This window comes from Dickeya sp. CFBP 2040 (genome assembly GCF_012273755.1).
GTDB lineage: Bacteria > Pseudomonadota > Gammaproteobacteria > Enterobacterales > Enterobacteriaceae > Dickeya > Dickeya poaceiphila.
Genome location: NZ_JAAVXH010000025.1, coordinates 1 through 57,671 on the forward strand (window position 1 = coordinate 1; position 57,671 = coordinate 57,671).

The 57,671-nt window shown below is 54.8% G+C and carries 54 protein-coding genes and 1 pseudogene (1 of these 55 running past the window's edge); 13 read left to right on the top strand and 42 right to left on the bottom strand.

Features of this window, described 5'->3' with window-relative positions; all coding sequences use genetic code 11:
* The 3 genes from Dpoa2040_RS03260 to Dpoa2040_RS03270 all read right to left on the bottom strand — a co-directional run.
* Positions 1 to 403, bottom strand: a 403-nt coding sequence (locus Dpoa2040_RS03260; protein WP_210423803.1) for a fumarylacetoacetate hydrolase family protein, incomplete at its 3' end; no start/stop codon positions are given.
* 131 nt (positions 404 to 534) lie between these two features.
* On the bottom strand, positions 535 to 1,779 hold the full coding sequence (locus Dpoa2040_RS03265) for an MFS transporter (RefSeq protein WP_168640284.1): 1,245 nt from the start codon (positions 1,777 to 1,779) through the stop codon (positions 535 to 537).
* 69 nt (positions 1,780 to 1,848) lie between these two features.
* Positions 1,849 to 2,940 carry a 4-oxalomesaconate tautomerase gene (locus tag Dpoa2040_RS03270; protein ID WP_071604292.1) on the bottom strand — a complete coding sequence of 364 codons (1,092 nt, stop codon included), beginning with the start codon at positions 2,938 to 2,940 and terminating at the stop codon, positions 1,849 to 1,851.
* Positions 2,941 to 3,100: 160 nt separating this feature from the next.
* Here Dpoa2040_RS03270 and Dpoa2040_RS03275 point away from each other — a divergent pair, with 160 nt between their 5' ends.
* The 5 genes and pseudogenes from Dpoa2040_RS03275 to Dpoa2040_RS03295 all read left to right on the top strand — a co-directional run.
* Positions 3,101 to 4,027: a LysR family transcriptional regulator gene (locus Dpoa2040_RS03275; protein ID WP_042869835.1), complete on the top strand. Its 927-nt coding sequence runs from the start codon at positions 3,101 to 3,103 to the stop codon at positions 4,025 to 4,027.
* A 189-nt stretch (positions 4,028 to 4,216) separates the two neighbouring features.
* Complete coding sequence (locus Dpoa2040_RS03280) at positions 4,217 to 5,272, top strand: MBL fold metallo-hydrolase (RefSeq protein ID WP_168640285.1); 1,056 nt, start codon at positions 4,217 to 4,219, stop codon at positions 5,270 to 5,272.
* 153 nt (positions 5,273 to 5,425) lie between these two features.
* Complete coding sequence (locus Dpoa2040_RS03285) at positions 5,426 to 5,701, top strand: type II toxin-antitoxin system HicA family toxin (protein ID WP_168640286.1); 276 nt, start codon at positions 5,426 to 5,428, stop codon at positions 5,699 to 5,701.
* Positions 5,698 to 6,057 (top strand): type II toxin-antitoxin system HicB family antitoxin, encoded by a 360-nt coding sequence (locus Dpoa2040_RS03290; RefSeq protein WP_042869828.1) that lies wholly within the window; start codon positions 5,698 to 5,700, stop codon positions 6,055 to 6,057. The genes Dpoa2040_RS03285 and Dpoa2040_RS03290 overlap by 4 nt, the downstream gene beginning before the upstream one ends.
* A gap of 88 nt (positions 6,058 to 6,145) precedes the next feature.
* Positions 6,146 to 6,278: pseudogene (locus Dpoa2040_RS03295) on the top strand (type II toxin-antitoxin system HicB family antitoxin); the annotation flags it as partial.
* A 79-nt stretch (positions 6,279 to 6,357) separates the two neighbouring features.
* On the opposite strand, the gene Dpoa2040_RS03300 reads toward Dpoa2040_RS03295, so the two are convergent.
* The 15 genes from Dpoa2040_RS03300 to phnE (Dpoa2040_RS03370) form a co-directional block, all read right to left on the bottom strand.
* Positions 6,358 to 6,981: an RraA family protein gene (locus Dpoa2040_RS03300; RefSeq protein ID WP_168640287.1), complete on the bottom strand. Its 624-nt coding sequence runs from the start codon at positions 6,979 to 6,981 to the stop codon at positions 6,358 to 6,360.
* A gap of 95 nt (positions 6,982 to 7,076) precedes the next feature.
* Positions 7,077 to 7,886 carry an ABC transporter ATP-binding protein gene (locus tag Dpoa2040_RS03305; protein ID WP_168640337.1) on the bottom strand — a complete coding sequence of 270 codons (810 nt, stop codon included), beginning with the start codon at positions 7,884 to 7,886 and terminating at the stop codon, positions 7,077 to 7,079.
* 11 nt (positions 7,887 to 7,897) lie between these two features.
* A complete protein-coding gene (locus Dpoa2040_RS03310; protein ID WP_168640288.1) occupies positions 7,898 to 8,947 on the bottom strand; it encodes an iron chelate uptake ABC transporter family permease subunit in 1,050 nt (349 codons plus the stop codon).
* Complete coding sequence (locus Dpoa2040_RS03315) at positions 8,940 to 9,962, bottom strand: iron ABC transporter permease (RefSeq protein ID WP_168640289.1); 1,023 nt, start codon at positions 9,960 to 9,962, stop codon at positions 8,940 to 8,942. The genes Dpoa2040_RS03310 and Dpoa2040_RS03315 overlap by 8 nt, the downstream gene beginning before the upstream one ends.
* Positions 9,959 to 10,876 (bottom strand): iron-siderophore ABC transporter substrate-binding protein, encoded by a 918-nt coding sequence (locus tag Dpoa2040_RS03320; RefSeq protein ID WP_168640290.1) that lies wholly within the window; start codon positions 10,874 to 10,876, stop codon positions 9,959 to 9,961. Before Dpoa2040_RS03320 ends, Dpoa2040_RS03315 begins: the two co-directional genes overlap by 4 nt.
* A 363-nt stretch (positions 10,877 to 11,239) precedes the next feature.
* Complete coding sequence (locus Dpoa2040_RS03325) at positions 11,240 to 13,117, bottom strand: IucA/IucC family siderophore biosynthesis protein (protein ID WP_246867236.1); 1,878 nt, start codon at positions 13,115 to 13,117, stop codon at positions 11,240 to 11,242.
* Positions 13,118 to 13,136: 19 nt separating this feature from the next.
* Entirely contained in the window at positions 13,137 to 13,913 is a 777-nt protein-coding gene (locus Dpoa2040_RS03330; protein ID WP_168640292.1) for an HpcH/HpaI aldolase/citrate lyase family protein, read from the bottom strand.
* Positions 13,907 to 15,763, bottom strand: a complete 1,857-nt coding sequence (locus Dpoa2040_RS03335) for an IucA/IucC family siderophore biosynthesis protein (protein WP_168640293.1) — start codon at positions 15,761 to 15,763, stop codon at positions 13,907 to 13,909. The genes Dpoa2040_RS03330 and Dpoa2040_RS03335 overlap by 7 nt, the downstream gene beginning before the upstream one ends.
* A gap of 54 nt (positions 15,764 to 15,817) precedes the next feature.
* The gene (locus Dpoa2040_RS03340; protein ID WP_168640294.1) at positions 15,818 to 17,266 is read right to left on the bottom strand and encodes a DHA2 family efflux MFS transporter permease subunit; all 1,449 of its coding nucleotides are present in this window, start codon (positions 17,264 to 17,266) and stop codon (positions 15,818 to 15,820) included.
* Positions 17,256 to 18,509 (bottom strand): type III PLP-dependent enzyme, encoded by a 1,254-nt coding sequence (locus Dpoa2040_RS03345; RefSeq protein ID WP_168640295.1) that lies wholly within the window; start codon positions 18,507 to 18,509, stop codon positions 17,256 to 17,258. The genes Dpoa2040_RS03340 and Dpoa2040_RS03345 overlap by 11 nt, the downstream gene beginning before the upstream one ends.
* Positions 18,502 to 20,400, bottom strand: a complete 1,899-nt coding sequence (locus Dpoa2040_RS03350) for an IucA/IucC family siderophore biosynthesis protein (protein WP_168640296.1) — start codon at positions 20,398 to 20,400, stop codon at positions 18,502 to 18,504. The genes Dpoa2040_RS03345 and Dpoa2040_RS03350 overlap by 8 nt, the downstream gene beginning before the upstream one ends.
* 110 nt (positions 20,401 to 20,510) lie before the next feature.
* On the bottom strand, positions 20,511 to 22,628 hold the full coding sequence (locus Dpoa2040_RS03355; protein ID WP_168640338.1) for a TonB-dependent receptor: 2,118 nt from the start codon (positions 22,626 to 22,628) through the stop codon (positions 20,511 to 20,513).
* A gap of 171 nt (positions 22,629 to 22,799) precedes the next feature.
* Positions 22,800 to 24,179, bottom strand: a complete 1,380-nt coding sequence (locus tag Dpoa2040_RS03360) for a diaminobutyrate--2-oxoglutarate transaminase (protein ID WP_168640297.1) — start codon at positions 24,177 to 24,179, stop codon at positions 22,800 to 22,802.
* 414 nt (positions 24,180 to 24,593) lie between these two features.
* Entirely contained in the window at positions 24,594 to 25,490 is an 897-nt protein-coding gene (gene phnE / locus Dpoa2040_RS03365) for a phosphonate ABC transporter, permease protein PhnE (RefSeq protein ID WP_168640298.1), read from the bottom strand.
* Complete coding sequence (gene phnE / locus Dpoa2040_RS03370; RefSeq protein WP_210423804.1) at positions 25,487 to 26,353, bottom strand: phosphonate ABC transporter, permease protein PhnE; 867 nt, start codon at positions 26,351 to 26,353, stop codon at positions 25,487 to 25,489. The genes phnE (Dpoa2040_RS03365) and phnE (Dpoa2040_RS03370) overlap by 4 nt, the downstream gene beginning before the upstream one ends.
* A 27-nt stretch (positions 26,354 to 26,380) precedes the next feature.
* On the opposite strand from phnE (Dpoa2040_RS03370), the gene Dpoa2040_RS03375 reads away from it, so the two are divergent.
* Positions 26,381 to 26,524 (top strand): hypothetical protein, encoded by a 144-nt coding sequence (locus Dpoa2040_RS03375; protein ID WP_168640299.1) that lies wholly within the window; start codon positions 26,381 to 26,383, stop codon positions 26,522 to 26,524.
* Here the strand turns inward: Dpoa2040_RS03375 and phnD are convergent.
* The 15 genes from phnD to Dpoa2040_RS03450 form a co-directional block, all read right to left on the bottom strand.
* Complete coding sequence (gene phnD, locus Dpoa2040_RS03380; protein WP_168640300.1) at positions 26,508 to 27,440, bottom strand: phosphonate ABC transporter substrate-binding protein; 933 nt, start codon at positions 27,438 to 27,440, stop codon at positions 26,508 to 26,510. The two genes, Dpoa2040_RS03375 and phnD, sit on opposite strands and share 17 nt — an antisense overlap.
* Before the next feature lie 68 nt (positions 27,441 to 27,508).
* Complete coding sequence (gene phnC, locus Dpoa2040_RS03385; RefSeq protein ID WP_168640301.1) at positions 27,509 to 28,378, bottom strand: phosphonate ABC transporter ATP-binding protein; 870 nt, start codon at positions 28,376 to 28,378, stop codon at positions 27,509 to 27,511.
* 243 nt (positions 28,379 to 28,621) lie between these two features.
* The gene (phnP, locus tag Dpoa2040_RS03390; RefSeq protein WP_168640302.1) at positions 28,622 to 29,371 is read right to left on the bottom strand and encodes a phosphonate metabolism protein PhnP; all 750 of its coding nucleotides are present in this window, start codon (positions 29,369 to 29,371) and stop codon (positions 28,622 to 28,624) included.
* Between the two features lie 4 nt (positions 29,372 to 29,375).
* A complete protein-coding gene (phnN, locus tag Dpoa2040_RS03395) occupies positions 29,376 to 29,936 on the bottom strand; it encodes a ribose 1,5-bisphosphokinase (protein ID WP_168640303.1) in 561 nt (186 codons plus the stop codon).
* Positions 29,936 to 31,087, bottom strand: coding sequence for an alpha-D-ribose 1-methylphosphonate 5-triphosphate diphosphatase (gene phnM, locus Dpoa2040_RS03400; protein WP_168640304.1), 1,152 nt, complete (start codon positions 31,085 to 31,087; stop codon positions 29,936 to 29,938). The genes phnN and phnM overlap by 1 nt, the downstream gene beginning before the upstream one ends.
* Positions 31,084 to 31,806, bottom strand: coding sequence for a phosphonate C-P lyase system protein PhnL (phnL, locus tag Dpoa2040_RS03405; RefSeq protein ID WP_168640305.1), 723 nt, complete (start codon positions 31,804 to 31,806; stop codon positions 31,084 to 31,086). The genes phnM and phnL overlap by 4 nt, the downstream gene beginning before the upstream one ends.
* Positions 31,807 to 31,830: 24 nt before the next feature.
* Positions 31,831 to 32,667, bottom strand: a complete 837-nt coding sequence (gene phnK / locus Dpoa2040_RS03410; RefSeq protein WP_210423805.1) for a phosphonate C-P lyase system protein PhnK — start codon at positions 32,665 to 32,667, stop codon at positions 31,831 to 31,833.
* Complete coding sequence (locus tag Dpoa2040_RS03415) at positions 32,654 to 33,508, bottom strand: alpha-D-ribose 1-methylphosphonate 5-phosphate C-P-lyase PhnJ (RefSeq protein WP_168640306.1); 855 nt, start codon at positions 33,506 to 33,508, stop codon at positions 32,654 to 32,656. The genes phnK and Dpoa2040_RS03415 overlap by 14 nt, the downstream gene beginning before the upstream one ends.
* Positions 33,486 to 34,577 carry a carbon-phosphorus lyase complex subunit PhnI gene (locus Dpoa2040_RS03420; RefSeq protein WP_168640307.1) on the bottom strand — a complete coding sequence of 364 codons (1,092 nt, stop codon included), beginning with the start codon at positions 34,575 to 34,577 and terminating at the stop codon, positions 33,486 to 33,488. The genes Dpoa2040_RS03415 and Dpoa2040_RS03420 overlap by 23 nt, the downstream gene beginning before the upstream one ends.
* A complete protein-coding gene (gene phnH / locus Dpoa2040_RS03425; RefSeq protein WP_168640308.1) occupies positions 34,577 to 35,152 on the bottom strand; it encodes a phosphonate C-P lyase system protein PhnH in 576 nt (191 codons plus the stop codon). The genes Dpoa2040_RS03420 and phnH overlap by 1 nt, the downstream gene beginning before the upstream one ends.
* Complete coding sequence (gene phnG / locus Dpoa2040_RS03430) at positions 35,149 to 35,598, bottom strand: phosphonate C-P lyase system protein PhnG (RefSeq protein ID WP_168640309.1); 450 nt, start codon at positions 35,596 to 35,598, stop codon at positions 35,149 to 35,151. Before phnG ends, phnH begins: the two co-directional genes overlap by 4 nt.
* Positions 35,599 to 36,318, bottom strand: a complete 720-nt coding sequence (phnF, locus tag Dpoa2040_RS03435) for a phosphonate metabolism transcriptional regulator PhnF (protein WP_146411379.1) — start codon at positions 36,316 to 36,318, stop codon at positions 35,599 to 35,601.
* Positions 36,319 to 36,780: 462 nt separating this feature from the next.
* Positions 36,781 to 37,173, bottom strand: a complete 393-nt coding sequence (locus tag Dpoa2040_RS03440; protein ID WP_168640310.1) for a RidA family protein — start codon at positions 37,171 to 37,173, stop codon at positions 36,781 to 36,783.
* Positions 37,174 to 37,357: 184 nt separating this feature from the next.
* Entirely contained in the window at positions 37,358 to 38,644 is a 1,287-nt protein-coding gene (locus Dpoa2040_RS03445; protein WP_042869782.1) for an aromatic amino acid transport family protein, read from the bottom strand.
* Between the two features lie 44 nt (positions 38,645 to 38,688).
* Positions 38,689 to 39,819 (bottom strand): PLP-dependent aspartate aminotransferase family protein, encoded by a 1,131-nt coding sequence (locus Dpoa2040_RS03450; protein WP_042869779.1) that lies wholly within the window; start codon positions 39,817 to 39,819, stop codon positions 38,689 to 38,691.
* Between the two features lie 105 nt (positions 39,820 to 39,924).
* Between Dpoa2040_RS03450 and Dpoa2040_RS03455 the strand changes: the two genes are divergently transcribed.
* Complete coding sequence (locus Dpoa2040_RS03455) at positions 39,925 to 40,860, top strand: LysR substrate-binding domain-containing protein (protein WP_042869777.1); 936 nt, start codon at positions 39,925 to 39,927, stop codon at positions 40,858 to 40,860.
* A 307-nt stretch (positions 40,861 to 41,167) separates the two neighbouring features.
* On the opposite strand, the gene ygjG is transcribed toward Dpoa2040_RS03455, so the two are convergent.
* From ygjG to Dpoa2040_RS03480, 5 genes are all read right to left on the bottom strand, one after another.
* Entirely contained in the window at positions 41,168 to 42,586 is a 1,419-nt protein-coding gene (gene ygjG, locus Dpoa2040_RS03460) for a putrescine aminotransferase (protein ID WP_168640311.1), read from the bottom strand.
* Positions 42,587 to 42,866: 280 nt separating this feature from the next.
* Positions 42,867 to 44,303: an aminobutyraldehyde dehydrogenase gene (gene patD, locus Dpoa2040_RS03465; RefSeq protein WP_168640312.1), complete on the bottom strand. Its 1,437-nt coding sequence runs from the start codon at positions 44,301 to 44,303 to the stop codon at positions 42,867 to 42,869.
* A gap of 324 nt (positions 44,304 to 44,627) precedes the next feature.
* Positions 44,628 to 45,356, bottom strand: a complete 729-nt coding sequence (locus tag Dpoa2040_RS03470) for an aspartate/glutamate racemase family protein (protein WP_168640313.1) — start codon at positions 45,354 to 45,356, stop codon at positions 44,628 to 44,630.
* Positions 45,356 to 46,369: a D-cysteine desulfhydrase gene (locus tag Dpoa2040_RS03475; protein ID WP_146411382.1), complete on the bottom strand. Its 1,014-nt coding sequence runs from the start codon at positions 46,367 to 46,369 to the stop codon at positions 45,356 to 45,358. Before Dpoa2040_RS03475 ends, Dpoa2040_RS03470 begins: the two co-directional genes overlap by 1 nt.
* Positions 46,370 to 46,553: 184 nt before the next feature.
* Positions 46,554 to 47,576, bottom strand: coding sequence for a malate/lactate/ureidoglycolate dehydrogenase (locus Dpoa2040_RS03480; RefSeq protein WP_042869768.1), 1,023 nt, complete (start codon positions 47,574 to 47,576; stop codon positions 46,554 to 46,556).
* Positions 47,577 to 47,862: 286 nt separating this feature from the next.
* Here Dpoa2040_RS03480 and Dpoa2040_RS03485 point away from each other — a divergent pair, with 286 nt between their 5' ends.
* Genes Dpoa2040_RS03485 through Dpoa2040_RS03495 form a run of 3 tightly spaced genes read left to right on the top strand, consistent with a single transcriptional unit; the run spans position 47,863 to position 50,642 of the window.
* Positions 47,863 to 48,942: an ABC transporter substrate-binding protein gene (locus Dpoa2040_RS03485; protein WP_168640314.1), complete on the top strand. Its 1,080-nt coding sequence runs from the start codon at positions 47,863 to 47,865 to the stop codon at positions 48,940 to 48,942.
* A 16-nt stretch (positions 48,943 to 48,958) separates the two neighbouring features.
* The gene (locus Dpoa2040_RS03490) at positions 48,959 to 49,816 is read left to right on the top strand and encodes an ABC transporter ATP-binding protein (protein WP_168640341.1); all 858 of its coding nucleotides are present in this window, start codon (positions 48,959 to 48,961) and stop codon (positions 49,814 to 49,816) included.
* Complete coding sequence (locus Dpoa2040_RS03495; RefSeq protein WP_042869764.1) at positions 49,776 to 50,642, top strand: ABC transporter permease; 867 nt, start codon at positions 49,776 to 49,778, stop codon at positions 50,640 to 50,642. The genes Dpoa2040_RS03490 and Dpoa2040_RS03495 overlap by 41 nt, the downstream gene beginning before the upstream one ends.
* 59 nt (positions 50,643 to 50,701) lie before the next feature.
* Here the strand turns inward: Dpoa2040_RS03495 and Dpoa2040_RS03500 are convergent, their stop codons facing one another.
* From Dpoa2040_RS03500 to hybG, 4 genes are all read right to left on the bottom strand, one after another.
* Positions 50,702 to 50,896 carry a hypothetical protein gene (locus Dpoa2040_RS03500; protein ID WP_210423806.1) on the bottom strand — a complete coding sequence of 65 codons (195 nt, stop codon included), beginning with the start codon at positions 50,894 to 50,896 and terminating at the stop codon, positions 50,702 to 50,704.
* Between the two features lie 139 nt (positions 50,897 to 51,035).
* On the bottom strand, positions 51,036 to 52,352 hold the full coding sequence (gene gltP, locus Dpoa2040_RS03505) for a glutamate/aspartate:proton symporter GltP (RefSeq protein WP_042869762.1): 1,317 nt from the start codon (positions 52,350 to 52,352) through the stop codon (positions 51,036 to 51,038).
* A gap of 437 nt (positions 52,353 to 52,789) precedes the next feature.
* Positions 52,790 to 53,743, bottom strand: a complete 954-nt coding sequence (cbl, locus tag Dpoa2040_RS03510; protein WP_042869760.1) for an HTH-type transcriptional regulator Cbl — start codon at positions 53,741 to 53,743, stop codon at positions 52,790 to 52,792.
* Positions 53,744 to 54,038: 295 nt separating this feature from the next.
* Positions 54,039 to 54,314: a hydrogenase maturation factor HybG gene (gene hybG, locus Dpoa2040_RS03515; protein WP_168640315.1), complete on the bottom strand. Its 276-nt coding sequence runs from the start codon at positions 54,312 to 54,314 to the stop codon at positions 54,039 to 54,041.
* A gap of 410 nt (positions 54,315 to 54,724) precedes the next feature.
* Between hybG and Dpoa2040_RS03520 the strand changes: the two genes are divergently transcribed.
* The 3 genes in view from Dpoa2040_RS03520 to Dpoa2040_RS03530 are tightly spaced (at most 12 nt apart) and all read left to right on the top strand, a layout consistent with a single transcriptional unit that may run on beyond the window.
* Entirely contained in the window at positions 54,725 to 55,351 is a 627-nt protein-coding gene (locus Dpoa2040_RS03520; protein ID WP_168640316.1) for a 4Fe-4S dicluster domain-containing protein, read from the top strand.
* Complete coding sequence (hyfB, locus tag Dpoa2040_RS03525; protein WP_168640317.1) at positions 55,348 to 57,369, top strand: hydrogenase 4 subunit B; 2,022 nt, start codon at positions 55,348 to 55,350, stop codon at positions 57,367 to 57,369. The genes Dpoa2040_RS03520 and hyfB overlap by 4 nt, the downstream gene beginning before the upstream one ends.
* 12 nt (positions 57,370 to 57,381) lie before the next feature.
* Positions 57,382 to 57,671 carry the start of a respiratory chain complex I subunit 1 family protein gene (locus Dpoa2040_RS03530; protein ID WP_168640318.1) on the top strand. The gene runs 658 nt beyond the window's last position, so the window shows 290 of its 948 coding nt (coding positions 1-290); its start codon is at positions 57,382 to 57,384; the stop codon falls past the right edge of the window.

Here is a 57,671-nt window from a genome sequence, read left to right on the forward strand (position 1 = left end):
TTTTGCCGATGATGACCGCCAGTTCGCCTTCATAGTCGAACTCGCTGGAGTAGTGCGGCTTGAGCACCTGGGTGCCGTGACCGGTCTGCGAGTCGGCGAAGCGCACAAACAGCGTCGGGGCCGGGTTCTGTTCGTTGAATTCCTTGCGTTTGTCGGCATAGTTCATGCCGACGCACAGGATTTTGGATGGCGCCACAATCACCGGCAGGAAGGTCACGTCGGCCACGGCCACATCCGGGGTTTCGTTCTGGAAGGCGGCGGCGTCATGGAGCGCATCGCCCGCCAGCAACGCCTTCAGGTCCGGGTAACGGTTGCCGAGGCGGCTGCCCAAATCAATCAGACCCGCAGGCGTATGGATCCCGTAACTGTTTTTGCCCTGATGGCGGTAACTTGCAAGTTTCATAACGACACCTGGTGTGAGTTCAAAACATGTTTTGTACCGGCTGAATAATCATATTCAGCGCGGTATCCCTTATTTATTTTTCAGATGTTTCATCTTATCGGGTATTTTATTTACCCGATTTATTCATCCGATTATTTATTATTTTCTGCCGCAACCAGGCTGACACGCTGAATACCGTTCAGATATGTCGCTACTACAATACCGCTGACCAGCAAGGTAATAATAAACGCCGTCATGCCCATCCAACCAGCTGAAGAGAAGATAAGGCCGTTGCAGTAACCCACTACCGAGCCGCCCATGTAGTAGAAGAACAAATACAGTGCGGTTGCCTGCCCACGGGCATGAGTAGCATTTTTACTGACCCAGCTCAACCCGATAGAGTGGCAGCCAAAGAAACAACCGGTAAACAGAATGGCACCGATAATAAAGATGGTCAGATTAGCGGTTAATGTCATCAGCATACCGACAATCATTAACGTAAATAATGCGGACAATACTTTCAGCGCACCATATTTCTGTGATAAACGACCTGCCTGTGGCGCGGTAAAAAAGCTCATGATGAAACTGAAGGAAATCAACCCGGCATTGGCATGGGAAACATTGAACGGTTCACGTGCCAGATAAAAAGCCAGATAGTTGTACAACGAGGTAAACACACCAAAGATAATGAAACTGACCACATACATCAGAGACAGTTTTTTGTTTTTAAAATGCGCCATAGCGCCTTTGATGATGTGAGTAAAGTTCAGGCTGCTGCTGGCCTTGAAGTTTTTCGATGCGGGTAGTACTAACGACACCAGCAATGCTGCAAACATCAACGTAAAGGCAAAGCAGTAGAAGATAAAATCAATAGATACATGACCAATCAACTGGCTGGCGACAACACGACCTGACATACCGCCAATCGAGTTGCCAAACACGAAATAACCCGTCACGACGCCTGCCACCACCGGTGCAACTTCTTCACTGATATAGGCTGTGGCTGCTGCGGCAATACCACTTAATGCCAGACCGATTATACCACGCAGTATCACCAGCAATGTCCAGGATTTTACCAGCGGGCAAATCAGCGTCAGCAAACCGCCCAGCAATAGCGATACCACAATCAGCCGTTTGCGCCCGTAACGGTCAGCCAGTGTACCGGTAAACAGCAACCCGATTGCCAGCAACGCCGTTTCCGCCGACAGAATAATACTGACCTGGCTAACGGGAATATCATACTCTTTAGCCAACACCGGTAATAACGGTTGAATAAAAAACAGCGATGCCAGTTCAGCCAGGCCAGAAAACGCCAGAGCAAAAATGACACGCAAGTATTGAGAAACATTAACCTGCTTTTCCTGGCGATCAGGCGTCGGAGTCTGAATTGCACTCATGATAACCTCACAATATTTTTTGTAGAGATACTGGGGAAATATAAAAACACTTATTGCATTAATTATTTTTTAAATATTTTCGGCGTCCAACGCGTATGACGGAACAAACACATTTCCATCAAATAATTTTCTTGCCGTTCGGATCACTGATGCACGAATATCTTCATGACGTTCGCCGTTTTTCATTAATGATACGGCAATTTTTCCACTGGGGTGTTCAATACGGACGGATTCTAAAAAGCCGTTGCGGTATTCGGCTGGCAACACATCTTGCGCCACACTGCCTTCAACCACACAGGCGGTGGAAATACCAATAGACCCAGTAATTGCCAGCGAACGATGACAGTTATGCGGCATAAAATAACGTACCTGAATAGTACCACCTGCATTCGGCGAGCTGAGTAATACCGGTTTAGGGATCACTTTATTGCTGACATCACCCAGGCCCATCGCCTGCCCGGCTTGTAACCGAATATGCTCCAGTCGCTGCATAAATGCGCTGTCTGCATCCAGATCTTGTGGCAACTCGCTGCCGGTCTTGTCCAGTGAACGCGCATCAATCAATACCATCGGCATTGCCATATCGATACAGGTCACATCTACGCCATCAAACACATCGCGCACGTTGCCGGTAGGAAACAGTTTGCCGGTTTTGCTGCCAGCTGAATTCAGGAATGTCAGCCCGACCGGGGCTGCGCGACCAGGTACGCCATCGATTTCAGTTTCGCCATCGTACTCTACGCGCTGCTGCGGCGTATTAATATCCGCGTCCACCATCGTACCGGTATTCAGATTACGAATACGCACGCGTGTGGTAGGATGAGTGGCGGTCACTAGGCCATGCTCAATGGCGAACGGACCCACGGCACACAGCATATTGCCGCAGTTTGGTGTGGTATCCACCCGACGTTCTTTCACCATCACCTGTGCAAACAGGTAGTCCACATCTGCATCCGGATGGGTGGATTTGCTGACAATGGCTACTTTGCTGGTTTGCGGCGCGCCGCCGCCAATGCCATCGATTTCCAGCTCGTGACCTGAACCCATCAACCCCAGCAATACTTCATCACGCTGCTGGCTATCTTGCGGCAAATCACTGGCTAAAATCACCGGGCCTTTTGATGTGCCGCCGCGCATTAATACACAGGGAATCTTTACCATCACGTTCTCTCACGCTTTCACTACTTTTGATGGCATAAGCATCCCATAGCGCGATCAATGACTCTAATGTCAAAAAAATAGCGATTAATTTGTTTCTTGCATTAATGATACGCTGATTACAGATTAGCGAGTCACCACCATCGGCAGGAGGGAAAAAACGATGCAGCATGAGCTTCAGGGCATCAAAGCATTTGTCAAAATTGCGGATACAGGTTGTTTTACTAAGGCCTCAGAACTGTTACATATTTCTCAGCCTGCATTAACACGGCGGATAAAAAAACTGGAAGAGAGCCTGGGTGCGACACTGTTTGAACGCTCGACGCGTCGGGTTAGTCTGACCGCCGTTGGCAAAAGCTTTCTGCCAAATGCACGAAATCTGCTTGATTTTTATGAAAATGCCATCCTGAACATTCAGGAAATGGCCTCGCATCAGACAGGTTTTGTTACGTTATCGTGTATTCCAACTGCGGCCTTCTACTTTCTGCCCGCTGTGATTCGTAATTACAACGAACACTACCCGAATATCCGCATTCGCATACTGGAACACAGTGCAAGCGACTGTCTGGACGCCGTTCTCAATGGCGATGCGGATTTTGGTATTAATATGATCAACGTCACACACTTCAATGTGGAGTTCACACCGCTGGTCAACGAGCCTTTTGTACTGGCCTGCCGACGCGACCATCCGCTGGCAAAAAATTCGCTGGTGATGTGGGAAGAACTGTCGGATTACCCGTTGATTGGTGTGAGACGCTCCAGTGGCAACCGCTTGTTGATCGAGCAGGCGCTGGAAAACAGCGCCTGGAAACCCAACTGGTTTTATGAAGTACGCCACCTGTCCACATCTCTTGGCATGGTGGAGGCGGGGTTGGGGATCGCAGCGGTTCCCAGCCTGGCGATGCCGCGTGACGAGCACCATGTGTTAGTCAGTAAACCATTGATAGAACCGGTTGTACGCAGAACGCTCGGCGTAGTGCAACGTAAAGACTCCACGCTAAGCCCGGCGGCAGAACGCTTTAAAGATATGCTGATGCATCTGTGGTCCAACGAGAAGAACAGTCCCTGGATAGGCAAATTCAATCTCTGACAAATTCAATCACTGAATAGTCGCCACACATCCATGACCGGACATCAAAACACATCATGTCAATATGCATACCGCATCATATGCACTGACAGATATGGCCATGACGTGCTATGGCTACTCATGGCGAAATTGATAGCCTCATCACATTTTGACGCACTACTCAGCTTACCCAACCTATCAGGAAGACCTATGCCAGATCACATCAGGCCGCACTACAATCTGCAAACCGGACGATTTTTCAATCTGCGTCCGTCGAATACATCGCGGATGGGTCTGTGGCAAACGTTGTCGCTGCTATGGCGGCTTGGTTTTCAGCGCCGGGGTCGCGTACCACCCAAACGGCTACCGGAGATATCCCCCGATCTCACGGCCTTCCTGGCTGCTGACGAACGTCTCAAATTCATTTGGTTCGGGCATTCCACCCTGCTGCTCAATCTGGACGATACCCGTATTCTGATAGACCCGGTGTTTTCCGCCAGCGTATCGCCGTTTAGCTTTATGTTCCGCCGTTTTCAGCCGCCAGTGTTGCCGCGCGCAGCGCTGCCGGATATCGACATCATTCTGCTGTCGCACGACCACTACGACCATCTGGATGAACAGACGATTCGCGCCTTTCGCAACACCGCAACCCGCTTTATCGTTCCGCTAAAAGTAGGCCAGCACCTGCAAAAATGGGGGATTGCAGCGGATCGGATTCAGGAACTGGACTGGTATCAATCTCATACGCTCAACGGCATCAGGTTCACCGCCACGCCGTCACACCATTTTTCTGGCCGCAGTTTGTCGGGCCGCAACACAACGTTGTGGGCCTCCTGGGTGATTGAAGGACAACGGGACCGACTCTTTTTCAGCGGCGATTCCGGTTACGGCGAGCACTTTCGTGAGATCGGCGAACGCTTCGGTCCGTTCTCTCTGGCGTTTATGGAAAACGGACAGTACAACGAACGCTGGCCGGATTCGCACATGCACCCGGAGCAGACCATACAGGCGGTACAGGACGTGCGCGCCCGCCTGTTTATGCCGATCCACTGGGGCATGTTTGCGCTGGCGTTTCACGACTGGGCCGACCCGGTGCGCAGCAGCAGCCGGTTGGCTCAGGAGCGACAGATACCGATGCTGACACCGATGCTGGGTGAATTGGTCACGCTGGGGACGCCCATTACCACGCCGCTGTGGTGGGAGAAAGACGTTGATGCGCTACCGTCACGACCTATCGCCAGAAACGCGGTCCAGGATGTGGAATAGCTGAGAGTGGGGGATGAAAAATCGGGCGAATGACGCGTTAGTATTGTCATAGGAAGGATGGTAAATTCGCCTACGCAGTACGACTTCACATCTTGACTTCATTTATGATGAATTTGATAATGACTTCATAAGGTGACGTCGTGAGGCAAGGGAATGAAAGAACACGTCTCATCATTACGCAAGAGGCAAAAAAGCACGCTTGAACAGGTGTTTAAATCTCCTGTTCAGTCAGGTATCAAATGGGTGGATATCGAGTCACTGATAAAAGCGCTGGGAGGGGAAGTCAAAGAGGGCCGAGGTTCGCGTTGTAAGTTTCTCCTTAATGGCAGTATCGCCAACTTTCATCGCCCACACCCTTCACCAGATACGGATAAAGGCGCAGTAGCCAACCTGCGCGACTGGCTTGAAAGCATAGGAGTGAAGCCATGAGCAAACTATCTGCACCAAACACGATTGAAATAGCTGGACAACCGGCTGTTATCAGCTATGTGCCGGAACTTGGCGCATTTCGTGGCAAGTTTCTTGGTCTGACTGGCTATTGTGATTTTGTATCGGACAGCATTCAAGGGCTGAAAAAAGAAGGTGAGATTTCACTACATGAATATCTGGATGACTGTAGTGCATCAGGTATCGAGCCTTACACTCGGCAAGAAAAAATTAAGACGTTCACACTGCGTTATCCTGAATCATTTGGCGAACGTTTAAATCAGGCCGCCGCTGAGCATGACGTTTCTGTGAACTCATTCATTATTGAGACACTTAATGAGAGAATAAAACACGCGTAACGTTCACTTCAAATATTGATATCCAGCCCGCCAATTCCGGTTGGCTTTCTCTTGAGTCATAAAATTCAATGAGTGAAAAGGCTGAATGATGTTTTATCCAATTGCAATTGAAGCAGGCGACAATACTCATGCATACGGCGTGATAGTGCCAGATCTGTCGGGCTGTTCCTCCGCAGGTGATAATCACCAAGGCCAAAGACGCGATTACCGATCACATTGAGTAGCGTTAGCGCAGATTTCATCAATTCGCTAACCTTTATTCTGAAACCTGCCTCGGCAGGTTTTTTGTTTACATCGATATCAGAAAGCCTCCGGTAATTTCCGCCACAGCGCGTCCCGACGTTCCGCATCCGCGAGTTCCTTATGTTGCGCTTTCTCCAGCCACTCGCGGGCGGCAGAGGGACTCAGGATAAACACGCCGTCGTCATCGCCTATCGCCACATCGCCGGGATGCACCGTCACCCCGGCGACCGTCACCGGCACATTAACCGCACCAGCGGTTCCCAGCGTGCGGGTGGTAATCGCACTGATGCCTTTGCAGAACACTGGCAGTCCCAGTTGACGCAGCGCGCGTAAATCCGTCACCGCGCCAGCTACGACAACCCCCGCCAGCCCTTTCACTTTCGCCGCCAGCGTACGCAGTTCGCCCCAGCAGGCGCGCGTTTCCTCATCCGAGGCATCGATAACCAGTACATCGCCAGGCTGGCTCAGCAACAGCGCTTCACGCAGTACACCGCCGTCCGGCGGGCACAGTTTCACCGTCACTACGTTGCCGACCATCTGCACATCCGGTACGAGCGGCTGGATGCCGTATAAATAGCCGCTTTCCATCAAATGCCCCAGCGTGGAGGTACTGATGTGGCGGTAGTCTGCCAGCAAGTCATCACTAACCGGCGGCACACGGGGAATGATTTGATAATTCATCCTGTTTCCTGAAATGGTTGGATACATCATCAACGAGGCGTTATACCCGTCATACTTCACGTTGCCGATGCGTTGGTTATCTTACCCGGCCACACTTATGCCACCGCCGCTCCCGGCTGCGGTTTCTCGCGCCCGAACGGAATACATAATGGCGTATGGAAAAATGGATCGGAGATAATGCGGCAATCCAGATTGAACACCGTTTTAACCAGCGCTTCATCCAGAATGCTGGCCGGTGAACCTTGTGCAAACGCGGTACGGTTATGTACCGCTACCATATGATCGGCGTAGCGACAGGCCAGATTAAGGTCATGCAATACCATGATGATGGTTTTGCCATGCTGACGATTCAGTTCACGCAGCAAATCCAGCACTTCGATCTGGTGCGCCAGGTCGAGAAAGGTGGTGGGTTCATCCAGCAGCACCACTTCGGTATCCTGCGCCAGCGTCATGGCAATCCACACCCGCTGGCGCTGACCGCCGGATAAGGCATCCACCGGTCGGTCTGCCAGCATATCAGTGCCGGTTTGCACCAACGCGAGGTTCACCATCCGTTCGTCTTCCTGCGACCACTGTTGCAACCAGTTCTGATACGGATAACGCCCCAGGCTGACCAGCTGTTTTACGGTAATGCCTTCCGGCGCGTCCGGCATCTGCGGCAAAATCGCCAGTTCTCGCGCCACCTCGGCGGTGGACTTGCGGTGGATGTCCCCGCCATTGAGGATAACGGTGCCGCTCAGCGGCTTAAGCAACCGGGCGAAAGATTTAAGCAGTGTGCTTTTGCCGCACCCGTTGCTACCAATCAGCACCGATACCTTGCCCTTCGGCAGTTGAATATCCAGATTGTCGATAATGGTCTGATTGGCATAACCGAGGGTCAGCGCCCGGCTGGTAATGGCAGTCATCATCCGTTTCCTTAATGACGTTGTTTAATCAGCAAATACAGAAAGAACGGCGTACCCAGTGCCGATACAAAAATCCCGGCGGGCAGGTCCAGCGGCAAAAACAGCGTTCGGCCACACAGGTCTGCTACCATCACCAACCCGCCGCCACAGAGAAATGCCATCACCGCCTGCCCGGCAAAGGTTGGCGCTACCAGCCGTTTGGCAATGTGCGGCGCGATCAACCCGACGAACGCCATCGCGCCACCCCAGGCAATCGCTGCGCCTGCCAGCGCCACGCTGAGCAGCAGCAGCGCCAGACGCAGCCACTGCACCCGCACGCCAATGCCCTGCGCCAGCCCATCGTCCAGTTGCTGTACCCGTACCTGACGCGCCAGCCACACCAGCCACGGCACACTCAGCAGCAGCCAACCGCCCAGCTCACGGGTTTCACGCCAGCTGGCGCCGTAGACGCTGCCGGTCAGCCAGACATAGGCCGACAATGTGGTGGTAAGCGGGCTGAACACCAGCATGAAGGTAGTTGCCGCGGTCAGCAACGCCGACACGCCGACGCCCGTCAGCACCAGCCGTTGCGGCGACACGCCCGACTGCCACGCCAGCCAATACACCGCCAGCGCCGCCACCGCTGCCCCAGTCATCGCCGCCAGCGGCAGGTAGTGCGCCCCCACGGTGGCGGCAAGAAACGACAGGTAGAACACCGCCGCCGCGCTGGCACCGCTGGTAATCCCCAGAATATCCGGCGACGCCAGCGGATTGCGGATCATTGACTGCAAAATCAACCCGGATACCGCCAGCGCGCCGCCGACCAGAATAGCCAACACCACCCGCGGCAACCGTAATTGCTGTACGATCAGCGTCGCGCCTTCTGACTGCGACGAGACCAACGCCCGCAGCACCTCCCACGGCGACAGCATCAGCTTGCCGACGCCAAGCGACGCCACCATCACCGCCAGCACCAGCAGTAGAGCCAACACGACCCGGCCAACAGTAGTCAGGTTAATCTGACGGGAAAAGCCCCCCTGCCGCCACACCAGTACCCGTTCCATCCCCTCGCGCTTATCCATGACGGCCTCCGCGACGCAGCAGGAAAATGAAGAACGGCGCGCCGAACAGCGCGGTCATCACACCGACCGGCACTTCCTGCGGCACAATCACCACCCGCGCCAGAATATCCGCCAGCAACAGCAACGCAGCACCCAGCAGCGCACAGCCGGGCAACAACCAGCGATGATCAGCAGGCAACAGTTTTCGCACCATATGCGGCACAACCAGCCCGACAAAACCAATACTGCCCGCCATCGCCACCGCACCACCAGCCAGTACGATAACAAGCAGGCTCATCAACAGTCGGATGTGTCCGGTGCGCTGCCCTAATCCACGGGCGATAACGTCACCAGCATTCAGCACGTTAACCTGCCCCGACAACAGCAGCGCACCGACCAGCCCCGTCAGACAGTAACCCATCAGCGGCAGCACCGTCGCCAACTCGCGGTCAGCTACCGAACCCGCCAGCCAGAACAACACCGTATCCAGCCCTTCCTGATTCACCACCAGCATGGCCTGACTAAACGCAGCGAACATGGCGGTGATGGCCGCGCCCGCCAGTACCATACGCAGCGGGTTCAGGCTGCCTTTGCCCATGGTGCCGATAAGCCATACCAGACACCCGGCCACGGCTGCACCGGCAAACGCCGACCACAGCCACACCGACATCGCCACCTTGGGAAACAGCGACACACAGACAATCAGGCAAAACATCGCCCCGGCGTTAATACCAAACAGCCCCGGCGACGCCAGCGGGTTACGGGTCAGCACCTGCATCAATGCGCCTGCCACCGACAGACTGGCACCCACCACAATGGCTATCAACGTGCGCGACAGGCGCGTCGAGGTGACCAGAATATGGCTTACGTTAAGTGGGTCCGGATGCCACAACGCCCCCAGCACCTGCGCCGGTGTAATCCTTATCGGCCCAACCATCAGGCTGAGAAACGCCAACGCCAGCAGGCAGATACCACCGATCACCAGCACCAGACCGGGCGCTTTCCGTTTACCGGTCGCTATCACCACATGACTCATGACGCACCTCCGGCGAGGCCGGTGACGCGGGCGATATCGTCCAGCATCATGTTGGCGCCCAGAATACCGCCGGACAAACTCCAGGTGACGCCATTGACCACCCATACCTGATTGCGCCGCGGGGCGCGCAGTTGCTGCCACAACGGGTGACGAATCAGCGATTCATAGTTGCGTTGCACAGAGGGACTCTCGGATCGCAGAAAAATAAAAAAGATGTCGGCATCCACCACCGGGATGCTCTCTTTGTTGGTCAGTTTGAGGGAGACACCCGGCTGGGCGCGGCTGGCGTCGCTCCAGCCAAACCCCAGTTCACTCAACACCGAACCGGGAAAACTGCCGGGCAAATAGCTGCGGATATGGTCTTCGCGGATATCCAGTATCGACACGGTCGGCGGCCAGTCGCCGCCAAACTTGCGTTGCAACTGTTCACGCAACCCATTCACTCGCTGCTGCCAGTGTTGCAGCAACGTGTCGGCCACCGCCTGACGCCCAAGCGCCTGCCCCATCACCTGTACCGTTTTCTTGAACTGGTAGATTTCATCCAGCATCACCACCGGCGCGATCTGCGACAGCAGTGGCTCCAGTCGCTGGTGACGAAAACGCGAAGCGACAATGGTATCGGGCTTTAACAGCACAATGTCTTCCAGGCTGGGTTGGGTTTCCAGCCCTACATGCGGCACCCCGGCCAGCGCCGAACGCAGGTAGCGGTACATCGGCTTCTCGCTCCACGAATCGACCACCCCGGCAGGCGTGACGCCGAGCGCCACAGCGGTATCCGTCGCGCCCTGAAACAAGGTGATAACCCGTTGCGGCATCACCAACGACTGAGCCAGAACAGGCCGGGAAAGTCCCAGCGGCAACAGGCTTAACGACCACCGCAGCAATCGGCGGCGCGAAACTAAATACTCATTCACGGTTTTGTGTGATCTGCCTTTTCCATAGTGATGACCACCCCGTTACGTTCAAAGGGGAGATCCCTGGCGTCAAAAACTGTGCTGAGGTGTTCGTTTTCGCCGGGTGAGCCGCATGGACGCGGCGAAAGCCCGTGCCGCGTCTGGAACGCGTCACGGGCGGCCCGAACAGCGAAGACGAACGCCGAAGGTACCGCGTAGCGGCACAGTTTAGCCACCAGCCAGTGGTCAAGGAGAGGTGGCGCTGAACCTCTCCTTGTCGTGCGTGCGATGAAGTAGCAAAGAAGCAATGCAGTCTATCCCGCACGAAATATCTCTCTGTCTTTACATGAACCCGATAACGACGCTCTATTGTTCGTTAACAATCTATTTACCAATAATGGCCTGAAACGGGTTAATCACCTCTCCCTTGCCGAACGGCATACTCCCCGGTCCGCCGGCGCGGGCGATCATCGGGGTGATCAGCAGTTTCTGCGGCCAGTTCGGTGCCTCGAACAAGTGGGTTTTCAGCATTGTCTGCGTGTCGGCGGCAAAACCAGCACGGTCAATCGCACCGTTGATTTCATTACGCATCACGCCCCACAACGTCGCGGCATCCAGATCATAGGTCAGCGACAGCGTTTCGATAATTGCCCGCATGTTGACCTGAATCCCCAACGTTTGCAGCCAGAATAGCAGGTCATCCAGACGCTCATGGTAAAGCGTGTTGGCATGGCCTTGCTTGATACGGTACACCGGGTCTTGCATACCGTTCTGTTCCAGTGTCGGCACATGAATTCGCAGCGAGTCGTGGTCTCGCAGCAGCAGGCCGTGGGCCTGACCAGCTTTCCACACCAATACCGCGTTCTGCCCGTGGATCTCACCCAACATCCCTAACCGGAACATACGGAAATTAATGTCGAAGAAACAATGGCAAAGCTCGGCAAACAACGTCAAAACGGAATCCGCGTTTGTTGGCAAACCACGATAGGCCAGCCAGTCGTCAAAGAAGTGACGACGGCTGCCCGGCAGCGGCGTACCCAGCGCCGCCATCGGCAGCAGCCGGTAGTCGGTATCCTCGAACAGCTCGCCCGGATAACTGCGCACCATCGCCGACAGGTGGCGCGGCGCTTCATCGAACAACGTGGCCTGCGGCGGCATAAACGCCCACCATTTGCTTTCATCGCACAGATACAACCGTTGCTGCAACACGGCGTCTTTTTCACGTGCCTGGCGCAACAGCACTTCACTTAATCCGCCGTTGATCATTTTCACTGCCGGCAAATAGCGTGACGCACCCAGCGAATACACCGCCATCGGCAGCTTGAGGTAGTCAGCGCTGGCGAAACACGGCGTCATGGAACGCAATGACGAGGTCGGCAGATAACGCGCGGCGCTGAAATCCAGCCTCTGGCAGTCGCCGTTGCGAAAGGCGTCGCCCAGTTGGGTTTCCAGAATATGATCGAACTGCCACGGATGCACCGGCAAGGCGATGTGGGTGTCAGCAATACCTCGTGCGGCCAATTCTTGTTGCAATACAACCTGTTCCGCCTGCGGTAATAGGTAATGCGCCGGGTACTGGTCAGCCGTGTCGCTGATGCCATCGCCGCATTGCAGCCGGTCTTTCGCCACCGCTACCCAGTTCAGCGCTACCGGTACAGCAAACTCCGCCACGTAACGGCGATATTCTTCAGCATTCAGCCCCTGTTTAGCCTTGGCGGTCGGATGGAACGGACGGTCGCGCAACGAGGCCCACTGCTCCATCACATGAAAGAAATCGGCATTGCTACGTGCGAGCAACTCATCGGTGTCGATACGGTGCTCACGCGACAGCGCGGTCTGCTCAACGCTGGTGTTAAGCACATCCAGAAACAGCGCCTGACCTTTGGCATTATCTTCTTCACTGTGCTGACCGGCGAACACCAGCTTCATGAAGCTTTCCGGCTCCAGCTCGCGCCAGTCATTACCGCCCTGCTGCCAGGCGTAAACCGCGGTGTCCGGCACCTTTTCCCAGCGCTGGGTAATACCAGGGCGCAACGCCGCCACCAGATGACGCTGTTCTCGTTCATCGCTACACCAGCGCCACAGGCGGACGGTGCTATCCAGCACGCCAAACGGCGTCGCTTGTCCATATTGTTGTTGCCATTCGTCGGCAGTGCACAGCGCCAGCGGCTGTGGGCCGAAAAATTCTTCGGCCAGCAGGCAATCCACCAGATCCTGCATCACGCTGTGGCTGGCATCCCTGTAGTGAGACGTACTTTTCATCACATGACTTTCCATTGGATTACTGTCCTTCTGCTGAAATCGTTGTGGCCAGTCTGGCCTGTAAAGCACGAAACGCGATGCCGCGCTCGTCGCCCAAAACAAATGCGCGCACGCCTTGCTCGCGCCAGTGGGCATGGTCGTCGGGCTGGCGGGGAATAGCGCAATAGGTCACGCCATGTACCTTCGCAGCACGCCGCACTTCGGCCAATGCGTCCTGCACCGGCGGTGCCGCGGTCTGCCACGGCAAACCCAGCGATTGGGAAAGATCCGCCGCGCCCTCCAGAATCATGTCCAGCCCCGCCACCGCGGCGATTGCCTCAGCCTGACGCACGCCCTCAGCGCTTTCGATCATCGCCACCAGCATGATTTCCCGGTTCGCCAGCGCGACGTATTCCGCCAGGCTGTGCTTGCCGAAGGCGCCGGGGCGGCCACTGTTAAGGCTGCGCTCGCCCTGTGGGTAGTAATGGCAGGCGCGTACCGCTGCCTGCACCTGCTCAGCCTGTTCTACCATCGGCAGCACAATGCCTTGCGCGCCGCCATCCAACAGGCGCAGCATGGTTTTGGGGTTAGCATCCGCCACCCGCACCAGTGGCGTTAGTGCGTAGCTTTCCGCCACCCGGATCATGTTCTCCACCGTTTCCGGGTTAATCAGCACATGTTCGCTATCGATAATCACAAAATCGAACCCGGCTTCGGCGATTAACTCCACCGATACCGGCGAGGGAATCGAGGCAATCAACCCGTAGACCGGCGTGCCTGCCGCCAGCTTGCGCTTGAGTTGGTTAGTTCTTAGCATGACGATGGCCTGAACGGGTGCAGCGGATTCGGCACCGATTTAAAGCGGCGCTCGCCATCGCCCAGCAACCGGCGTTTGGTCAGTTCTTCCACCTCGTAAGTCGGCGCAAACACATCAAACAGTGCATAGCGCGAACGGTGTTGCGGGTGCTCAGCCTGATAACGCAGCACCACCTCCGCGGTCATTTCCCAAAAGCGCATCTCCGGCAGGTGGTAATGCTGACGCAGGAAAACCGCCATTTCCGCCAGACAAATGAAGAAGAACGAATCGCAGGTGAAGTCGCGCACCGCGTTGACGTCGTCAGTAAAAATAAACGAGTTGCGGTTGATTTTGGCGTGGCTGGCAGGCAACGGCACCAGATCCGGGCGCATCGCAGGGCGTGCCAGATGGTCCGGAGAATAGCGCACGCCGTCATGAAAATCTTTGAGCGCGATGCGCTGCGGCCAGCCGTCACGCACGATCAGTACGATATTCTGACCGTGCGACTCCATGCCGATACCCTCGGCATACAGCATGTGGATAACCGGCGACACGGTGACGTCCAGCAGCTGGCGGGTCCAGGCCTCCAGCCCGTACTGACGAATCCAGGCATCGATAAACGGTGCCTGCTCGCCGCCGTCGTAACGGTGTTCGACATGGCTCAGCCCGTTGAACGGCACTGCCTGCTCATCCGGTTGCAGATACTGATGGATGCTTTCGCGCCAGATAGCGCCCATCACGCCATAGGCTTGCGCCATGCGAGTGGCTGGCAGCGGTTGAGTGTCGAAACTTACCCCGGCGACTTCGCCGAGAATCACGAATTTCAGGTTGCGGGCAGTCTGATCGGTGTCGATCAACTGTTGCAGCCAGTCGGTAATAATCGGCCCGTTCATCACGGTGTGCCGCGCCAGAATACGGGTGCTGGAGGTGTTGGTCATGCTCATCGCCAGCTTGACGTAAGGACGCGTTTTTTCCGTCACGTTCGCCAGCGTACGAATCGACTGCTGCGCCTGCCAGCGATCATCGGACTCACCGAGGTAAATCAGCTCGCCGCTGACCAGTTCCGGATAAAACACCGGCGCAATCACATTTTTCCACTGCCACGGGTGCACCGGTATCAGTTGGTAGTCCTGCGCCTTGCGCCCCTGACTCGCCAGCTGCTCGCCAAACGCCTGCCAGCGCGCTTCGCCAAATTCGGCCTGCAAAAAATCATCCAGATTCAGTTTGACCGAATGGTTGGCCGATGCCCGCTGCTTCGCCAGTGCCAGCCAGACGATGGCAAAAGACTGGCCGAATTCCGGTCCCCACTGAACATTATCCTGCAGACTGAAACCGATGCGCGACTTGTAGCAGGGATGGTAGCTATGCGCATCCATAAAATGGCGCTCCAGCTCGTCAACACTGAGCTGATGCGCCGGTTTGCCGGGTTGGTAATCCTGCGCACGCGACTGCAAATCCTTCAGTTGAGTCTGTTCCAGTTCCTGCACGAAACGCGTCAGGAACGGATTGTTCTCCTGCTCGCCCAGCAGTTCCTCCAACATCTGGTGCAGGTTGGGCGACTGCGCGTCACCATCCGGGCCGATACGTTGCACGCTGGCGTAATCGAGACGGATTAGACAAAAGCTGTCGCTCAACAACCCGTTGCAACGGTATTCCACCGGTGCCTGCTGCGCATCACGCCCGATTATCACAAACTGGCTGTTGCCATCGCTGAGCGGCGTGCGGCGATAAGGCAGCACATCCTCATACAGCAACGTTTGTAGCAACTGCCCGACCACACGCTGCTCTACCCGTTGATAACGTTGCGCATCCATCTGCAACAACCAGTCGCAGGCGATATCCTGCAATACAGCGGGGGATAATGTTTCCATACGATCTCTTAACCTTATTCAGTAAAAAATAACGTTGCAGTCATCAACCACGCCTTAGCGCGGTTCCCGCATACCCACCTGCGATGCTGATGCGCCAGCCAACAGGGCATTCGCTGCGGCATCATCGCTCACCGAGGGAAAACGCAAGGCGCACGGCAGCGCCAGCATGATCAACACACCAGTGGCGATAAAGGTTTCGCTGATGGCCGAAGCGCGCACCACGTCGTACGCCAGCCCACTGTCCGCCAGCCGGAATTCGAGGTACAGCGAGGCCACCACAATCGCCAGCGACGACACCAGCCGACGCGAGATGTTGTTCATGGCAGCCCCCTGTGTGACCAGCGATTCCGGCAATACATTCAGCCCGGCGGTGGTGACCGGCATGTAGGACAACCCCAGCCCGACGCCGCGTAGCATCATCCAGCCGAACACCGCGCCAATTGACGTCTGCACGCCCGCGGCGCCTAATCCGACAGTCGCCAGCGCGGTCAGTAATACTCCGGCGCCCACTACCCGCGCCGGACCGTGGCGATCAAGCAGGTTGCCGCCAACTTTGCCGAACAGGCTGGCAAACAACGCCGTGCACAATAGCGCCAGCCCGGTCCAGAGCGCGCTGTAACCCATTACCATCTGCACCAGCATCGGCAACAGCACCAGACATTCGAACATCCCGACCGACTGCACTACCGCAATCACCACGCTCAACCGATAGCCGTGCAGTTGAAAAATACGCAGATTGAGCAGCGGCTCGCGCTTGCGCAGTTCGACACGGACAAATGCCGCCAGGCACACCACGGCTACCAGCAGCATCAGCAGGTTGAGCGGATTCACCAGTGCGGCGGCATGGTGCAATCGCCCGGTTGCCACCATCAGCAAACCAATACCGGCGGACACCAGCAGATAGCCGGTCAGATCGAACGGTTTAGGCCCACCCGGTGCGGTTTTCGGCAATACCACCAGCCCCATCAACAGCGCCAGCGCACCAACAGGAATGTTCATGGCGAACAGCGCCCGCCAGCTAAACCACTCCAGCATAATGCCGCCGCACAGCGGTCCCAGCGCTGGAGCCAGCATCACGATGGCGCCCCAGACGCCGGTAATGCCGCCGCGTTCCTGTTTGGGGTACACCGAAAAAATCAGCGTCAGCGACAGCGGGATCATCAACCCGCTGGCGATGCCCTGCACCGTACGGGCGGCGATCACCAGCGAGATGGAATCCGCCAGCGCGCCCAGCAGCGAACCGGTGATAAACAGCGCCACACCCAGCAGGTAGAGCGGTTTATTGCCCAGCCGGTGACCGAGATACCCCGTCAGCGGCATGGTCATCCCCATGCTGACCATGAACGCCGCGACGATCCAGGTAGCCAGCAACGGCCCGATGTGAAACACCTCAATAAATGCAGGCAACGCCGGATTCAGCGAACTGTTATTCAGGCTGACGGTAGTCGTGCCGAGCAGCACATTCACCACCACCAGCCAGCGGGGTACGACGCTATGAGACACGGCACACCGCTCCGGTTACATCCATGCTGGTGCCGTTCGCCGTGATAACGCCTTCGTCAGTGATGAAATATTGCACAGGGCGCGGATGACACAGGAAATCAGCATGAGAAATGTTGTAGCCGTAGGCGCCTGCCAGCGGCAGCACCAGCAGATCCCCGATGTTGACGTCGGTCAGACGCTGATCGCGGCTGAGCACATCTTTCGGCGTGCACAATTGGCCGACCACCGTCCAGTCGCACGTCTCCCCCGTTGCCAGCGCTGACCCCAGTGGCAGGTGAATAATCGGATGGTCGTGACCTTGCGCTACCGGCAGGCGGAACTGATGGGTACCGCCGCGGCAAACCAGAAAATGTTTACCGTGGCTGCGCTTTTTATCCAGCACCTCGATGGCGTAATAACCACAGTAGGCGCTGATGAAACGCCCCGGTTCAAAACGGACTACCGGCGCATCGGGTTGTTGCGCCAGCCGCGTCTGCAGGTAATCGCACAGTGCCGGCCAGTCGAAACGCGATGGCGTCAGGTACGGCACGCCGATGCCGCCGCCTACGTTCATATGGGTAATATGCTGTGGATACGCGGACAACGCTTTCCATTGCGGCCAGCGTGTCAGATACAGATCCAGCAGTTGTTGATGGCGATCCACGCTCATCTGGTGTGACATGGCATGGACATGGAACCCTTTCAGTTGCAGATGACTGGCGTTATCCACATCGCGCACCGCGTCCGCCAGGTCGGCTTCGTCGATACCGAACGGCGTCGGCGTGCCAGCCATCGCCAGTTTACTGGTCAGCGACGAGGCCAGTTCCGGATTGATGCGGATGAACACCGGCTGGAGCACGCCATGCTGCTTCGCCCGCTGTTGCAGGCGGGCAATCTCATGGCGGCTTTCTACATGCATGGCTTCCACGCCCTGTTGCAGCGCCAGATCGAAATCCGAGTCCAGTTTGCCCGGCCCGGAGAACACGAAAGGTTTGCGCGTGGCACAACCGGCCACGCGGTCGATTTCGCCACCCGACGAAATTTCAAACCCGTGCACCAGCGGTGCAATCGCATCCAGAATCGGTTTTTCGCTGTTGGCTTTGATGGCGTAATAGAGTTCGACACCCGGCGGCAATGCCGCCATCACCTCGCTGACGTGCTGGCGCAGCGCAGTCAGGTCATACACAAATGCGGCCAGCGGGTCGGCCTGTTGCTGTTGCAGGTGAACAATCACCTCGTAAACGTGCTGGGGCAACTTAGCCATGCTGCACCTCGCTATGTTGCACCTCACTATGCCGTACCGCGTGCTGCCGAACCTCGCCATGCGCTATGCCGCTGCTGTTCTGGACCGCGCTGCTATGCTGAACCGTACTGTTATGCTGAGCCGCGCTGCCCCAGGGAGACGGCAAGCGAACATAGCTGGCCTGACGATCAGCTTCTGCCGCCAGTCGGACCTTGAGATTGGTTTTACACGCCACCGGCTGACCGGCGATCAACGCCTCCAGTTCCGGCGCAGGTTGTTTCAGTTCAGCCTGAATAGCACGCAGTTGCTGCTGCACCCGTTGCCACATCAACGGCGCCAGATGCGCACGTCTGTGACTCAAGGCCAGAATGGCTTCAGACAGGTGGTTAATAAACAGGCAGTACATGATGCGATTCCAGCCCTGCTCACGCGAGTACAACAACGACTGACGCACGCGTGGGTGCACCTCGTCGCCGATATGGCGGATGCCGAGGTCGTCGGTCAGCTTCACGCCTTCAAAATCACGCAACAACACCTGCTGCGGCAGCCCGTGTTGATGCACCAGCACACTGTTTTGCAGATGGGGTTCCATCACCACGCCGTGATTGAAGAACAGCGACAGCACCGGGCGCAGCAGCCGCGTCTGATACTCATCAAACCAGCACAGCAACGCAGCGTCATCCAGCACCTCACCATAGTGTGTGCGCAGGAAGGTTTGGATCATCGGCTGTAAATCCACGCCGCGGGCAAACAATGTACCGGCCATGATGCTGCATTCTGCACCGGTGCGGCGACAGAAATTCTCACGCAGGATGCCGCCGGTCTGCTCGCGGAACCAGTGCTGGTCCGACTCGCTGGCATTGGCCGGACTCCAGCTCACCACGCCGGGTTCAGCCGCCGCCGCCAACCCGCCCAGCGTGTCGGCGTGATGCGTTAGCAACTGCCGGAACAGGCGGTCGATCAGCACCGTGCTTTCCAGTTCATACCAGGCGTTTTTACGCACGCAGTTGGTAATGCGAACATTCAGCGAGCCTTTAATAAAGTAATCGTGACCATCGATAAACCAGGTGCGAATAGAGGCCGTCGGGCTGGCGACGCGTCCGTTTTGCCCCAAATCACGGATGATGCTATCGCTCAGTAATTGCTGTACGCGCGCATCTTGCATAAATAGCTGCGCCTGTACCGGATGCATACAGATGATGGCGTGCCCAGGCGATGCTGAATGCTGGTCGGCAAACCCCTCCAGCACCTGTTGCGGCGTCAGGCCGTTGGCACCGATATGCAACCCGTCAAGCGGAACTTCGAACAGGTGCAACGCCGCGCGAGCCTGAAACTCCGGCGCCCACTGCGTCTGGCCGAGATGCGCCGGCCACAAACGCGCCTTCGGCGCAGGATGGCTGGGGTGGCCAAACCACAATCCCTGTTCGCTGTGCAAATAGTGCTGCAGCGGCATGTCAGTACACGTACTGCCATTGTGGCTGACAATGGCGCTAACCAGTTGCTGGCTCTGGAGAATCTGTTCGTACAGCTCCGGGTTTTTTCTCCCGGCGATGTGCTCGCACGCCGCCAGCAAACGTGCAACCAGACTGCCGAAACCGGGGCATTGCCAGTCATCCTGCGCCTGACGCAAATAGACATCAGACAGGTAATGCTGGCTGCCGAAGGTGTCGCAGCGGTCCACCATGACAAACAGTTGCAGTTGATTGGGCAAACCAATAATCATCGGAATGCCCTTCCAGTCTGCACCATCAAAATAGGCCCCCGGCGGAATCCCTTTCATTTCGTCTGGCCATTCATATCGCAAATACCCTTCCGGTATGGCGAATTCTTTGATAAGACAATTCAGTAACCCATGCAGGGCTGCTTTTTCGCTTATCATTCTGGACAAAACATCATGATTTCGGTTGTTCATCTCTGCTCCGTAAGAATAACTATCGACCGGTGGAGGGTTATATACGTGGTGAAGGTTACTTATCCTGGTTAATTAATTGAAAATAGACCCGCCTTTCGGCGGGACAGTAATCAGAAGTCAACGCTATAGCCTAATGTCACGGTTCTTCCCCGACCGGAGAAATAACGTAATGGAACCGTACTCGCACTCTGTGAGTAATAGGTGATGTACTGTTTATCTAATAAGTTAGCGACCGATAAACTAACTTTTCCTTTCGGTAACTTATAACCGACGGCGGCATCCACCAGTAAATAACCGTTAAAGTCCTGCTGACGCTTATCCATAATTCTGTCGAAGGCGTAATTGGCCTGAATAAAGGAAGACCACTGCGGCGTCCAATTCGCAGACCAACTGGCGGTCAGGCGATCCGGCGGAATATTCAACCCGTCCAGCTTGCCATCGAGACTGCCGTTGCCATCGCTGTCGAACCACCCCTGAATATGGGAATAACCGACTTTCAGGCGGTGATCGTCATTCACTTTGTAACCCAATGAGGTTTCGATACCGTCGATACGGGTTTTCTGACGCTTGCTCTGGAAGGTGCCGTTCACATCCTCTACGCGTTCGCCCAGCTTGGATGTCGAGCGATAGTAACTCAGTTCAAACTCCACCGGGTCTTTCTGGATACGGAAGCCGGTTTCAACGTTATCCGTCACAATCGGTTCCAGCAGCAACATGTTGACCGACTGATTAGGGATTTTAATCTCGCGCAAGGTGCGACCCACATCGGGAATGCCGAAGCCCTGCGAGTAGTTGGCAAACAGACTTAGCGGCTGATAAGGCGTGGTCCACACCGCACCGACGTTATACAGCGTCTTGTTGAAACTCAAGCGACCGCCCTGCACATCCGCGCTGTTATTAGATTTTTCTATGGTACTGGCCGCCACGGTACGGAAGCTGTCGATATCCAGACGCGCATACTCATAACGTACTCCGGTGGTGATTTTCAACGAATCCACCGGTTTAATGTCCCACTGCATAAACGGCGACAGATCGGTGTACTTCATCTCAGGCGCATAGATGCGCTGAGTCAACCATAAATCCTGCTTGCCGGTATCAAACAGGGTATCGAAGCCCACGGTCGCTTTCAGGTAATCGTCCCAGATATCGTCTTTGGTCAACGTTACTTTTGTGCCGTAACGGCTGGACGTTACGCGAGACTGGTCATACAGACGCTTGAGCGGAGCGAGGCTAACATCCTGAAAAGAATCGGAAGTATCCGCACCAAATAACGACTCATAATTCTGGTAGTAAGCCAGTGAACTGAACTTCATACCCGCCAGATTGTAGTTATCGTAGGTGGCGCTGGTGGTCCAGACGCTGTTCATCGGCGCATCGCCAACCGGGCGCCCGGATACTGAGGTAGTCGGGATGCCGTTATTGCGGTCGCCTGCGATCCCCAGATAGTCCATTTTGCCCTTGATCTGATAACGGTTAAGGCTCAACTGTACCCGCTGGTCGTTATCCAGCCAGTACCCGACTTTCGCCATCACATCATAGGCACGGGAATCCATCAGATCGCCCTGAGTATTATCAACCCCGATAGGCCGATTTTTCCCATCAAGAAACAGCCCCTGATCTTCATAACTGACTGAAAACAGATAATCCAGATACTCTTCACGGCCACTGAACCCATAGGTGGTTTTATAGCTCATGGTATCGCCATCCAGTCTGGAGGTTGGCGATGTCGCCTCGACGCTGAAATGCTGATTAAACGAGCCTGGCTCCGGGCGACGGGTAATAATATTGATAACGCCGCCGGTCGCACCGATGCCATTACTGGCGCTGGCACCGTGAATCACTTCGATGTGGTCCACCATAGCAAAATCAATGGTGTGCATTTCGCGCCCGGTGGGGCGCAATGGGTTAGATTGTGGAATACCATCCACCAGAATCAACGGCGCGCGACCACGGAAAGTTTCACCGCTGCCACTCATTTTCTGACGGCTCGGCGCCATTGCCGGCAATAAATTACTTAATATCTGGGAAGAATCACTGGTAATTTGTCGCTGCTGGTCGATCTGTTCTTTGGTAATAATCGTCACGACCTGAGGCGAATCTTTTTTCTCGGTATCTGTTCGGGATGCCGTCACTACCATTTCGTTTTCATTTTTGTTTGTATTATCTGCTGCGTCAGCCTGTGCAAATAAAAACAATGGCGTCAACGCATATAATGCCCGCACTTTCATTCCTGCAACCTCATTATTATTTTCCCAGAAAATAGACACTGGCATTCTCCGCCAGCACAGATCATTAATGTTATTTTTTCCGTTTTGAGTGATAACCGTAATTACGCCGATAACCCGGTTGCTGTTATTTTTATTCGCTATCAAGACGATTACGGGAAACACATCGCCTGCTTACCGACGTCGGAATTTTGGCACTGCTTCAATTAGCGCCTGTTCGAATCGCATCACTACGCTGCGGCATTGCTCCTCGGTGATAATCAACGGTGGCAACAACCTGATCACGTTGCCTTGTCGTCCGCCTCGTTCCAGCAGCAGTCCCTGACGGAAACAGTGTTGTTGGATAGCCATCGCCAGTTCGGCATCCAGCGGATAACCGCCGCCCGCCTGTATTGGCTGACGCTCATCCACGATTTCAATGCCGAGCATCAGACCACGACCGCGCACCTGCCCCAGACAAGGAAAACGCGTCTGCAGTTGCGTAAACTGTTGCTTTAGCCAGTCACCACGGACCGCTGCCTGCTCAGCCAGCTTGTCACGCAGCAGAATATCGATAGTGGTCTTGCCGGTAGCCATGGCCATTTGGTTGCCGCGGAAAGTGCCGGTGTGAGTGCCCGGCTTCCAGACATCAAATTCGCGCCGAATGCCCAGCACCGCCATGGGCAAGCCGCCGCCTACCGCTTTCGACATTACGACGATGTCCGGCTCAATGCCAGCCTGTTCGAAAGCGAACATGCTGCCGGTACGGGCGAACCCTGCCTGCACCTCGTCAAGAATCAGCAAAATGCCATGGCGACGCGTCACTTCACGCAACGTTTGCAACCAGCTAGCAGGTGCCGGGTTGACGCCGCCCTCGCCTTGCACCGCTTCGACAATCACCGCAGCCGGCAGCGACATACCGCGCTCAACATCTTCAATAAACGCGGTGAAATAATGACTCAACGCTGCTACCCCTGCGTCACCGCCAAGCCCCAGCGGGCAGCGGTATTCATGGGGATAAGGCAGGAACTGGACGCCGGGCATCAGATTCTGCACTGCATCTTTAGGGCCGGTATTGCCAGTCACAGCCAACGCGCCGTGGGTCATGCCGTGGTAACCGCCGGAGAAGCTGATAATGCCGCCACGACCGGTATAGGTTTTCGCCAGCTTCAACGCGGCTTCAACCGCATCCGCCCCCGACGGGCCGCAAAACTGCAGGCAATATCGGTTCTCGCCGCCAGGCAGTTGCGCCAGCAGGGTTTCGCAGAAAGCATCTTTCAACGGCGTGGTGAGATCCAGCGTATGCATCGGCAGGCCAGATGCCAGAAACGTCTGAATACTGGCAACCACCTCTGGATGGTTATGCCCCAGCGCCAGCGTGCCTGCACCTGCCAGACAATCCAGATATGCGTTGCCGTCTACGTCTGTTACCCACACGCCTTGCGCTTGCTGAATCACCAGCGGCAGTTTGCGCGGATAACTGCGCACGTTGGATTCAAACCATTCCTGTCGTTCGAGATAATCCGCATTGGTTCTCTGCACCAGCTCCCTAACCACCAATTGTGTTTCTGCCATCGCCTCACTCCTGTGATATTGATAATAGCAATGATTATCATTAACGGTGATGATGCTCAAGTGTTATTTAAATGACGTTTTTTATAACCAAATCCTTACATTTACTGAAAGAATGCTAATTAACTATCGGCGGCAAGAGGACTTTTAGCGTTGGCTGGCATAAAAAAGCGGGAAAAGTTATGACAGGATGAAAATTCATTTTTGTGATAAAGATCACAAAAAACCATCAGGCAAAATTCATCATTTACTACACAAAGCGATCTCAGCGCAATCAGGCAATATATTGCTGTTAAAATTTGTAAAAATACCGCCAACTATCACTTTTCATTACTAAAACCCCACATTTTTCTGATCATAAAAAAGCCAATCCCCCCGCAGGAAAATCGGCTTTATAGCAAACTAACAGGGATTATTTCAGCGTGTTGGCGATTCCGGCTCAAACAGCGGCAACGGCTTACCGATGATATAACGCCGGCGCAAATGGGCAGACAGCACATCCATCAGCATCACCACCACCACCAGAATCAGGGTGATAAACATCACCACGTCCCAGTTCCATAATCGCATATTTTCCGCGTACACCAGCCCGATCCCCCCTGCGCCCACAAACCCCAGCACCGCGGCTGAGCGCACGTTCGACTCCATTTGGTACAGGCTGAGCGCCAGAAAGGTCGGGAACGACTGAGTAAAAATGCCGAAACGGTGCTTTTGCAGGCTGTTGGCGCCAACGGCGTCAAGCCCGCGGCTGGGTGATCGTTCCACCGCTTCGTGCCCTTCAGCATAGAGCTTGCCGAGCAGGCCGGCGTCCTGCATCAGGATCGCCAGCGCGCCGGACAGCGGTCCCATCCCCACCGCACGTACAAAGATCAACCCCCAAATCGCCATGTCGATGCCACGCAAAATATCCAGCAAACGGCGCACCAGCAACGCGACAGGCCGCAACAGTGGCGCGTGCATCACGTTGCGCGCCGCCAGAAATGACAACGGCAATGCCACCAGCGTGGCGGTCAGCGTACCGGCAAACACAATAGCGATGGTGATAAACACCTGCGACAGGTAATAACCCAATGGCCAGTTGAGAAAATCGTGCCATACGAACATACGCAGAAAATAGCGTCCCAGTTCACCAAAACCGTGTAGCCACTGGTCAATGCGGATACCAAAAAACATCAGAAATGCCAGATAGTAAAACAGCACCGCAGCCGCTATCAGCCCGATGCGCCATACATAGCGACGTTGCTGGCTGAACAACGCCGGGTATTGCTGTTTCATGGTGGCGACATCCACGGCCACCAGCGAATTGATGTTCATTTGCTGCCCTCCACAACCTGCTGCCGCAGCCAACCAGACACCGCATCCAGAATCGACACTACCACGATGATTAGCAACATGGTGATACTGACCTGATCGTAGCGATCCAGCTTGATATTGGTCATCAGTTCCTGCCCGATTCCCCCGGCACCCACCAGCCCAAGAATGGTGGATTGGCGAAAATTAATTTCCAGCCGCATAAAGCTGTAAGACAGCACGACAGGCTTGACCTGCGGCCACAGCCCGAAACGCATACGCTGCAACACACTGGCGCCACAGGCGGCCAGCCCACGTACTGGCCGTTCCGATGCGGTTTCGATAGCTTCATAAAACAGTTTGGTCAGGCTGCCGATGGTGTGCAGCGCCAGCGCCAGAAAGCCAGGAATCACACCGATGCCGAAGGCCATCACAAACATCACCGCCCACGCCAGCTCCGGCATGGTGCGCAAAAACGCCACCAGCGCACGAATGGCGAAGCGGATGCCCGGTGGACTGAGCGTATTGTCTGCCGCCAGAAAGCCCAGCACCACCGATGCAGCTACTGACAACACCGTTGCCGCCAGCGCCAGATTGAGCGTTTCCCAAATCAACGGTAGCTGAATAGACAAACGATAACCCCAATATGCCAGCGACCCTTCGGTATGACCGTCAGCAAGTAGCAGTCGCCAGTGCAGCACCGGCAGCGTCTCGGCCAGATAGTCGAAGAAATGAGGGAATGACGCCCACAAGGTATGCAGATTGAATTCAGACAGTTTGCCTGCGCCGACGTACAGCACGACCAGCGCCAGCGTCCATATCAGTGACTCGCGCTTTTGCTGCGTGCGTATGCGCCGGTAATAGCGTTCAAAATCAGGGTTCAGCATGAGTTTGGTCTGGATGGTGGAAAAACGATGAGTCGGCTGGCGACGCAACGAATCGAAAAAGAGGCATCCTGCCTGTGTTGCCGTCCGTCAACGTTACGCCGTTATGCACCGCCATTTCAGGCAAGGCCGGGGTTGATGACCCGGCGCAATAGCCTTAGCGGTTGCCTTTGATCAGTTCACGCTTCATAGCGATAATGGTTTTATAGTCATCCACACTGGCCGGGCCGATGTGCTGTTTACCTCCCACCGCCTTGATAAAGCACGCGTGGTCTTCTGTATCCAGCTTCTTCACTGCACTAATCAATTTCGCTTTAAAATCAGCCGGCAAAGCATTACTCACCAGAATCGGACCGTTCGGGATCAACGATGATTGCCAGATGATGCGAATCTGCTTCATCAGGTCCGGGTGGTCCATTCGAATCAAACGACCAAACGCGCCGCTGGTGTAGCCGGTATTGTAGTCGCCAATCATCGACGCCCAGGTCACCGCGCCGTCAAACTGACCGTTCAGCACGCCGAGGATGTCCTGTTCATGCCCGCCGGAGAAGGTGACACTGGAGAAGAAGTTGTTGTACTTGTTATCAACGCTGCCGCCGAATTGCTGTTTAAACGCCTGATTAGGAATCAGGTAACCGGAGGTGGAATCCGGGTCGGCGAAACCGAACGCTTTGCCTTTCAGATCTTCCAGCTTTTGGTACGGGCTATCGGCCTTGACCACCACCACCGAGTGATAACCGCGCGACTGATCAGCGTCATCCACCACGATGCCGACCACATCCACCGCGTTGGGGTCCTTGATATATACCGAGGCATACGACGACGGCGACATGCTCAGTACCAGATCAATCTTCTTACCCAGCAGCCCCTGAATCACACCGGCGTAATCGGAGGAGTTGCGCAGTTGAGTATCGACATTCAGTTCTTTATCGAAAAATTGTTTGACGCACTGGTTATCGCCAATTTGTTGGGTGGCGTTCTGCCCACCAAGAATGCCCAGGTTTAGCGTTTTCGGGGTTTGTGCGGCGAATACGCTGGCGGACACTACCGCACTTGCCAGCAACGTGGTCAACGTAAAGGTTTTCTTCATCAGTTTTGCCTATTTTCTCGTCATGCCAGGGTGGTGTGATATGTAGTAATGCGATGTCAAACAGGGAATTAATGAACCGGTTGCAGATCGTCGCCATACAGGGTGCACAGCAAACCGTCTGTCAAGGCTGACGGCGGACCGTCAAACACAATGCGCCCCTGGGCGATGCCAATGGCTCTGGAGCAGTATTCTTTTACCAATTCGACCGAATGCAGGTTCACTACCACGGTGATACCGTTGTCGCTCACCTGTCGCAACACATCCATGATGCGGCGGGTATTTTTCGGGTCGAGCGAGGCGACTGGCTCGTCGGCCAGCAGGATTTTGGGGTTCTGCATCAGCGCGCGACAGATAGCAACACGCTGCATCTGACCGCCGGAGAGGTTTTCCGCCCGCTGCAAGGCATGTGGCAACAGATTCATCCATTGCAGCAAACCAATGGCGTGCGCACGATCTTCATCGGAAAACAGCTTGAAAAACGATTTCAGGGTAGACGTCTGACTCAGGCGCCCCAGCAGTACGTTGGTCAGTACATCCAGCCGCGGTACCAGACAAAAATCCTGAAAGATCATGCCGCATTCACTGCGCCACCGGCGCATCTGCCGACGACTGAATTGCAGCACATCCTGTGCCGCGCCTTGCTCTCCATTATGCTGGTCAAAATAGTGGACTATCTGCCCTTCGCTGGCAGGAATAGTGCCGTTCATGACGTGCAACAAGGTAGATTTACCCGCTCCGGAACGGCCAATTACCGCCACCATCTCACCAGCGTGCAAATCAAAATTGATGTTCTCCAGCACCCGTTGCTGCTGGCCTGCATATGCCTTACACAGTTGCCGCACTGACAAAACAGGAAGCCGTGATTGCGTCTGGGGTTGATAAGCTTGATAAGCGCGCAGTTGAATAGCGCTTTCGGATGCCAACAATGCCTGTGCCATGGGTTCATCATCGCTTTAGTCAACACTATGGGCATTATTAAGCGCAGTGCAGATGAAGACTTGATGACAGCCTTGTGATTAGAAAATGAACATCACGGTGGATTTGTCAGCAAATATTCCCGTTGCTTTAGGCAGCCCTCCCCTTGCAGGCCAACGCCAACACGGTTCAGGCTGGATGACAGGCAGCCATGCCAACAGCCGCACTGACAATTTATGTAACAATCCACCTATATAACGATTCACCTATATAACAATCCACGTCCCATCGACTGCGGCGCACACGCCGTTCGGCAGGGGGTTTTGCATCAGCCAGGCATCGGTTTCGTGGCTGATATGGGTCAGCCAGGTTTGTGTTGGCTGCAACCATTCACGCACCTGCAACACCGTGTTGAGGTCACTGTGATTGAGCGGCGGCTTGTCGCGTGGCGGCTGGGTGCAGTCCATCACCATATGGTCGAGCCGTTGGCCGCGCAGAAAATCCAGCGTGTCATCCGGCAGGCCGCAGGTATCTGTCAGGTAAGCCACGGTGTGACTGCCTTGTTCCAGCAGGTAACCAAAGGTAGGTTTGGAATGATTAAGCGGCAATGCCGTCACCCATAACGCCCCCATCGCCACCGACTGAAACGGCGTCATCGCCGGCTGAAAATCCAGCCGACGCGGATGGTTGTACAGGTCATCGCAGCCCTGTTCATCCGGCGGGCCGAATACCGGAATGCGATCACCAATGCCCCAGCGCAGCGAAAACAACCCCTGCACATGGTCAACATGATAGTGCGTCAGCAGGATGCGCCGAATCTCGTTGACACCAAAGCGCTGTTCCAGTTGCGTGACGCCCGCGTCCAGCAGCGTCGTCTCGCCATCGCATCGTATCAACAGGCTACTCGGCCCGCGGCGAAAGCGTGGGTCCAACCGCGCGCGTTCGCAGGCCATGCACTCGCAACCGGTCAACGGCACTTGCTGCGCATCGCCGGTACCCATAAACATCAGTTCCATACCATTAGCTCCGCCTTTCATGCTCTCGTTTTTCAGCCGCCAGCAGGGTGTGGAACGCCTGTAGCGTCTGCGCCAGCGGTCCATCGTTATCCAGCCGTCGGCACGTCGCCGGAACCGGCATCGCACCGGCACGTTGTAACCGCTGCGCGATTTGTGCCTCATCTTCCCGTCCACGCTGGCGTAACCGCTGCGCCAGCACCGCAGGAGACACCTGCAAACACACCGGTAATAACCGACTGCCATAACGCTGCTGTGCCTGCGGGTGTTGAGCGCGGGAACCGTTGACCACCACATCCAGCCCGGCAGATAACCACAGGTCGATTTCAATACCGACGCCGTACTGATACTGGTGCGCCTGCCAGTGCAAGGCGAACAAACCGCACTCGCGCCGACAGGCAAACTCCTGGTCGCTCAGCGCAATGTGATTTTCGCCGCCGGCTTGTATTGGCCGGGTAATGTAACGGTGCGCCACCAACAGACGGGTTGGATGCGTCTGTCGCAGCGCATCCAGCAACGTGTCTTTACCGGAACCGGACGCACCGGTCAGCCAGATTACGCGCGCCATCAGAACACCTGCCGCCCCTGTGCCCAGACATGACTAATCCGCACCTGACCGTGGGAGCGATGTGCCAGCACCAGATCGGCGCGCCGCCCAGCGGCAATCCGCCCCCGGTCAGTTAACCCGACCGCCTGCGCCGAATTATCACTCACCATCGCCACCGTCTGCGGCAAGGTCAACGTATTGCGTTCATCCATAGCGAGGCGAAACGCTGCATCCAGTAGGCTGGCGGGATAATAGTCGGATGACAGAATATCCAGCAGCCCCTGCTCCGCCAGACGAGACGCCGCCACGTTGCCGGAATGGGAGCCGCCGCGCACGATATTGGGGGCGCCCATCAGCACTTTCATGCCGTGGGTGTGAGATACCTGCGCGGCTATCTCGGTGGTAGGAAATTCGGCAATCACGCAGCCTTGCGCCAGCGATTCATGCACATGCGCGGCAGTAGCGTCGTCATGACTGGCCAGCGCAATTCCTCGCTTGCGGCAGTGGGCGGCAATCGCCAGCCGGTTCGGCGTTGACCACTGTTCAGACAGTTTGCGCTGTTCGGTTTCAAACGCATCCATCTCGGCATTGTTCAGGTGATATTTGCCCTGATAATACTCACGGTATTTTTCCGGCGTAGCGAACTGCCGTTGCCCCGGCGAGTGGTCCATCAGTGATACCAGCGCCACTTGCGGTAGCGCCATCAACGCCTCAAATAATGGCAAGGTGGTGTCGTGCGGCAATTCACAACGTAGATGCAGCAGATGCTGCGCTCGGTTCACCCCTTGTTGCTGACTGTGAATAACCGCGTCAATCATGCGTTTCAGGTTATCAAGCCGGTGACCGCCGTCGCGTACATCGCCTATCGCCACCGCATCCAGCACCGTGGTGATGCCGCTGGAGACAATCAGCGCATCATGGCTGCTCATTGCCGAATGCGCTGGCCACTCCACCTTCGGGCGCGGCATGAAGAACTTGTCCAGATTGTCGGTATGCAGCTCTACCAGCCCCGGCAACAGCCAGCCCCCTTCGCCATCCAGCGCCTGCGGCAGTTGACTGGACGAGGAGGAAAATGCCTCGATCACGCCGTCGCGCCAGGCCAGTGACCCGCTAATCACTTCATCCTGTAACACCAGTTGCACATTATTGATGATCTGGGTCGTCGCGCTCATGCCGTGAGTTCCTGCGTTGCGGGTGCCATGTGATGCAAGCGGTCCGCCACGCGGGCGCGTACCTCTGCATCGTGAAAAATACCGACGACTGCCGCGCCGCGGGCGCGCGCGTCTTCAATCAACCCGACGACGGCCTCACGATTGGCGGCGTCCAGAGAAGCGGTGGGTTCGTCCAGCAGCAGCAACGGATAGTCGGCGATAAACCCGCGGGCGATGTTGACGCGCTGCTGCTCGCCGCCGGAAAAAGTCGCGGGAGCCAGCGTCCATAACCGGCGCGGAACGTTGAGCCGGGTCAACAACTCGCTGGCACGCGCCTCACATATCGCCCGGTCTTCGCCGCGCTCCAGCAGCGGTTGCATCACCACTTCCAGCGTCGAAATACGCGGGATCACCCGCAGAAACTGGCTGACCCAGCCGATAGTGTCGCGCCGCACCGCCAGCACCTGCCGGGCCGGCGCGGTCACCAGATCCACCCAGGTATGACGATGTCGCACCCACACCTGGCCGCTATCCGGCTGGTAGTTGGCGTACAGCGAGCGCAACAACGTGGACTTGCCGCTGCCGGAGTGACCATGCAGCACCACGCATTCACCCGCCGCTACCATCAGACTGGCCTGATGCAACACCGGCAGCCGGGCGGCGTGCTGGTTATGCAGCACAAAAGTTTTACTCAGATTTTCCACGCGCAGAATGGTCATGGATGTGCCTTCGGTTGTCATAGTTCATCTCATCGCCAGTTGCGCTTATCCCAATACCGACGACACCAGTAACTGGGTATAAGGATGATGCGGATCATCCAGCACCCGGTCGGTCAGGCCGCTTTCCACGACCTTGCCTTCGCGCATCACCAACAGCCGGTGCGCCAGCAGACGCGCCACGCCGAGGTCATGGGTCACAATCACTACCGCCAGACCGAGATCGCGCACCAGCGTACGCAGCAGATCCAGCAACCGCGCCTGCACCGATACATCCAGCCCGCCGGTGGGTTCATCCATGAACACCAGCTTCGGATGAGTGACCAGATTGCGGGCTATCTGCAACCGCTGTTGCATACCGCCAGAAAAGGTGGTGGGCAGGTCATCGAGCCGCGACAGCGGGATTTCCACATCCTGCAACCACTGCCCGGCCTGACGACGAATATCGCCGTAATGGCGAGCACCGACCGCCATCAGCCGTTCGCCGATGTTGCCGCCCGCCGATACGCTGGGGCGCAGCCCATCCAACGGATGCTGATGCACCACTCCCCACTCGGTGCGCAGCAGGCGGCGGCGATCACTTTCGCTCATGGCGTACAGCGAGCGGCCCTGATAATCAATCTGCCCAGCCTGCGGCATCAGTCGGGCGGAAATCGCCCGCAACAGCGTGGTTTTGCCGGAGCCGGACTCGCCGACAATACCCAGCACCTCGCCGGGATACAGGTCGAACGACACCTCGCTGAACCCCTTGCCGGGCGCATACAGGTGGGTCAGATTGCGCACCTGCAACAGCGGTATTTCATCGTCACCGCCAGCGCCCGTGACCGGCACGCCAGTCTTATCCACGCAAGCCTGATCCACGAAAGCCTGATCAATGTGATTCATGGTGCCCGGCCTCCTGACGCTCGCGGCAATAATCGGTATCGGAACAGACGTACAATCGGGTTCCCTGATCGTCCATCACCACCTCGTCGAGATAGCTGTCACGCGACCCGCACAGCGCACAGGGCTGATCCCAGCGCTGAACGCTGAACGGATGGTCGTCAAAATCGAGGCTTTCTACATTAGTGTAAGGCGGCAGTGCATAAATGCGCTTCTCGCGCCCGGCGCCAAACAGTTGCAGCGCCGGCATCTGATGCATCTTCGGGTTGTCGAACTTGGGAATGGGTGACGGGTCCATCATGTAGCGACCGTTCACTTTCACGGGGTACGCGTAGGTGGTGGCGATATGCCCGAAGCGGGCGATATCCTCATACAGTTTCACCTGCATGATGCCGTACTCCTCCAGCGCGTGCATTTTGCGCGTTTCCGTTTCCCGTGGTTCGATAAAGCGCAGTGGTTCGGGGATCGGCACCTGATAAATCAGGATCTGGTCTTCACGTAGCGGCGTTTCCGGGATGCGGTGGCGGGTCTGAATCAGTGTCGCCTCGACGGTACGCTCGGTAGTCGCCGCCCCACTGACCCGCTGAAAAAAGCGGCGAATCGACACCGCGTTGGTGGTGTCGTCAGCACCTTGATCAATCACTTTCAGCACATCGTCATCACCAATCAGGCTGGCGGTAAGCTGGATGCCGCCGGTGCCCCAGCCGTAAGGCATCGGCATCTCCCGTCCGCCAAACGGCACCTGATAACCGGGGATCGCCACCGCTTTGAGAATGGCGCGCCGAATCGTGCGTTTACTTTGTTCATCCAGATAACCGGGGTTATATCCGCTCAGCGTGTTCATCGCACTCCTCCTGCGGTGGCTGGCGTAACTGGCGCAGCAAGGCCAGTTCGGCCTGAAAATCGACGTAATGCGGTAACTTGAGGTGAGAGACAAAACCCGCCGCTTCCACGTTGTCGGCGTGCGACAGCACAAACTCTTCGTCCTGCGCCGGGCTGCCGACCGGTTCCTGATAGTCCGACGCTTGCAACGCCCGGTCCACCAGCGCCATCGCCATCGCCTTACGTTCGGCCCGGCCAAACACCAACCCGTAGCCACGAGTAAAATGCGGCGGCTCCGCCTCCGGCACGGTAAAGCCGTTGACCATTTCACATTCGGTCAGCAGGATGTCGCCAATCTCCAGCGCAAAGCCCAGTTCTTCCGGCTCAATTTCCACCGTGACGTAACCGGTACGAATCTCACCGGCAAACGGATGGGTGCGGCCATAACCACGCTGGGTGGAATAGCCCAGCGCCAGCAGGAAGCCTTCATCACCACGCGCCAGTTGCTGCAACCGGGCGCTGCGCGGCATCGGGTACACAGGCGGATCACGGGTGATATCCAATGGCTCGCAGCCGTCGTCCTGCTCAGTCGCCGCCAACCCCTCCGCCGTCATCATGGCGAACATGTGCGGACAGTGCGCCGCCAGTGGTTTCTCAGCCGTTGGCGCGACTGGCTGCTCGCCTTCCGCCAGCAGCGCAAAATCCAGCAACCGGTGGGTATAGTCATAGGTCGGGCCGAGCACCTGCCCGCCGGGCAGATCCTTGTACACAGCTGAAATACGCCGCTCCAGTTGCATCCGCCCGGTATCCAGCGGCAGGCTGTCCGCCAGCCGGGGCAGCGTGGTACGATAGGCCCGCAGCAAAAAAATCGCCTCCACCAGGTCGCCGCTGGCTTGCTTTATCGCCAGCGCCGCCAGTTCCCGGTCATAAATACCGCCTTCGGTCATCACCCGGTCTACCGCCAACCCCAGTTGCTGTTCAATCTGCTCTGCCTTCACCTCCGCCAGCCGGGTATCGCCGCGCCGCAGATTGGCCTGTAACTGATGGGCCGCCTCAATGGCTTTCTCCCCCCCTTTCACTGCGACATACATCAGCACACCTCCACATGCGTGGTACGCGGCAGCGCCATCAGCGTGCTGCCGCAGGTAAACATGAAATCCAGCCCGGCGGGAAACGGATGCGGGCGATGTTCCAGATAATTCAGCACGCTGTCGGGTAACTGCGGCGCAATCATACGCGCTTCGGCAATACCCGGCCCGGTCAGGCGCAATGCGCGACCACCGCCCAGTGTGGGCACTTCCAGCACCAGCGTCGTGCTGTTTTCCGGCGCGATGTCGTCGCCAGCGGCAAATCCCTCCAGCGACAGCTCCCGGCTGACCGGCAACAAGGCGAATGCCGCCGCCTCACGCGCCACCAGCTTCACACCGGTGTGAAAACGCAGGTTGGACAGCAACGTTTCCTGCGACAAAGCCGGGTCGAGCCATAACGGCGTTTCACGGTCCATCAGCGTTAACACCACGGCAGTAGCGGAAGACGATAAACCGTCCCAGCCATTGTCATGGTCCAGCGATACCACCACACCCGGCTCGCTCATCGCTTTCAGAATGCGGCGAAAAGCGTACTGCGCATCACGCCACGGATGGGAAAATCCGGCCAGTAACGTCATGCGTTATCTCCCCGCACCAGCGTAAAGAAATCGACCTTGCTACTGGCTATCTCACACGCCCGTTGCTGACGCAATTCATCACGGGTCGCGGCCAGCGGCACGATCAGTTGTTGGTAGACAGCGCTTTGCACACCTTGTTGTTGCAGCAAAGCGTCGATCAGCGCACACAGTTCGGCGTGAGACTTGTTGCGACCGGTGATGTAGCTGTAGCCGCAGGTGCCATCGTCCAGCCGAACTACTGCACGGGTGACGGTCACATCGCCCAGTACAAAGCGATTACCGGTCGCACCCATGCGCGCCTGTAAGCGGGCCAACCCGATTTCCGGGGCGCGTAGCAACTGCCAGGACGGTTGCAACTCCAGCGACAGCCAGTGACGCCGCAGTTGCTCTGCATCGCTATGCGCCAGTACCGACAGCCAGCGCTGCCGTGGGGTGTGGGTTGTCATTCAGTGCTCCATGGTCAGTTCGATCATGTCGGCCCGCGCCAGACTGACGGAGTACTCCGCCACCCGGTCGCTGCCGTTACAGGTATTGAGCGTGCGGATACACATCAACGGGGTTTGCCGCGCCACTTCCAGCAGTTGCGCTTCTTTCGCCTGCGATGCACGGGCGCTGATGCGGGTCTGGCGGCGGGTCAACGCTTGCTGTAGCTCACGCGACAGAAAATCATGCAGCGACCCGCTGGTGAAACGCTGCAACGCCGGCCACCAGTTGAGTTCCGGCAGGTAGTGATCGATTAGCGACACCGGCACGCCGTTAACCCGGCGCAGCGTGCGCAGATGAATCACCTCGTCGCCCTCTTTCCGCCCCAATGCCGCCGCGACCCCGGCGTTAGCAGGGCGCAGCACCGCCAGCAAGCGCTCGCTGGTGGGGTGACTGCCCTGTTCCAGCAGGTTCTGACTGAAACGCGCCTGTGCATGTAGCGGGTAATCATAAGGTCGCATCAACACCAGAATGCCGACACCGTGCCGACGCTGTACCAACCCTTTATTCACCAACTCGTCCACCGCCCGGCGCAGCGTATGGCGATTGACGTCATAACGCGCCGCGAGTTGCTGTTCAGACGGCAGGTAATCGCCACAGCGATACACCGTGCGCAGCTCTTCTTCCAACCGGGCAGCGATAACCTGATACACAGTGGTAGGATGTCTAGATAACCTGTCCATAAAAAACTCCTGCTCGCAGGTTCAACTCCGCATCCCAACTGGCACACGGATTTTGCTTAACCCCGACACGCAACCAGACAATGCATCGATTCAGTCAGGGGAATAGCGGCTATGTTGACAGGACGGTGTGACAAACTGGCGAAGCGTGGATGACGAAATAGTGAAAGAAAAAAGGCAGGCGGTGAGGCAGGTTGATTTAATATTTTAGATCTTTTTTTGATTTCAATAGTAACGGGAAGGCAATAATAAAAATGAATAATATTGTGAGTAGTCAAATTGACATGACTGATCTCAGTATAAACAGAAAAATATAAAACACCCCTATAATATAAAGAGTAAAAAAAGCCTTTTCATTAAACAGGAATACCAACACAGTGCTTCTGGTAAAATCCTGCAGGAATAATTAATTTACAACCTGTTTATTCACCCCTTTTGACAAGGGGTGAATAAACGATTTATCAATCAGGATTTATTTTCAATATACGCAACGACCTCCACTTCAACTAAAGCTCCCATTGGCAGTTTTGCGGCCTGAATACAGGAGCGGGCTGGTGCAGTATCCGTACCAAAAAAATCTTCATAGATCTTATTAAAATCTGAAAAATGAGCCATATCCGACAAGAAACAGGTGGTTTTAATCACATTACCCATCGTCGAGCCACACTTCTCAAGGATTGACTGAACGTTTTTGAGTGATTGTGCAGTCTGCTCTTTAATTCCTCCATCTGGAAATTTCATTGTTGCCGGGTCCAGAGGAAGTTGGCCGGAAGTGAAAATCAGATTCCCAAACTGGATAGCCTGAGAGTAAGGGCCGATTGCTGCGGGGGCCAGCTCAGTATTAATTTTTGATTTCATAGAGACACCTATCTGTTACTTTGTTTTTTACAAAAAATGTCTATGCCTGATGTATTCAGATAAATAGTTATCATCATTAAAGATGAATCGATATAATATAGAACGATATTATCGCCCATTAAAAACCGTTATTATCATCACGTTGTAAAGAAAAGAGTCGTTATATAAGTATGATGCGCTGCAATCAGAACAAATGTTTAATGATATTCAAAACACCTGCAAATAAAGCACAGATACCTGTCAGGATCACGAACCAGTTCATAAAGCCACCTTTTAAATGACTCAGTTTTGGTACCTTGTGAAATGCATACTGAGGTAAGAAAAAAACAATAAACACACTGATAGGCACCATGAAGTATTTAATAATATTAATAACATCCAGATTTGCAACTGTAGGTATCAGCGTAATAATGAAGACGACGCCAACAGATATAAGACGCATACCCAGTCCGTTAGAGAACGAGTTTCCGCATTTAAATATATTAAGAGCCATGCCAATCAAACTTTCTCGTGTGGCTATAAATGTACCGAGGAAAGCTTTCATTGCCGCAAAGAAAATAATCACCTGGGAACAAATAGCAAGCCAAGGCGCATCAAATTTTCTCGCCAGAATAGATAAAGAAGTAAGATTCTCAATTCGTGCTTCTTTAATTTCTGCTGGCGTTAAAGAAAAAATACAACCTAATGCGAAGAATACCACTGTTGAAATAATGATGATTAAAGAGAGAATCAAAATCTGATCAATTTTTCTAAATGCCTGTTCCCCGTGAGACTGCTTGTAATGAGCAACCAGACTGGAAACAATTGGGGTGAAGCTGAACGCAAAGATCAGAACTGGCAGATTATTAAATGTTGATTTGACAATTTCAGGAATGGAATTTGTATTTTCTTCTGCTGTCAGAAAAGACATACTCCAGTGAGGTACTGACATTACACCAAAGAAAATGAGTGAAAGTATGAAAGGGAAGACTATTACGCCAACAACCTTCAGTATTGTTTCTGTTTTTCCAAGAGAAATTAATGACATAGCAAGGATTATTCCAAAAACGGTAGCATTTCTGTTTAAAGGAGGAAACCCAAGCTGTGTTTTAAAAAAATCCAGAAAAGTATTACTCATTGTAATGGCATAAACAGCCAATGATGGAATCATGATAAGGAAATAAGCAACTGTCAAGTACTTCACCGCTTTATTCCCCAGCAATTCATTCGTAGTATCAATAAGGTTGCTCTTGGATGTTTGCGAAACTGTTCCTACGGCAATATATTGTGAAAGGACCCGGTAAGTGAAATATGTTACCGGGAATGCTAAGGCAATGAGTATAACCATTGACCAGAGGCCAGCGCTGCCGAGACTTATAGGCCAGAAAAGTGAACCGCTACCCACAGCACAGCCATAAATAGCTAAAATCCATAGTACATCTGTTTTGAAACTGTTTCCTATCATATTGGACGTAAGGATACTGGAAGACATATAAATCTCCTTAATTGAGGAACTATTATATTTTATATTGTTACTTACAGAGTCTTTTTGAGGGCGTAATCCAGGTCGTCAATGAGCTTCTGACTGTCTTCAAGGCCAATGGAGACTCTGATTAACGATGAATGCCCTTTAAAAAATGAACGTGACTGCAACGATTCAACCGAATAGTAAGCGATAAGGCTTACGGTTCCGCCATAACTGGCACCAATCCTAAACCGGGATAACGCATTAAAAAAATCATCCAGGCGTTTTTCGTTTTTAAGGGTGAAGGAAAATACAGAACCATATCCTTCGAAATATTTATTATACAGTGCATTATCTTCTGATGAGGCCAGCCCCGGATGCAATACCGAGGAAATTGCAGGGTGATTTTCCAGCCACTGCGAAATAATCCTCGCTGAGTGGGAATGTTTTTCCTGACGTAACGGATAGGTTTCAATCCCTCTCAGGGCAAGGTAACAGTCATCCGGGCTAACATACATTCCCATGACATCCTGCAGATTCCTGAGTTTCGTATGCCATCCGATATCTTTTGTGCTGATACTTCCCAGCAGTACGTCAGAATGCCCATTCAACATTTTTGAAACAGCTTCAACCACAAAGTCCGCCCCAAATTTCATTGGTTTGAACAGTAAAGGACCAGACCATGAGTTATCCATTACCGTCAGAATATTTTTCTGCTGTGCAATTCTGACAATCTCTTCTGTATCCTGAACCTCCATTGTCAGGGAACACGGCGATTCCAGCATGATCAGTCTGGTATTATCCTGAATAACTTCACGTAAAAAACTGGTTTCTCTCGGTGGTACGAAAGTCACGTCAATCCCCAGCGCAGTTAAATTTTCTGTCAGGAAATTTCTTACCGGACCGTAGCATGAATCAGGGACCACAACATGATCGCCATTCTTTAATGTTGCCATTAATACCAGTACCAGCGCAGATTGCCCGGAAGGGAGCACAATAGTATGTTTAGCGCATTCAAGTTCTGAAATTACATTTTCTAACTCCCTGTGAGTAGGGGAACCTGTAATCCCGTAACTGAATCCATCTGGCTGACGTTTTCTTCGTTCTTCAAAACTCTTAAAGTTATTAAAGACGATTGTAGATCCTCGGTATATCGGTGTGGCTAAAGAGTTAAATGAATTTTCGCAATTATCATTATTCATTCCAGTTACCTGCTTTGGTTGCTATCACAGGCTTCACTATTGCGCTTCAAATTGTATATTTCTATACTTCCAGCTAATGACTTCATAAGTGCAGGTAATATATTTATGTACCGGGAAATTGAGACCTTCAGGGCGGTGATGCTTACAGGTAGTGCCACCAAAGCGGCTGAAATGCTTGGTATTTCTCAGTCGGCTGTCAGTCAAAAATTAAAAATTTTTGAAAATGATTACGGAATTGAGCTTTTCAGACGTGAAAGAGGCAGATTGGAAGCAACCGAAAATGCTCACATACTTATGGCAGAAGTGGAGAAGCATTTCAGGGGTATTGAACTCATTGAACACAAGATGAAATCCCTTAGAAATCGAATAGATACAACCATTCATCTGGCCGCCCATCCCGTATTCGGACAAAAGCTGACTCCGAAAGTCATTGCAAGCTATGTAAAATCATCCGTGACGCAAGTCAAATTTTCAATTAACAGTTCACGCGATATCTATGAGACGGTTGACTCAGGTGAATTTGATTTTGGGCTTGTAGCCAATGAAATATATGGAAATAGTTGCGTGTTTTATAGTTTTTGTGCGGTAAATGGCGTTGTCATTGCTCCCAGGAACACCATCAAAGGGAACAACAAGATGATTAGCCTGTCTGACATGGCAAAGCACAATTTCATCTCCCTAAACGCTGAGGATACGACACGGATAGCGCTTGAAAAGGAATGCAGAACAAAAAAAATAAATTTAAACGTCATTGTTGAAACACCTTTTTGTCATACTGTCATGGAAATAGTTAAGGCTGGCTCAGGTATCGGCATTGTTCATCCGTTAACACTCATAGATATTGGTCCGGATGAACTTGATGTATTCAATCTCGATGAAAAAATCACATTTGGAACAAATTTAATATTCAGAAAAGATAAAATTCTCAAGGATAGTGCAAAAGAGCTTATTAAAAAATTAAGAATTCAGACTGCAAGAGAACTGAAGGATATTTCACAGAATCATCATATTGATATAAAAACAAAACAATTTAATATTTGAATAGTAAGAATATTTATTCGCTGCCTTATGGCCCAATATATGTGTATATAAGGTAGTACAATGCCTAAATCACGCCAGCGGGAAATTTAGCGAGATGCAAATAAGTACTGTAAAGCGGCGGAAAAACAGCAGGATGAACTCAGATACAAATATAAAGGAAACCAGCCGATAGAGGATAAACTCAGCGAATATAATTTTTAATTTCTCTTCGATACCGACCTTTTACCCCCCAAAAAAAAGCCAGTCGATTAATCAGACTGGCTTACGTATCGGCTCAGCACCGGGCTGAACGCATAAGGGTGGGTGTTCACTGGAGTGCGAGTTCCTTATTAACAGGTTTAGGTTTGGCGTCATCCACACCGGTTGCCCGTAGCCTCGCCAGCGCCCGTTCCGCCTCTTGCAGCACGTGCTGACATTGCTCCGGAGTAATGGTCAGTGGTGGTTCGATGCGAATCGACTTGGCGTTGTTCAGCGTGCCTGCCACCAGTACGCGGCGCTGGAACAGCTCGCTGGCAAACGCATAACCAATCGAGTTTTCCCTGAATTCAATTGCCTGTAGCAAACCTTTGCCGCGCGCCTCCACAATCAGATCAGGATACGCCGCCGCCAGTCGTTGCAACCCGGTCAGCAGAATTTCTCCCTGACGCGCTGCCTGCTCCGCCAGATTATCACGCAACAGCACGTTGATGGTCGCCAGCGCCGCCGCACAGGCCAACGGGTTGCCGCCAAAAGTGGTGGTGTGCAGGAACGGGTTGTCAAACAGCACCGAGAACACCGCTTCGGTAGCGACTGTTGCGCCAATCGGCATCACGCCGCCGCCGAGCGCCTTCGCCAGACACAGGATATCCGGCTGCACGCCATAGTGCTCGCAGGCAAACATCTTACCGGTACGCCCCATGCCGGTTTGCACTTCATCCAGAATCAACAATGCGCCAACCTCATCGCACAATGCGCGAACAGCGGGTAGATACGATTCCGGCGGCACAATGACGCCACCTTCTCCCTGAATCGGCTCCAGAATCACCGCGGCAACCCCTTCACCGTTGCGCTGACACTGTTCGACTTTCTGTCGCATCGCCTGAATATCGCCAAACGCCACATGGTGGAAATTCGGCAATAATGGCATAAACGGGCGACGAAACACCGGCTTGGCAGTGGCGGACAACGCCCCCAGCGACTTGCCGTGGAATGCGCCGTGGGTGGCGATGAAGCTGAACTTTCCGCGGGGTGACTGATAGGCTTTCGCCAGCTTCAGCGCCGCCTCCACCGACTCAGTGCCGCTGTTGCTAAAGAAACTATACTTCAGCGCGCCAGGGGTGATGGCCGCCAGCGTTTTTGCCAGCATAGCGCGCAGTGGGTCCAGCAGTTCCTGACTGTGTAACGGCTGTTTGGACAGTTGCTTTTCCACCGCGGCGACCACCATCGGGTTACGGTGACCAACATTGAAAATGCCATAACCACCAAGGCAGTCGAGGTATTCATTGCCCTGCGTATCAAGCAGCGTATTGGGACCGCTGGCGCGCCATTCTACCGCACCATAGCTGCCACCAGAGGTGACGGATTTTCTGTACTCCAGAAAACCGGGATTGACGTATTCACGAAATGCACTGAGGGTTTCAAGATTGAGCGCCGTCATCGCATCGGCGGACAAGGTATCGCTCATAATCCAATCAAGAGCCTGCTGAGAACACTCTAGCGGGTTGAGATGTGACGGTTGTCTGGACAAAATGCGCTCCTTGGGAGTGAGGTATCACGTGATACCAATTTAAGTAATGCATATAACGCACCACCCTGCCCACCCAATCCGAAAATCACGATTTCCTCCTTTTTTAAATTATTTTTACAAAACTTTATAAACAAAATAGTCTGTTCACTATTACGTCTTACCGTTAACTACGAAATAAAGAGTAAAAAACGCTCAAAAAACAAGGCGAGCGCACCGTTATTGTGCAGCTCGCCCTACTGTTGGGCATTTTTTCACCGCCCGCCGGTTGTCACTCGTACCGTCAGTGACGAATCATAACGTGCCGCACTACGGTGTAATCCTCCAGACCGTAGACAGACATGTCCTTGCCGTAACCAGACAGTTTCTGGCCGCCGTGCGGCATCTCGCTCACCAGCATAAAGTGGGTGTTGACCCAGGTGCAGCCGTATTCCAGACAGGCGGCGACACGATGCGCGCGGCCGATATCTCGCGTCCACACCGAAGAAGCCAGCCCATAGCGAGAATCGTTAGCCCACGCCACCACCTGCGCTTCATCGTCAAATGGCGTGATGGATATCACCGGACCAAATACTTCCCGCTGAACTATCTCGTCTTCCTGCCGGGCATCCGCCAGTACGGTGGGTTGAAAATAGTAACCCCCGCCAGGCACCCGCTCCCCGCCGGTAATCAGCCGGATATGCGGTTGTGCACGGGCGCGCTCGACAAAACCGGCAACCCGCTCCAACTGTTCAGCGGTGATCAAGGGACCCAACTCGGTGGACGGGTCGTCGGGTGTGCCGATTTTCAGCGTAGCAACCGCTTTGCCGAGCTTTTCCACCAATTGTTCATAGATGGGGCGCTGCACGTAGAGACGGCAGGCCGCAGTGCAGTCTTGCCCGGCGTTGTAGAAGCCGAAACTACGAATACCGTCTACCACTTGATCCAGGTCGGCATCGTCAAACACGATTACCGGCGCTTTGCCACCCAGTTCCATGTGAGTGCGTTTCACGCTGGGTGCCGCATGACCAATAATGTGCGCACCGGTGGCGATAGAACCGGTCAGCGATACCATGCGCACCCGTTCGTGGCCGGTCAGCGCATCGCCGATTTCCCGTCCCTGTCCGAACAAGATATTGACGACGCCCGGTGGGAACAGATCGGCCAGCAAGCTGGCCAGATACAGCGCCGTCAGCGGCGTCTGCTCCGCCGGCTTCAGCACCACGCAGTTACCTGCCGCCAGCGCCGGCGCCAGCTTCCACGCCGCCATCATCAGCGGATAATTCCAGGGGGCGATAGACGCGACAACGCCCACCGGATCGCGGCGGATCATCGAGGTATGCCCTTCCAGATACTCACCCGCCGCCGAGCCGTTCAGGCAACGCGCCGCACCGGCAAAGAAGCGAAACACATCCGCCACCGCAGGCATCTCGTCATTCAACGCTGCATGATAAGGTTTACCGCAATTCAGCGACTCCAGCCGGGCCAGCGTTTCGCTGTGTTCTTCAATCAAGTCCGCCAGTTTCAGTAACAGCGTGGCACGTGTTTTCGGCGTGGTCTGTCCCCAGTGGGCAAACGCTGCATCCGCCGCCATCACGGCGGCATTCACTTGTGCCAGATCCGCCTGCGCCATCGTGATAATGGCGTCTCCCGTCGCCGGGTTGTACACCGTATAAGGCGCTCCGCTACCTAACACCCGCTTTCCGTCAATCAACATGTCAATCAGCAAATTGTCGTGCATACCCCGCTCCCTTGAAACGATAGCTGTAGACGTACCCTATAGCGTTCATCTAGCAAAATACCTGCCATCTTCTGCAGTCGCTCACCGATAAAAACGGTACTTGCTGCCTCTCAAGCGTAGCTGAGCCATAACCACAAGAGAGCCGGAGGGAAATGACGCCGCTCACATAACGCAGAGATAACCGGAGTATCGCCTGGCGTTACTCTGCACCCCATAATGAATGACGGTGTTTTTCAGACAGAGGGAGTTTATGTCGCCGGGTTCTCACACAGAGGTTTTCCTCTCAACGGTCCGCCTGGAAACCGGCCAGTGGGGGTTTTGTCACTATCCGCCCATGTGCCGGCGCCATAACGCGACACAGTGCCGGGCCAGTGCTTCGGTACTGTCGATACTACGCGCCAACCAGTGTGACTGCACGGCGGCCAATCCAGGAGCAACTTCGGTGCAGGCCAGGATCAGATGAGTGGCGCCACGCGCAGCCAGCCGTTCGGCCAGTTGCTCGAAGCGTTGTCCGCCTGCCGCAGCCTCACCACGCTTGACGGCGTAACAGCCCGGCACAAACAGGTTATCCATCTCCTGTTCATCGGGCAGTACCATTTCGACATCCAGTGCCGCCAACCGCTGTTGATACCACCCCGCCGCCAACGTGCCGTGAGTAGCGATCACCCCCAACCGTAGGGACGGAGTGCCGTCCAGGGCAAACCGCACCTGCGCCAGCGTGGCATCGGCGATATGCAGCACCGGTGCACGGCTGGCCGCTCGCAGTTCATCAAACCAGTGATGCGCAGTATTACAGGGAATAATCAGGTGACTAATATCCAGCCGGTTGAGGTGTTCAACGCCATCCAACAACGCAGGCAACGGTGATGCGCCAATCCCGGCCAGCGCCCGCTGGCGATCCGGAACCTGCGGCACATTCCACACTGCGAGCGGCACATGTTGCTGGTCACGCTCAGCGGGCGTAGCGGCGATGATCTTCTGCAACAGATCTACGGTGGCGAGCGGCCCCATGCCGCCCAGCACTCCGGCCAGAAAACGCGACGACGACGGCATCACCAGCTTTCCTGCTGTTCAAACAGTTGACGGTAGCCAAACAGTCCAGCCGCTCCGCCGGTATGAATAAACAGCACGTTTTCATTTTTGCCGAACTGCCCTTTGCGTACCAGGTCGATCAACCCGGCCAACGCCTTACCGGAATAGACCGGGTCCAGCAAAATGCCTTCCAGTTGCGCCGCCAGTTTCAAGGCTTCCAGCGTACCAGCGGTGGGAATGCCGTATCCCTGCCCAACATAGTCGCTGTTGACCTGAACCGCCTCGCGCGGCACCTCGCCCGTCAGCCCCAGCTTCTGCCAGGTGCGCTGCGCCAGTTGCCACACGTTCTCTTCCTGCTTCGTCTTTGGCGCCCGTACGCTGATGCCCAATACAGGAATACCGCTGTTGCTGGCAGTCAGCCCGGTTACCAGTCCAGCCTGAGTACCGGTGCTACCGGTGGCGTGTACGATATGGTCAAGACTTAGTCGCTGTTGACTGGATTGATACAGCAGCTCTTCAGCACAGGCGACATACCCCAGCGCACCGGTCGGGCTGGAACCACCGCCGGGAATAACGTAAGGCCGGTGGCCCTGTTCGCGCAGCGTGGCCGCCAGTACCTCCATCGCCTGCTGCATGTCCGTGCCAGCAGGCAGATGCCCCACAATGTCGCCGCCCAGCAGTTTGTCCAACAGCACATTACCGGAACGCTGGTAGTCAACACCATAATCATCAACCCGCTTTTCCAGCAGAACCTGCGTCTTCAACCCCAATTTCGCTGCGGCGGCGATAGTTTGGCGTACATGGTTGGATTGCGTGGCCCCTTGGGTGATGATGACATCAGCATCCTGCTGCAAAGCTTCTGCCAACAGAAATTCGAGTTTGCGGGTTTTATTACCGCCGGTCGCCAGCCCGGTGGCGTCGTCACGCTTGATATAAATCGTCGGTCCGCCAAGATAAGCCGATAACCGCGGTAGCGGTTCCAGCGGTGTGGGGAAATGCCCTAATGACAAACGGGGAAAACGGGCGAGATGCATTGTTATCTCCTCGATAAATAATATAAACAAAGTGAATCGTATAAGGTATTCGTATAGTTCCAGCTACAAAACTGATGAACAGAGAATAAAAAAACATCATGAAATAATCGCTTCCCCCAAAATAATGAGAAATGCGATTTCATGTGTTATCGAAATAACACCATTACACTACGCAATAACTGATTCAGGCTATCTGCCGCTCCAGTTCGGTTAATTGCCGCCAGCTTTCGTCATCGACAAAAATACCGTTTGTCAGCCGTTGGCGATAAGCCCGCTGTTCCGGATCACCGGGCAGCAGCAATTCGCCATCGGAACGCGACTGTCGCACCCAATCCAGCAAGGCAGGAATTTCTTGTTGATAGCTGGCCGCGCCGCCCATCCGCTGCGGATCGATCAGTATCGATAACATGCTGTTGATGATCCGCTTGCCTTGCCCCGTAGCAGTACGCTCGGTCGCCCCGCCGGTCAGCGCCGCGCCAAGCAACGAGCACACCAGCGCCAGCCCGGAGCCTTTATGCTGGCCAAATGACAGCAGCGCGCCGAAAGGTTCCTCCATCAGCCAGCGCGGGTCCACCGCAGGCTGGCCCAGATTATCGACAATCTGCCCTGGCGGCAGTTGTCGTCCTTCGTTCCAGGCAATGCGCGCCTTGTTGCCGGCAATCACGCTGGTGGCAAAATCAAGAATCACCGGCGGACCACCCACGACCGGAACACCGACGCAGAAGGGATTAGTGCCGAAACGCGGTTGCTGCCCCTGCCAGGGCATGACGATAGGGCGAGTGTAGACATTGGCGAAATGCAGCGACACCAGCCCGGCATCGGCCGCCTGTTCCGCCCAGGCGCCGATACGCCCAAGATGGTGCGCATCCGACAGGCTGATCACCGCAACGCCCTGCTGCTGCACACGCTCAATACCCTGAGCTATCGCCTGTCGGGCCACTACCTGACCAAAACCATGCTGCCCGGAAAACGCTATCATCGGCCCAGCGTCGAGGGTCTTTTCCACCTGAGCATGTGGCGCCAGCCCACCTTCTCGAATGGCGGCGATATAACGCGGCAACATGCCGACGCCGTGAGAATCATGGCCCTTCAGGCTGGACTCCACCAGATTATCCGCCACCAGCCCGGCGACATCTGCTCTCACCTCCGCATCGCTCAGGCGTTCGCGTAAATAATGACGTAAATAATCGTGAGAAAAAACAGGCATGTTTCTGGTCCCCGTAAATCAGAATGTGTTTACTATAATCTTCGCGGAAATCGGGGTAAGTGAATAATACAGGAAACGATAGCAATAATAGTGCTTAACCAAATACCGAATCTGTTTATCAAAAATAACTATAAACAGGATTCAACTAACTTATTTCCAAATGGTCTTTGTCATCAGGCGTTATAAAAATAGCATTCAAAGTTATCTTTTTTTGAAATGAAATCGACCACCGAATTTCATTAATTAAACAATTAACTGCGAGACTATATTGATGGCGCCAGTGGCAATGCAATTCATAGCAATAAACCAGGTCGTAAAAATAAACCGGGCGAAAAAGACGACTGGGCAGACGAATACCGCCTCCAGCCATGTCAAAAGCGGTTGGCTGCTGGCACTGACGCTCACGCTGGGTGCTGCGCCGTTGGCGGCACAAGCGGAGGGTAGCATCAGCATCGCCCAGCAGTTCGGCATCGGCTACCTGATTCTGGACGTGGTGCGCGACCAGCAATTAATTGAAAAAAATGGTAAACAGCAGGGGCTGGATATCAAAGTGGACTGGCGAACGCTATCCGGTGCCACAGCCATTAATGAAGCATTGCTGTCCGGCGCGCTGGATGTCGCGTCCGCCGGGGTGCCGCCGATGCTGACGCTGTGGGACCGTACGCTGGGCAAACAGAATGTACGCGCCATCGCCTCGCTGGGTTCTATGCCGAATTATCTGTTAACTAACAATCCGGCGGTGAAAACCCTGCGCGACCTCAGCGACCACGACCGCATCGCCACCCCCGCTGCCGGCGTCGGTTTCCAGTCACGCACATTGCAGATTGAAACCGCCAAACTGTTCGGCGACAGTAACTACAAACGTTTCGATAATATTACCGTCAGCCTGCCGCACCCGGACGCCAACGCGGCGTTGATCGCCGGCGGTTCGGAAATCACCGCCCATTTCTCCAGTCCGCCGTTTCAATATCAGGCACTGGAACACCCGAACGTGCACAAAATTCTGAGTTCTTATGACGTGCTGGGCGGGGCAGGCACCTTCAATGTGCTCTACACCACCCAAAAATTTCACGATGAAAACCCGAAAACCTACCGCGCCTTCTATGACGCACTGAAGGAAGCCTCTGACATCATCAACGCCAACAAGGCCGCCGCCGCCGAAACCTATATCCGGGTGGAAAACTCACGCCTGCCGTTGCCGCTGGTCAAGCGCATCGTCGAAGACCCGGAGGTAGATTTCACCATAGTGCCGCAACGCACCTCGGTGTATGCCGAAAAACTGCAACAGCTCGGCGTACTGAAAAACAAGGCGGCGTCATGGAAAGACTACTTCTTCAGTGAAATCTACGATCAGCCGGGCAGTTAATATCCGGCAACAGGAGATGGCGATGTCCGCTTACCCATTGCATCCGCTGTTGCAGGTCAACAATGTTGACCTGCGTTACCGAACCTATCGCGCACAGATACAGGCGACCCACGACGTCAGTTTTGATGTGTTTCCGGCAGAACGTTTTGTGCTGCTGGGGCCATCAGGTTGCGGCAAATCCAGTCTGCTGAAAGCAATCGGCGGGTTTCTGTCGCCAACCAGCGGTTATATTCGGCTGGAGAACCAGCCCGTCACGCGCCCCGGTCCGGACCGTATGATGGTGTTTCAGGAGTTCGACCAGTTGCCGCCGTGGAAAACGGTGCTGGAAAACACGCTGTTTCCGCTGGTCGCCAGCGGCAAACTGACGAAATCAGACGCGCGCGAACGGGCGCTGCACTTTCTCGATAAAGTCGGACTGGCGAACTTCGCCAATGCCTACCCCCACACGCTGTCCGGTGGTATGAAACAGCGAGTGGCGATTGCCCGCGCGCTGGCGATGCAACCGAAAATACTGCTGATGGACGAACCCTTCGCCGCACTGGACGCTCTCACTCGCCGCAAAATGCAGGAAGAGTTGCTCACATTGTGGGAAGAGGTGCGCTTCACGCTGCTGTTCGTCACCCACTCCATTGAAGAGGCGCTGGTGGTCGGCAGCCGGGTCTTGCTGTTGTCTCCTCATCCCGGTCGGGTGCGGGCGGAAATCAACTGCCATCAGTTTTCGCTGAACGATGCCGGCAGCGAGGCCTTTCAGCACACCGCTCAGCACATCCACGATCTGTTATTCCCGCCGACACCAGCCCCTCGCGGCCCGTCGGCTTCACACGAGGTTCCTCATGAATATGTTGCCCCCGATCAGGCCAGAGTATCAGCGTGAACTCACGCCATTGGCGCCCGATACGCTGGAAGCACCACTGCCATGGCTAACCCGGCTGGCTCAACATACCGGGTTGCGCCGCTTAATACTGGTGCTGTTACTGCTGGCGTTATGGGAAGTCGCTGCTCGCTGGCAGAATAACGACCTGATGCTACCTGGCTTTTTCCAGACGCTGCAGGCGTTCTGTCAGGACTGGCTGAGCGGCGAATTACCAAAGAAAACAGCCGTGTCTCTCGGTATGCTGCTCAAAGGATACGCTATCGGCAGCCTGCTGGCACTGTTGCTCAGTACGCTGGCGGTATCGGTACAACTGGGGCGCGACCTGCTGGCTCTGCTCACCGCTATGCTTAACCCGCTGCCCGCCATCGCCCTGCTGCCGCTGGCGCTGCTGTGGTTTGGCCTCGGTGAGAAAAGCCTGATTTTCGTGCTGGTGCATTCGGTGATGTGGCCGATGGCACTCAACGCTTACAGCGGTTTTCTCGGCGTTTCCGATACCCTGCGCATGGCCGGGCGCAACTATGGCCTGACCGGCTGGCGTTATGTCGCTCACATTCTTATCCCGGCAGCGCTACCTGCCATTATTTCTGGTCTGAAGATCGGCTGGGCCTTCGCCTGGCGTACCTTGATCGCCGCTGAACTGGTATTTGGCGCCTCCAGCGGCAAAGGCGGACTGGGATGGTATATCTTCCAGAATCGCAACGAATTGTATACCGACCACGTGTTCGCCGGTCTGGCGTCGGTGATCTTGATAGGGTTACTGGTGGAAGGGTTGATTTTCGCCACGCTGGAACGTCTGACCGTTCGAAAATGGGGAATGCAGCGCTAAGCGGCATTCCCATGATGACTGGTACAGGCCTGTAAAGCATCCCAGGACAGACGATAGGTTTATTGCGGTATGAGAGGAAACTCAATGCCGCAACATGCTCTGGCTTGTTCAAGTACGTCGGAGACGCTCAATACCGTATCCAGTAATTCATAACACCGGTCGCTATCCCAGGCGCTAAAAATATCCCTGAATACCTCGAATTCATACACCATATAGCTACTACTATTCGCCGAGTCTTCAAATCGCGTCAACATCCCTTGTTTCGAGCATTCGATACGCGTCTGCTTCTCTAGGGCAATACTTATCGATACCCTTATACCGATACCACGCGTGCAGGCCAGGAGTATAAAAAAACCGGGCCGAAGCCCGGTTGCAACATCATAGAAAACAAGATTATTCCTGACTGGCGGGTCGCACAACCAACGTTGCCTGCTCTTGCTCATAGGCACGCGCTTTCTCTTCGTCGAACTGCCCTTCCCACTTGGCGACAACCAGCACCGCCAGCGCATTGCCCACTACATTCAGTGCGGTACGCGCCATATCCAGAATGCGGTCTACCCCGGCGATAAACGCCAGACCTTCCAGCGGAATACCCACGCTGCCCAGCGTCGCCAGCAATACCACAAAGGAGACACCCGGTACGCCGGCAATCCCTTTAGAGGTGATCATCAGCGTCAGCACCAGCACCACCTCATGCCCCAGACTGAGATCAATGCCGTACAGTTGCGCGATGAAAATAGCCGCGATGCTTTGATACAGCGTGGAACCATCCAGATTGAACGAGTAACCGGTCGGCACCACAAAGCTGGTGATCGCTTTTGGTGCGCCGTAGGCTTCCATCTTCTGAATGATACGCGGCAGCACCGTTTCGGAACTGGCGGTCGAATAGGCAAGAATCAGCTCGTCCTTCAGAATGCGGATCAGCGTCATAATGCGCAGGCGGCACATACGCGCCACAGCCCCCAGCACCACCAGCGCAAAGAACAGAATCGCGGCATAGACCAGAACCACCAGCTTGGCGAGCGGCCATAGCGAAGCGAAGCCGAAGTTGGCAACGGTCACGGAAATCAGTGCAAACACCCCAATCGGTGCATAACGCATGATCATGTTAGTGACACGGAACATGGTTTCCGACGCACTGCGGAACACATTCAACAGCGGATCACGCTGCTCGCGCGGCAGAGATGACAGCCCAAGGCCGAACAATACGGCGAAGAAGATCACTGGCAGCATGTCACCCTTGGCCAACGCGGCAAAAATATTGGGTGGAATCAGCGAGAGAATCGTGCCTACCAGACTGTGCGAACCGCTTTGCACCTGTTCGGTGGTTTTCTCATACTGAGAGATATCCACTTTGGTCAGCATCGACATGTCAACGCCGTGCCCAGGATGAAACAGGTTGGCTAATGTAATACCGATGACAATCGCCAACGTGGTAATGACTTCAAAATAAACGATTGTTTTGAAACCGATGCGCCCCAGCTTTTTAGCATCACCGACACCAGCGATGCCGACCACCAGCGTGGTGATAACAATCGGCACCACAATCATCTTGATCAACCGGATAAAGATATCCCCGGCTGGACTCAACAGGTTGGCGATCAACCATTGTTTATTGGCTGGGTTTTCATGCAGCCAAGCACCGACAGCAATACCGATGAACAATGCGATGAGAATTTGCCAGGCAAGGCTAACTTTTTGTTTTTTCATGATACGAATCCATTGTCTGTGCTCCCTGCTACTACTCGCCGATGGCTATACCACTGCCACCGGACATTCCAGCGAATGCTGAATTGCTACAGATGAAGGGGGAGGTTGAAGGTTATTTTTCGCACAAATCCGCTACCCACAGGCAAATATGTGACTGACCAAAACACAGAATGCGCAATCAAATAGCTATTCACTTATAATGCACAATTATTTGCATAAAAAAGAAAATAAAAAGGCATAACTTATTGTTATGCCTAGTCATGCTACTATCCTCAGGTATTGAGATCAAGCGATACGTTCTGAGTGTTTTTCATAATTATGCGTTTCGTCACTCTATATTGGTTAATAACAGGCAGGCGAAAACCGCAACATTTCAGCGTGGGACGGGAGCAAAACGCGAGCAAACTCGCGCTTGCAGACAACGGAATCATCCCCTATCAGATCTGATAATCGATCACCGGTTCGTTGTCGTCGGCAAACACCCGGCTCTTGATATCATCCTGAGTGAGTTCCGGATTACACAGTTGAATAAACTTCCAGATATAATTGCGCTGTAACTGACCGCGCTTCAGACCCAGCCAAACCGTACTGGTTTCAAACAGATGACGCGCATCTAACCGTACCAGTCCGGGATCGCGGGTTTCATCAAACGACATGTCGGCAACGATCCCCACCCCTAGCCCCAGCTCGACGTAAGTTTTGATCACGTCGGAATCTTGCGCACTGATCGAGACATGCGGTGCCAAACCAGCCGCAGCGAATGCCTGATCGATACGTGAACGGCCAGTGATACCTTGCCGATAGGTAATCAGCGGTACCGCGCTGAGCTTGTCGAGAGTGACCACCGGCTCTTGCGCCAGCGCATGGCCTTCCGGCACCAGAATCGCATGTCGCCATTGGTACCAGGGAAAAGCCGCCAGCGAGTTTACATTCATCAGTTGTTCGGTAGCGATGCCGATATCCGCTTCGCCCGACTCCAGCATCGTGACAATTTCATCCGGCGTACCTTGATTAATCACCAGTTGCACCTGCGGATAGAGCGAGCGGAACGCCTTAATCACCTCCGGCAGACTATAGCGCGCCTGAGTGTGAGTCGTGGCGATAACCAGTTGGCCGACATCATGGTCGCTAAACAGGTTTGCCAGCCGACGAATATGGTTGGCGTCATTTAGAATACGCTCAGCCATGACCAACAGCTCTTTACCAGGTTCCGTCATCCCCAGCAGGCGCTTACCGCGACGGATAAAAATCTCAATGCCCAGTTCGTCTTCTAATTCCCGGATATGGCGACTGACGCCAGACTGGGACGTGAACAAGGTATTAGCGACATCGGTCAGGTTATAGTTGCACCGTGCCGATTCACGAATAATCTTCAGTTGTTGAAAATTCACACCCTTATCCTTTGTAAGCGGTTTTGTTTTCACCATTCATACGAAGGATTGTTATTCCATACAAATAACAAAAATTTACTATTTATAATTTTTTACGATATATTGCCGGTTTTATCAGCCGCATGAATATAACCCTGATGTGTTGTTAATTTACGTGCAGGAGCAGTGCCTGATAACACAGTATCTTGCAAACCGATATGAATGGGGCAAATGGTTATATTTATTGACCAATAAGTTTATTTCAGAGTGTGATTCTCCAATCGTTTTTGGCCATGCCGATTATGGCTCTTTCGATTCAAATCGATCGGGTCAGAAAATCGCTGACATCCGACTCCACTTCCTCCATCTGCCGCAGCGCATCCAGCGTATCGCGCGCCTCCTGTTCATCCAGCAGGCTCATGGCGAAACCAACGTGCACCAACACCCACTGACCAATCAGTGATGAGGGTTGCCCTTCTTGTTGTACCAGCGTCACATTCACTTCACGCCGCACACCGCACACATCCACCCATGCCAGTTGCTTATCCGTTGACGCCCACGCCACCACCTGCCCCGGAATTCCCAGACACATAACACCCACCCTGTTAGTTGAAGTCACCGTTTCTATCCAACAGTTTAAGCAAATTTGATGCCAGCTGACGTTATCCTGCTTAGCCAGAGCGTTTAACACTGACAACCCAATAGTATGTTGTAACTAATATAGCTATCAGGCTGCTAAAACCGGGCTAGTCGTCAAAAGTGTCGAGAAATTTCAGTGTAGTGATCGTGGTTCACGCACTGTCGAGGGTGACGACATCAGCGTAATGGTTCGTCGAAAAACCTCGTCACTAATGTCGAGCAATGGAGCGGCCCAGAACGCATCGGGTGAGGATAAATAACATAACCTACTGATTAAAAAAATAATTAACCCCATATTTTTCTTATGGCATGGAATATGCTTGCGGCGCAGGAAACATTTCTATCACCCCGGAGGGTATGGCTATGAACCGCTTCGTCATTGCGGAGCCGACACGTTGTATCGGATGCAACACCTGCATGGCGGCCTGTACGCAGGTACATCGGCAGGCAGGGCTACAGTCTCATCCGAGACTGACCGTTGAGCGCGATGCCGGTGGTACGGCCCCGGTGCTGTGTCGCCATTGTGAGGACGCCCCCTGCGCCAAAGTGTGTCCGGTCAATGCCATCAGGCATCAGGACAATGCCGTGTTGCTGGATGAAAACACCTGTATCGGCTGCAAACTCTGCGCCATCGCCTGCCCGTTTGGCGCTATCACGCCATCTGGCAGTACCCCGCTGGCCACACCGACGGCGTTTGATCAATACATCCCGCTGTCACTGCTGTCCGATGTCCCGGTGAGTCTGCCGTCGGTGCATCCGATGCTGGCGTGGAACGCCGGGGTGCGCAGCATCGCGGTGAAATGCGATCTGTGCGATTTCCACGAACAGGGACCGGAATGCGTACGTGTCTGCCCGACTCACGCGCTGTACCTGGTGGATGACACCATGCTGGACGATGCTATCGCCGCTAAACGCCGTCAGGCAGCCGAATGGCCGGAAGGCAACGTCCCTTTTCCCCCAACCGGGGCTGACGGGGAGCAAAACCTATGATGACGTCATTACAATGGTTAAGCCTGTCGCTGGCACTGTATCTGGCAGGTGCGCTGTTCTCATTACTATTCTGCCGTCAGGAGTCTCTGGCTATCCGCCTCAGCGGACTGTGCGCACTGGCGGGCGGTTGCGCTGGAGCGCTGGCAGCAACACCGGTGCTGCTGGGCGGCGGCGTGCTGACCGCCATGTTCGACGGGCCGTTTGACGCTTTCGCTCATCTCACACTGCGTTTCGATACGCTCGCCGCATTTATGACGCTGGTGATTTCGCTATTGGTGGCGGTGTCCGCGCTGTATTCACTGGCGTATCTGGAAGAGTACCGTGGGCGTGGAGCCTGGGCGATGGGGTTCTTCATGAACCTGTTTGTCGCCTCGATGGTGGCGCTGGTGGTGGTGGATAACGCCTTCTACTTCATTGTGCTGTTCGAGGTGATGTCGCTCAGCTCCTACTTCCTGGTGATTGCCGATCAGGACGACGAGGCCGTCAGCGCCGGGTTGCTCTATTTCCTGATCGCTCATGCCGGTTCGGTACTGATCATGACGGCGTTCTTCCTGCTCTACCGCCACAGCAGCAGCCTCGATTTCGCGGATTTCCGCCATGCATCGCTGTCGGCACCGCAGGCTTCAGTGGTGTTCCTGCTGGCATTTTTCGGTTTTGGCGCCAAAGCCGGGATGCTGCCGTTGCACGGTTGGCTGCCCCGCGCTCACCCGGCAGCACCGTCGCACGCCTCCGCGCTCATGTCTGGTGTGATGGTAAAGATAGGGGTGTTCGGCATTATTAAAGTCGGCATCGATTTACTGGGTGCGACCGAAGTCTGGTGGGGTGTCGTTGTGCTGGCATTCGGTGCGGTATCGTCAGTGCTAGGCGTGCTGTACGCACTGGCCGAGCATGACATCAAACGTCTGCTGGCGTACCACACGGTAGAAAATATCGGCATTATTTTGATGGGGGTCGGCGTCGGCATGATCGGCATCGCCACCCATCATCCGCTGCTGGCGTTGCTTGGCCTGCTGGGCGGGTTGTATCACCTGCTCAACCATGCGGTGTTTAAGGGATTACTGTTCCTCGGTGCCGGTGCGGTTATCTACCGCGTCCACACCAAAGACATGGAAAAAATGGGCGGACTGGCACGGTTGATGCCGAAAACCGCACTGGCGTTTCTGGTAGGTTGTATGGCGATATCCGCTCTGCCGCCACTCAACGGCTTCGTCAGCGAATGGTTTACCTACCAGTCGCTGTTCACTCTGAGTCATGACGGCGGCATCGGCCTGCGTCTGGTCGCCCCGATTGCCATCGTGATGCTGGCCATCACCGGTGCGCTGGCGGCGATGTGTTTCGTCAAGGTGTACGGCATCAGCTTCTGCGGTGCGCCGCGCAGCGAAAAAGCCGCTCACGCCCGTGAAGTACCCTGGCCGATGACACTCGCCATGCTACTGCTGGCACTGCTGTGCATTCTGCTTGGCATCGGTGCCAGTGTGGTTGCACCGGTCATTACCCGTATCGCCGCCGACCTGGCGCACACGCCGACGATCGCCATGGCGCAAGGACTGGGCGTGTTCCCCGGCGACAGCCAACAGACCCGCCTCAACACCCCGCTGATCTTCATTCTGCTGCTGGCGCTGCCGTTACTGCCGCTGATGATTTACAGCCTGCTGCGTGGCCCGCGCCTCGGTTTTCGTCACAAAGGCACGCCCTGGGCTTGCGGCTATGGCTACGAACAAGCCATGTCAGCGTCTGCCGGTAGCTTTACCCAGCCGTTGCGAGTGATGTTCGCCCCACTCTATCGCGTGCGTAAAACCCTCAATCCAGCCCCGGCCATGCAGCAGGCGCTGGAGAAAACCACGCAAGCGGCAGCGCGTGCCGAACCCGTCTGGGACGACCATGTGGTCATGCCGGTCGTCAGCATCGTGCAACGCCTCAGCCGGGCGGTGCAATGGATTCAGCACGGTGATTTTCGGGTGTACTGCCTGTATGTGGTGGCGGCGCTGGTGGCCCTGCTACTGGTCACTCTGGTTTAAGGAGACCGGAACATGACTCACGTTTCACTCATATTTCCGCTGCTGTGCGCGCTGTTGCAAGCCGTACTGCTGATGGCGGTAGCACCGCTGCTGTCAGGCCTGTCGCGCGTGCTGCGCGCCAAAATGCACTCCCGACAGGGGCCAGGGCTGCTGCAGGATTATCGTGACATCGTCAAACTGCTGCGACGTCAGGAAGTGGCGCCCCAGCACAGCGGCGGCGTGTTTCGCCTGATGCCATTCATCCTGCTCGGCACCATGCTGCTGGTGGCGATGACGCTGCCTGCAATGACAGATGCCTCACC

Bases quoted from the DNA above. Each gene is read 5' to 3' on its own strand.
- Dpoa2040_RS03265 (WP_168640284.1), bottom strand. From the start codon at position 1,779: ATGAGTGCAATTCAGACTCCGACGCCTGATCGCCAGGAAAAGCAGGTT.
- Dpoa2040_RS03270 (WP_071604292.1), bottom strand. From the start codon at position 2,940: ATGGTAAAGATTCCCTGTGTATTAATGCGCGGCGGCACATCAAAAGGC.
- Dpoa2040_RS03275 (WP_042869835.1), top strand. From the start codon at position 3,101: ATGCAGCATGAGCTTCAGGGCATCAAAGCATTTGTCAAAATTGCGGAT.
- Dpoa2040_RS03280 (WP_168640285.1), top strand. From the start codon at position 4,217: ATGCCAGATCACATCAGGCCGCACTACAATCTGCAAACCGGACGATTT.
- Dpoa2040_RS03285 (WP_168640286.1), top strand. From the start codon at position 5,426: ATGAAAGAACACGTCTCATCATTACGCAAGAGGCAAAAAAGCACGCTT.
- Dpoa2040_RS03290 (WP_042869828.1), top strand. From the start codon at position 5,698: ATGAGCAAACTATCTGCACCAAACACGATTGAAATAGCTGGACAACCG.
- Dpoa2040_RS03300 (WP_168640287.1), bottom strand. From the start codon at position 6,981: ATGAATTATCAAATCATTCCCCGTGTGCCGCCGGTTAGTGATGACTTG.
- Dpoa2040_RS03305 (WP_168640337.1), bottom strand. From the start codon at position 7,886: ATGACTGCCATTACCAGCCGGGCGCTGACCCTCGGTTATGCCAATCAG.
- Dpoa2040_RS03310 (WP_168640288.1), bottom strand. From the start codon at position 8,947: ATGGATAAGCGCGAGGGGATGGAACGGGTACTGGTGTGGCGGCAGGGG.
- Dpoa2040_RS03315 (WP_168640289.1), bottom strand. From the start codon at position 9,962: ATGAGTCATGTGGTGATAGCGACCGGTAAACGGAAAGCGCCCGGTCTG.
- Dpoa2040_RS03325 (WP_246867236.1), bottom strand. From the start codon at position 13,117: ATGAAAAGTACGTCTCACTACAGGGATGCCAGCCACAGCGTGATGCAG.
- Dpoa2040_RS03330 (WP_168640292.1), bottom strand. From the start codon at position 13,913: ATGCTAAGAACTAACCAACTCAAGCGCAAGCTGGCGGCAGGCACGCCG.
- Dpoa2040_RS03335 (WP_168640293.1), bottom strand. From the start codon at position 15,763: ATGGAAACATTATCCCCCGCTGTATTGCAGGATATCGCCTGCGACTGG.
- Dpoa2040_RS03345 (WP_168640295.1), bottom strand. From the start codon at position 18,509: ATGGCTAAGTTGCCCCAGCACGTTTACGAGGTGATTGTTCACCTGCAA.
- Dpoa2040_RS03350 (WP_168640296.1), bottom strand. From the start codon at position 20,400: ATGAACAACCGAAATCATGATGTTTTGTCCAGAATGATAAGCGAAAAA.
- Dpoa2040_RS03355 (WP_168640338.1), bottom strand. From the start codon at position 22,628: ATGAAAGTGCGGGCATTATATGCGTTGACGCCATTGTTTTTATTTGCA.
- Dpoa2040_RS03360 (WP_168640297.1), bottom strand. From the start codon at position 24,179: ATGGCAGAAACACAATTGGTGGTTAGGGAGCTGGTGCAGAGAACCAAT.
- phnE (WP_168640298.1), bottom strand. From the start codon at position 25,490: ATGAACATCAATTCGCTGGTGGCCGTGGATGTCGCCACCATGAAACAG.
- phnE (WP_210423804.1), bottom strand. From the start codon at position 26,353: ATGCTGAACCCTGATTTTGAACGCTATTACCGGCGCATACGCACGCAG.
- Dpoa2040_RS03375 (WP_168640299.1), top strand. From the start codon at position 26,381: ATGAGTCGGCTGGCGACGCAACGAATCGAAAAAGAGGCATCCTGCCTG.
- phnD (WP_168640300.1), bottom strand. From the start codon at position 27,440: ATGAAGAAAACCTTTACGTTGACCACGTTGCTGGCAAGTGCGGTAGTG.
- phnC (WP_168640301.1), bottom strand. From the start codon at position 28,378: ATGGCACAGGCATTGTTGGCATCCGAAAGCGCTATTCAACTGCGCGCT.
- phnP (WP_168640302.1), bottom strand. From the start codon at position 29,371: ATGGAACTGATGTTTATGGGTACCGGCGATGCGCAGCAAGTGCCGTTG.
- phnN (WP_168640303.1), bottom strand. From the start codon at position 29,936: ATGGCGCGCGTAATCTGGCTGACCGGTGCGTCCGGTTCCGGTAAAGAC.
- phnM (WP_168640304.1), bottom strand. From the start codon at position 31,087: ATGAGCGCGACGACCCAGATCATCAATAATGTGCAACTGGTGTTACAG.
- phnL (WP_168640305.1), bottom strand. From the start codon at position 31,806: ATGACAACCGAAGGCACATCCATGACCATTCTGCGCGTGGAAAATCTG.
- phnK (WP_210423805.1), bottom strand. From the start codon at position 32,667: ATGAATCACATTGATCAGGCTTTCGTGGATCAGGCTTGCGTGGATAAG.
- Dpoa2040_RS03415 (WP_168640306.1), bottom strand. From the start codon at position 33,508: ATGAACACGCTGAGCGGATATAACCCCGGTTATCTGGATGAACAAAGT.
- Dpoa2040_RS03420 (WP_168640307.1), bottom strand. From the start codon at position 34,577: ATGTATGTCGCAGTGAAAGGGGGGGAGAAAGCCATTGAGGCGGCCCAT.
- phnH (WP_168640308.1), bottom strand. From the start codon at position 35,152: ATGACGTTACTGGCCGGATTTTCCCATCCGTGGCGTGATGCGCAGTAC.
- phnG (WP_168640309.1), bottom strand. From the start codon at position 35,598: ATGACAACCCACACCCCACGGCAGCGCTGGCTGTCGGTACTGGCGCAT.
- phnF (WP_146411379.1), bottom strand. From the start codon at position 36,318: ATGGACAGGTTATCTAGACATCCTACCACTGTGTATCAGGTTATCGCT.
- Dpoa2040_RS03440 (WP_168640310.1), bottom strand. From the start codon at position 37,173: ATGAAATCAAAAATTAATACTGAGCTGGCCCCCGCAGCAATCGGCCCT.
- Dpoa2040_RS03445 (WP_042869782.1), bottom strand. From the start codon at position 38,644: ATGTCTTCCAGTATCCTTACGTCCAATATGATAGGAAACAGTTTCAAA.
- Dpoa2040_RS03450 (WP_042869779.1), bottom strand. From the start codon at position 39,819: ATGAATAATGATAATTGCGAAAATTCATTTAACTCTTTAGCCACACCG.
- Dpoa2040_RS03455 (WP_042869777.1), top strand. From the start codon at position 39,925: ATGTACCGGGAAATTGAGACCTTCAGGGCGGTGATGCTTACAGGTAGT.
- patD (WP_168640312.1), bottom strand. From the start codon at position 44,303: ATGCACGACAATTTGCTGATTGACATGTTGATTGACGGAAAGCGGGTG.
- Dpoa2040_RS03470 (WP_168640313.1), bottom strand. From the start codon at position 45,356: ATGCCGTCGTCGTCGCGTTTTCTGGCCGGAGTGCTGGGCGGCATGGGG.
- Dpoa2040_RS03475 (WP_146411382.1), bottom strand. From the start codon at position 46,369: ATGCATCTCGCCCGTTTTCCCCGTTTGTCATTAGGGCATTTCCCCACA.
- Dpoa2040_RS03480 (WP_042869768.1), bottom strand. From the start codon at position 47,576: ATGCCTGTTTTTTCTCACGATTATTTACGTCATTATTTACGCGAACGC.
- Dpoa2040_RS03485 (WP_168640314.1), top strand. From the start codon at position 47,863: ATGCAATTCATAGCAATAAACCAGGTCGTAAAAATAAACCGGGCGAAA.
- Dpoa2040_RS03490 (WP_168640341.1), top strand. From the start codon at position 48,959: ATGGCGATGTCCGCTTACCCATTGCATCCGCTGTTGCAGGTCAACAAT.
- Dpoa2040_RS03495 (WP_042869764.1), top strand. From the start codon at position 49,776: ATGAATATGTTGCCCCCGATCAGGCCAGAGTATCAGCGTGAACTCACG.
- Dpoa2040_RS03500 (WP_210423806.1), bottom strand. From the start codon at position 50,896: ATGTTGACGCGATTTGAAGACTCGGCGAATAGTAGTAGCTATATGGTG.
- gltP (WP_042869762.1), bottom strand. From the start codon at position 52,352: ATGAAAAAACAAAAAGTTAGCCTTGCCTGGCAAATTCTCATCGCATTG.
- hybG (WP_168640315.1), bottom strand. From the start codon at position 54,314: ATGTGTCTGGGAATTCCGGGGCAGGTGGTGGCGTGGGCGTCAACGGAT.
- Dpoa2040_RS03520 (WP_168640316.1), top strand. From the start codon at position 54,725: ATGAACCGCTTCGTCATTGCGGAGCCGACACGTTGTATCGGATGCAAC.
- hyfB (WP_168640317.1), top strand. From the start codon at position 55,348: ATGATGACGTCATTACAATGGTTAAGCCTGTCGCTGGCACTGTATCTG.